The 57,671-nt window shown below is 46.7% G+C and carries 55 protein-coding genes and 2 tRNA genes (1 of these 57 running past the window's edge); 39 read left to right on the top strand and 18 right to left on the bottom strand.

The features are described from left to right. From EBR25_00690 to EBR25_00665, 6 genes are all read left to right on the top strand, one after another. On the top strand, positions 1 to 1,483 hold the 3' portion of the coding sequence (locus EBR25_00690; GenBank protein ID NBW39496.1) for a response regulator. 50 nt of this gene lie to the left of the window's left edge; only the last 1,483 of its 1,533 coding nucleotides appear in the window; the start codon falls outside the window, past its left edge; its stop codon occupies positions 1,481 to 1,483. Beyond that, positions 1,477 to 2,244, top strand: a complete 768-nt coding sequence (locus tag EBR25_00685) for an ATP-binding cassette domain-containing protein (GenBank protein ID NBW39495.1) — start codon at positions 1,477 to 1,479, stop codon at positions 2,242 to 2,244. The genes EBR25_00690 and EBR25_00685 overlap by 7 nt, the downstream gene beginning before the upstream one ends. A 12-nt stretch (positions 2,245 to 2,256) precedes the next feature. Continuing rightward, on the top strand, positions 2,257 to 3,075 hold the full coding sequence (locus EBR25_00680; protein ID NBW39494.1) for a DEAD/DEAH box helicase: 819 nt from the start codon (positions 2,257 to 2,259) through the stop codon (positions 3,073 to 3,075). Then, positions 3,005 to 4,501 (top strand): hypothetical protein, encoded by a 1,497-nt coding sequence (locus tag EBR25_00675; protein NBW39493.1) that lies wholly within the window; start codon positions 3,005 to 3,007, stop codon positions 4,499 to 4,501. Before EBR25_00680 ends, EBR25_00675 begins: the two co-directional genes overlap by 71 nt. Before the next feature lie 149 nt (positions 4,502 to 4,650). Beyond that, complete coding sequence (locus tag EBR25_00670; protein NBW39492.1) at positions 4,651 to 4,905, top strand: ferrous iron transport protein A; 255 nt, start codon at positions 4,651 to 4,653, stop codon at positions 4,903 to 4,905. After that, a complete protein-coding gene (locus EBR25_00665) occupies positions 4,902 to 6,857 on the top strand; it encodes a ferrous iron transporter B (protein ID NBW39491.1) in 1,956 nt (651 codons plus the stop codon). Before EBR25_00670 ends, EBR25_00665 begins: the two co-directional genes overlap by 4 nt. 88 nt (positions 6,858 to 6,945) lie before the next feature. Here the strand turns inward: EBR25_00665 and EBR25_00660 are convergent, their stop codons facing one another. Further along, on the bottom strand, positions 6,946 to 9,507 hold the full coding sequence (locus EBR25_00660; GenBank protein ID NBW39490.1) for a pilus assembly protein: 2,562 nt from the start codon (positions 9,505 to 9,507) through the stop codon (positions 6,946 to 6,948). A 266-nt stretch (positions 9,508 to 9,773) separates the two neighbouring features. Between EBR25_00660 and EBR25_00655 the strand changes: the two genes are divergently transcribed. The 3 genes from EBR25_00655 to EBR25_00645 are packed head-to-tail and all read left to right on the top strand — an operon-like array spanning position 9,774 to position 12,063. Continuing rightward, complete coding sequence (locus tag EBR25_00655) at positions 9,774 to 10,523, top strand: electron transfer flavoprotein subunit beta/FixA family protein (protein ID NBW39489.1); 750 nt, start codon at positions 9,774 to 9,776, stop codon at positions 10,521 to 10,523. Between the two features lie 29 nt (positions 10,524 to 10,552). Beyond that, positions 10,553 to 11,533, top strand: coding sequence for an electron transfer flavoprotein subunit alpha/FixB family protein (locus EBR25_00650; GenBank protein NBW39488.1), 981 nt, complete (start codon positions 10,553 to 10,555; stop codon positions 11,531 to 11,533). Between the two features lie 23 nt (positions 11,534 to 11,556). Next, positions 11,557 to 12,063, top strand: a complete 507-nt coding sequence (locus EBR25_00645) for a DUF192 domain-containing protein (GenBank protein ID NBW39487.1) — start codon at positions 11,557 to 11,559, stop codon at positions 12,061 to 12,063. A gap of 29 nt (positions 12,064 to 12,092) precedes the next feature. Here EBR25_00645 and EBR25_00640 read toward each other — a convergent pair whose 3' ends face one another. The 4 genes from EBR25_00640 to EBR25_00625 are packed head-to-tail and all read right to left on the bottom strand — an operon-like array spanning position 12,093 to position 15,489. Continuing rightward, entirely contained in the window at positions 12,093 to 13,184 is a 1,092-nt protein-coding gene (locus EBR25_00640; GenBank protein ID NBW39486.1) for a hypothetical protein, read from the bottom strand. Positions 13,185 to 13,229: 45 nt separating this feature from the next. Beyond that, positions 13,230 to 13,682, bottom strand: coding sequence for a biotin/lipoyl-binding protein (locus EBR25_00635; protein NBW39485.1), 453 nt, complete (start codon positions 13,680 to 13,682; stop codon positions 13,230 to 13,232). Then, positions 13,682 to 13,903: a hypothetical protein gene (locus tag EBR25_00630; GenBank protein ID NBW39484.1), complete on the bottom strand. Its 222-nt coding sequence runs from the start codon at positions 13,901 to 13,903 to the stop codon at positions 13,682 to 13,684. Before EBR25_00630 ends, EBR25_00635 begins: the two co-directional genes overlap by 1 nt. A 20-nt stretch (positions 13,904 to 13,923) precedes the next feature. Further along, complete coding sequence (locus EBR25_00625; GenBank protein NBW39483.1) at positions 13,924 to 15,489, bottom strand: acyl-CoA carboxylase subunit beta; 1,566 nt, start codon at positions 15,487 to 15,489, stop codon at positions 13,924 to 13,926. A 317-nt stretch (positions 15,490 to 15,806) separates the two neighbouring features. On the opposite strand from EBR25_00625, the gene EBR25_00620 reads away from it, so the two are divergent. Beyond that, the gene (locus EBR25_00620) at positions 15,807 to 17,363 is read left to right on the top strand and encodes a methylmalonyl-CoA mutase (protein NBW39482.1); all 1,557 of its coding nucleotides are present in this window, start codon (positions 15,807 to 15,809) and stop codon (positions 17,361 to 17,363) included. Between the two features lie 29 nt (positions 17,364 to 17,392). After that, on the top strand, positions 17,393 to 17,962 hold the full coding sequence (locus tag EBR25_00615) for a hypothetical protein (protein ID NBW39481.1): 570 nt from the start codon (positions 17,393 to 17,395) through the stop codon (positions 17,960 to 17,962). A 17-nt stretch (positions 17,963 to 17,979) separates the two neighbouring features. Here EBR25_00615 and EBR25_00610 read toward each other — a convergent pair whose 3' ends face one another. The 4 genes from EBR25_00610 to EBR25_00595 all read right to left on the bottom strand — a co-directional run bounded on the left by EBR25_00610 (position 17,980) and on the right by EBR25_00595 (position 22,365). Next, positions 17,980 to 19,206: a DUF2029 domain-containing protein gene (locus EBR25_00610; protein NBW39480.1), complete on the bottom strand. Its 1,227-nt coding sequence runs from the start codon at positions 19,204 to 19,206 to the stop codon at positions 17,980 to 17,982. Positions 19,207 to 19,311: 105 nt separating this feature from the next. After that, a complete protein-coding gene (locus EBR25_00605) occupies positions 19,312 to 20,919 on the bottom strand; it encodes a hypothetical protein (GenBank protein NBW39479.1) in 1,608 nt (535 codons plus the stop codon). Positions 20,920 to 20,933: 14 nt separating this feature from the next. Further along, positions 20,934 to 21,356, bottom strand: coding sequence for a BrxA/BrxB family bacilliredoxin (locus tag EBR25_00600; protein NBW39478.1), 423 nt, complete (start codon positions 21,354 to 21,356; stop codon positions 20,934 to 20,936). A gap of 172 nt (positions 21,357 to 21,528) precedes the next feature. Further along, on the bottom strand, positions 21,529 to 22,365 hold the full coding sequence (locus tag EBR25_00595; protein NBW39477.1) for an inositol monophosphatase: 837 nt from the start codon (positions 22,363 to 22,365) through the stop codon (positions 21,529 to 21,531). On the opposite strand from EBR25_00595, the gene ispE reads away from it, so the two are divergent. The 3 genes from ispE (at position 22,364) to EBR25_00580 (ending at position 25,660) form a co-directional block, all read left to right on the top strand. Then, complete coding sequence (gene ispE, locus EBR25_00590; protein NBW39476.1) at positions 22,364 to 23,251, top strand: 4-(cytidine 5'-diphospho)-2-C-methyl-D-erythritol kinase; 888 nt, start codon at positions 22,364 to 22,366, stop codon at positions 23,249 to 23,251. The genes EBR25_00595 and ispE overlap by 2 nt on opposite strands. A 175-nt stretch (positions 23,252 to 23,426) precedes the next feature. After that, positions 23,427 to 25,352, top strand: a complete 1,926-nt coding sequence (locus tag EBR25_00585; protein NBW39475.1) for a hypothetical protein — start codon at positions 23,427 to 23,429, stop codon at positions 25,350 to 25,352. Positions 25,353 to 25,585: 233 nt separating this feature from the next. After that, positions 25,586 to 25,660, top strand: a tRNA-Gln gene (locus EBR25_00580). Positions 25,661 to 25,804: 144 nt separating this feature from the next. On the opposite strand, the gene EBR25_00575 is transcribed toward EBR25_00580, so the two are convergent. Further along, entirely contained in the window at positions 25,805 to 26,023 is a 219-nt protein-coding gene (locus tag EBR25_00575; protein NBW39474.1) for a hypothetical protein, read from the bottom strand. Between EBR25_00575 and EBR25_00570 the strand changes: the two genes are divergently transcribed. From EBR25_00570 to EBR25_00515, 12 genes are all read left to right on the top strand, one after another. Continuing rightward, positions 26,022 to 26,975 carry a ribose-phosphate pyrophosphokinase gene (locus tag EBR25_00570; GenBank protein ID NBW39473.1) on the top strand — a complete coding sequence of 318 codons (954 nt, stop codon included), beginning with the start codon at positions 26,022 to 26,024 and terminating at the stop codon, positions 26,973 to 26,975. The two genes, EBR25_00575 and EBR25_00570, sit on opposite strands and share 2 nt — an antisense overlap. A gap of 285 nt (positions 26,976 to 27,260) precedes the next feature. Next, positions 27,261 to 27,932, top strand: a complete 672-nt coding sequence (locus EBR25_00565) for a 50S ribosomal protein L25 (GenBank protein NBW39472.1) — start codon at positions 27,261 to 27,263, stop codon at positions 27,930 to 27,932. A 180-nt stretch (positions 27,933 to 28,112) separates the two neighbouring features. After that, on the top strand, positions 28,113 to 28,781 hold the full coding sequence (locus EBR25_00560) for an aminoacyl-tRNA hydrolase (protein NBW39471.1): 669 nt from the start codon (positions 28,113 to 28,115) through the stop codon (positions 28,779 to 28,781). 126 nt (positions 28,782 to 28,907) lie between these two features. Next, entirely contained in the window at positions 28,908 to 30,950 is a 2,043-nt protein-coding gene (locus tag EBR25_00555; GenBank protein NBW39470.1) for a sodium-translocating pyrophosphatase, read from the top strand. A 56-nt stretch (positions 30,951 to 31,006) separates the two neighbouring features. Then, on the top strand, positions 31,007 to 31,354 hold the full coding sequence (gene rpsF / locus EBR25_00550) for a 30S ribosomal protein S6 (protein ID NBW39469.1): 348 nt from the start codon (positions 31,007 to 31,009) through the stop codon (positions 31,352 to 31,354). 57 nt (positions 31,355 to 31,411) lie between these two features. Then, positions 31,412 to 32,038, top strand: a complete 627-nt coding sequence (rplI, locus tag EBR25_00545) for a 50S ribosomal protein L9 (protein ID NBW39468.1) — start codon at positions 31,412 to 31,414, stop codon at positions 32,036 to 32,038. A gap of 142 nt (positions 32,039 to 32,180) precedes the next feature. Continuing rightward, positions 32,181 to 33,059 (top strand): hypothetical protein, encoded by an 879-nt coding sequence (locus tag EBR25_00540; protein ID NBW39467.1) that lies wholly within the window; start codon positions 32,181 to 32,183, stop codon positions 33,057 to 33,059. A 2-nt stretch (positions 33,060 to 33,061) separates the two neighbouring features. Further along, positions 33,062 to 33,712 (top strand): hypothetical protein, encoded by a 651-nt coding sequence (locus EBR25_00535; protein NBW39466.1) that lies wholly within the window; start codon positions 33,062 to 33,064, stop codon positions 33,710 to 33,712. A 4-nt stretch (positions 33,713 to 33,716) separates the two neighbouring features. Beyond that, entirely contained in the window at positions 33,717 to 35,654 is a 1,938-nt protein-coding gene (locus EBR25_00530; protein NBW39465.1) for a hypothetical protein, read from the top strand. Between the two features lie 11 nt (positions 35,655 to 35,665). Further along, complete coding sequence (locus EBR25_00525; GenBank protein NBW39464.1) at positions 35,666 to 36,946, top strand: 4-hydroxy-3-methylbut-2-enyl diphosphate reductase; 1,281 nt, start codon at positions 35,666 to 35,668, stop codon at positions 36,944 to 36,946. A 199-nt stretch (positions 36,947 to 37,145) separates the two neighbouring features. Then, positions 37,146 to 37,628 carry a type II secretion system protein gene (locus EBR25_00520; GenBank protein ID NBW39463.1) on the top strand — a complete coding sequence of 161 codons (483 nt, stop codon included), beginning with the start codon at positions 37,146 to 37,148 and terminating at the stop codon, positions 37,626 to 37,628. Positions 37,629 to 37,717: 89 nt separating this feature from the next. Next, positions 37,718 to 38,704: an adenosine kinase gene (locus EBR25_00515; protein NBW39462.1), complete on the top strand. Its 987-nt coding sequence runs from the start codon at positions 37,718 to 37,720 to the stop codon at positions 38,702 to 38,704. Between the two features lie 160 nt (positions 38,705 to 38,864). On the opposite strand, the gene EBR25_00510 is transcribed toward EBR25_00515, so the two are convergent. Beyond that, positions 38,865 to 39,632 carry a triose-phosphate isomerase gene (locus EBR25_00510; GenBank protein NBW39461.1) on the bottom strand — a complete coding sequence of 256 codons (768 nt, stop codon included), beginning with the start codon at positions 39,630 to 39,632 and terminating at the stop codon, positions 38,865 to 38,867. Positions 39,633 to 39,652: 20 nt separating this feature from the next. Beyond that, the gene (gap, locus tag EBR25_00505; protein NBW39460.1) at positions 39,653 to 40,666 is read right to left on the bottom strand and encodes a type I glyceraldehyde-3-phosphate dehydrogenase; all 1,014 of its coding nucleotides are present in this window, start codon (positions 40,664 to 40,666) and stop codon (positions 39,653 to 39,655) included. Positions 40,667 to 40,943: 277 nt separating this feature from the next. Between gap and EBR25_00500 the strand changes: the two genes are divergently transcribed. The 11 genes from EBR25_00500 (at position 40,944) to EBR25_00450 (ending at position 50,578) form a co-directional block, all read left to right on the top strand. Further along, positions 40,944 to 41,636: a Tol-Pal system subunit TolQ gene (locus tag EBR25_00500; GenBank protein NBW39459.1), complete on the top strand. Its 693-nt coding sequence runs from the start codon at positions 40,944 to 40,946 to the stop codon at positions 41,634 to 41,636. Positions 41,637 to 41,665: 29 nt separating this feature from the next. Continuing rightward, positions 41,666 to 42,106 (top strand): protein TolR, encoded by a 441-nt coding sequence (gene tolR / locus EBR25_00495; GenBank protein NBW39458.1) that lies wholly within the window; start codon positions 41,666 to 41,668, stop codon positions 42,104 to 42,106. A gap of 24 nt (positions 42,107 to 42,130) precedes the next feature. Continuing rightward, positions 42,131 to 43,051: a TonB C-terminal domain-containing protein gene (locus EBR25_00490; protein ID NBW39457.1), complete on the top strand. Its 921-nt coding sequence runs from the start codon at positions 42,131 to 42,133 to the stop codon at positions 43,049 to 43,051. 119 nt (positions 43,052 to 43,170) lie between these two features. After that, positions 43,171 to 44,613, top strand: coding sequence for a hypothetical protein (locus EBR25_00485; GenBank protein ID NBW39456.1), 1,443 nt, complete (start codon positions 43,171 to 43,173; stop codon positions 44,611 to 44,613). A gap of 117 nt (positions 44,614 to 44,730) precedes the next feature. Next, a complete protein-coding gene (locus EBR25_00480) occupies positions 44,731 to 45,654 on the top strand; it encodes a hypothetical protein (protein NBW39455.1) in 924 nt (307 codons plus the stop codon). Positions 45,655 to 45,982: 328 nt separating this feature from the next. After that, positions 45,983 to 46,426 (top strand): peptidoglycan-associated lipoprotein Pal, encoded by a 444-nt coding sequence (gene pal, locus EBR25_00475; protein NBW39454.1) that lies wholly within the window; start codon positions 45,983 to 45,985, stop codon positions 46,424 to 46,426. 182 nt (positions 46,427 to 46,608) lie between these two features. Beyond that, positions 46,609 to 47,334, top strand: coding sequence for a hypothetical protein (locus EBR25_00470; GenBank protein NBW39453.1), 726 nt, complete (start codon positions 46,609 to 46,611; stop codon positions 47,332 to 47,334). Positions 47,335 to 47,346: 12 nt separating this feature from the next. Then, positions 47,347 to 48,309, top strand: a complete 963-nt coding sequence (gene ribF / locus EBR25_00465; protein NBW39452.1) for a riboflavin biosynthesis protein RibF — start codon at positions 47,347 to 47,349, stop codon at positions 48,307 to 48,309. Beyond that, entirely contained in the window at positions 48,306 to 49,286 is a 981-nt protein-coding gene (locus EBR25_00460) for an RluA family pseudouridine synthase (GenBank protein NBW39451.1), read from the top strand. Before ribF ends, EBR25_00460 begins: the two co-directional genes overlap by 4 nt. A gap of 3 nt (positions 49,287 to 49,289) precedes the next feature. Continuing rightward, positions 49,290 to 50,057, top strand: coding sequence for a laccase domain-containing protein (locus EBR25_00455; GenBank protein NBW39450.1), 768 nt, complete (start codon positions 49,290 to 49,292; stop codon positions 50,055 to 50,057). Positions 50,058 to 50,308: 251 nt separating this feature from the next. Further along, the gene (locus EBR25_00450; GenBank protein ID NBW39449.1) at positions 50,309 to 50,578 is read left to right on the top strand and encodes a DUF465 domain-containing protein; all 270 of its coding nucleotides are present in this window, start codon (positions 50,309 to 50,311) and stop codon (positions 50,576 to 50,578) included. A gap of 156 nt (positions 50,579 to 50,734) precedes the next feature. On the opposite strand, the gene EBR25_00445 is transcribed toward EBR25_00450, so the two are convergent. Continuing rightward, positions 50,735 to 50,995 (bottom strand): hypothetical protein, encoded by a 261-nt coding sequence (locus EBR25_00445; GenBank protein ID NBW39448.1) that lies wholly within the window; start codon positions 50,993 to 50,995, stop codon positions 50,735 to 50,737. Positions 50,996 to 51,347: 352 nt separating this feature from the next. Between EBR25_00445 and EBR25_00440 the strand changes: the two genes are divergently transcribed. Further along, positions 51,348 to 52,577 carry a hypothetical protein gene (locus tag EBR25_00440; GenBank protein NBW39447.1) on the top strand — a complete coding sequence of 410 codons (1,230 nt, stop codon included), beginning with the start codon at positions 51,348 to 51,350 and terminating at the stop codon, positions 52,575 to 52,577. 14 nt (positions 52,578 to 52,591) lie between these two features. Here the strand turns inward: EBR25_00440 and EBR25_00435 are convergent, their stop codons facing one another. The 4 genes from EBR25_00435 to EBR25_00420 form a co-directional block, all read right to left on the bottom strand. Next, complete coding sequence (locus EBR25_00435) at positions 52,592 to 53,722, bottom strand: polyprenyl synthetase family protein (GenBank protein NBW39446.1); 1,131 nt, start codon at positions 53,720 to 53,722, stop codon at positions 52,592 to 52,594. Positions 53,723 to 53,833: 111 nt separating this feature from the next. Beyond that, entirely contained in the window at positions 53,834 to 54,364 is a 531-nt protein-coding gene (locus EBR25_00430; protein ID NBW39445.1) for a hypothetical protein, read from the bottom strand. A 216-nt stretch (positions 54,365 to 54,580) separates the two neighbouring features. Further along, complete coding sequence (locus tag EBR25_00425) at positions 54,581 to 55,609, bottom strand: putative sulfate exporter family transporter (GenBank protein NBW39444.1); 1,029 nt, start codon at positions 55,607 to 55,609, stop codon at positions 54,581 to 54,583. Positions 55,610 to 55,956: 347 nt separating this feature from the next. Beyond that, a tRNA-Glu gene (locus EBR25_00420) sits at positions 55,957 to 56,031 on the bottom strand. 70 nt (positions 56,032 to 56,101) lie between these two features. On the opposite strand from EBR25_00420, the gene queG reads away from it, so the two are divergent. Next, positions 56,102 to 57,160 carry a tRNA epoxyqueuosine(34) reductase QueG gene (queG, locus tag EBR25_00415; GenBank protein ID NBW39443.1) on the top strand — a complete coding sequence of 353 codons (1,059 nt, stop codon included), beginning with the start codon at positions 56,102 to 56,104 and terminating at the stop codon, positions 57,158 to 57,160. A 37-nt stretch (positions 57,161 to 57,197) separates the two neighbouring features. Here the strand turns inward: queG and EBR25_00410 are convergent. Then, positions 57,198 to 57,671: hypothetical protein (locus tag EBR25_00410; protein ID NBW39442.1), on the bottom strand; the 474-nt coding region annotated here is incomplete at its 5' end.

Raw genomic sequence — 57,671 nt, 5'->3', positions numbered from 1 at the left:
GGGTACGGTCCAAACGCTCGTCACTCTTTGCGAAGCAGTCCAGGAGCCTTTGCTGCTCCTCGATGGAAACCGCCAAGTCCTCGGGCTCTCTGAGGGGTTTCTCACATCATTTTATGAGGGGGCTCAACGCGCTGAATGTCCGCCGCTCGTCGAGTTATGGCCTCAAGTTACTGAGTTTCCTTTGCAGCCGATAGAACGCCAGGAGCAATTCTTTGTTGATGGTGAGTCAATCGAAGTGGATGTGCAGTGCGTTCACTTGGGTAAGGAAATCTTTCTGCTTCGGTGTTCTATTGCAGATGAAGCCGATGAGTTTTTTCATCAACAACGGCTGCAAACATTGGGAATGTTGGCGGGAAGCGTAGCACATGATTTTAATAATGTTTTAGCAGGCATTCTTGGCCACATTACTTTTTTAAAGGCAATTTTGCCCGAGGAAGGTGCTCATCAGGAGAGCCTGGAAGCAATTACTAATGGATCAAAGAAGGCATCGACCTTAACGAAGCAGATCCTTGACTTTTCCAAGTATGAGACAGAAAACGAGAATCTCGTAACTGATCTCGTAGAGCTTGTCTTAAGTACCGTTCCGTTATTGCGAGGAGCTCTGACATCTCGTATTGAGCTTACCTTAGATGTTCCAGAGGCGGCGGTTTTCGTTCAAGGCGCAGCTGGAAAACTAGCGCAAATACTGGTGAACCTTGTAGTCAATGCAAGAGATGCTATTGAGCATGGAGATGGGGGGCAGGTAGCGGTTCGAGTCAGAGTGGCAGAGCCTGATGATATTCCACCAATTCCGGACTTGGAGCCTGAGGAGAGAAATGCCCAGTATGTCATTCTCGAGGTTATAGACGATGGTATCGGAATGAGTGAGAGGGTGCAGAGGAAGGCGCTTGAACCATACTTTTCGACCAAGGGTGACCGAGGAACAGGGCTTGGACTCTCCACCGTCGTAGCTATAACCGAGTCGTATGGGGGGATGCTCGAAATTGAGAGTCAGCCGGGAGAAGGAAGTGCAATACGGATTTTTCTGCGCGAACCCAATGAAAATGAAGCCTCAGTCATCGATGGTGAGGATCGCGGTCAGTCGCCGGAGATTGCAAGAGGGAATGCGCAGCGTGTTCTTGTTGTTGATGATGAGGACTCTGTGCGAAGCGTCGTAGCAATGAGCCTGAGACATCTTGGATATGAAGTTGATGAGACTTCAGACCCGAGGGAAGCCTTGCTATATCTCGAAGATCATTCTCATGAGTATGATCTTGCAGTGCTTGACATGTTAATGCCGCATTTATCAGGGGATGAGTTGTTTGAACGGCTAAGAGGTCTAAGACCAAAGCTACCTGTTGTAGTTATGAGTGGATATAGCCGAGAAGAGGCCGTCGATAAAATTCTTAGTGAACCGAGTACCTACTTCATGTTGAAACCGTTTACGGTAGAGGATTTGTCGCAGATCGTATGCAAAGCGCTTGATGACGGGGATTCATGTTAACGGAGACGATGTCAAATAGTGCTGAATCGACATCAGAGGTTGTGTTAGAGGCCAGTGGTTTGTTGCAACAGTTTGGATCGCTTCGAGTTCTGTCGGGAGTCGATCTGAAGTTGTGTCGGGGAGAGATCGTCGGATTAATAGGGCCTTCCGGCGGCGGAAAAAGTGTACTGTTGAAGATGCTGTCCAATGTTTTGCAACCAACGGAGGGTGAAGTTCGTCGCTACCTTTCAGACGAGGGGAGTGTCAGCTTCATGTTTCAGGAAGGGGCCTTATTTGACTCAGTATCTGTGCTCGATAATATTGCCTTTCCTTTGGTGCAAGGAAGGGTTCCGAGCTCCACCCTGAAGACGGAAGAGAAAATCATGTTATCCGGGAAGGTTGGGGCCATTTTGAAAAAGGTCGGTTTGTTCAGGCACGGACATAAATATCCCGCTCAGCTGAGTGGTGGGATGAGACGAAGGGTTTCTCTTGCTCGAGCACTGGTGAATGAGCCTGAGGTCGCTTTACTGGATGATCCAACCTCTGGATTAGATCCCGTAGCGAGTAGTGTGATAATGGCTCTTATTGTGTCATTGCATCAGAGTCTTGGAACCTCGATGATATTAGTTAGCCATGACCTACGCCGTTTGCTACCGATCTGTTCGCGAATTATAGCGCTGTTTAACGGTCAAATTGTTTTCGATGGGACATTACAAGAGTTGCGCTCTGATGCGAGTATGGAAGTAAAAAGATTTGTAAGTTGTCGATTTGATCTGTCCTAGTTTTGAGAAGAAATGAGAAATACGTTTATTAAGAAGGCGAGAGAGGATTTTCTATCGGGCATAGGGGTGCCTGAGCCGTCTGAATTCAAGGCGGATCCGTTTCAATTGCTCGCTATCTCAAATGTGAGCGAAAGCAAGGACACACTGGTCGTGGCGCCTACGGGTGCTGGCAAGACCTATATCGCTATTGAAAGTATTCGGGCGTGCTTAAGGATGGGACTGCGTGCTGTGTATACGACGCCGTTAAAAGCCCTTTCGAATACAAAATTTAACGAGTTACGGAAAATTTTTGAGCCGCAGTATTCTGTCGGTTTGCTCACAGGGGATCGAAAAATAGAGACCAATGCCGATGTTGTGATCGCTACTACTGAGATCTATCGCAATGAACTGTATCATGTTCATGCTCGGTACTCACTCGTTGTGCTCGATGAGGTTCACTTTATATCAGACTCTCAAAGAGGGGCTGTCTGGGAGGAGAGCATTATTCTCACCCCGAAGGATTCAACGCTGTTGATGCTCTCAGCGTCAATTTCGAATCCGAATGAGATAGCTGAATGGCTGCTTGAAGTTCGAGGGAAGCCGTGTGAAGTCATTGTCGAAAAGGATCGGCCTGTAGAGTTGCGATATGGCTTTTTGCATCCACAATTAGGAGTTATCCCTCTTGAGGACGAGAAGGGTCGGCTCTTGAGGGAGGTTCGCGAGTTCTATAGCTCTGGTGAAAAACGTTCGGAGCGAGGAAGTAGAGGACGGTCTAGTGGTCATGGACGGTCACCAGGGAGGCGTTCCTCGAATGCTCGGAAGAAGGGAGGGCGAGGTCGTGGCCGGCGTTGATAATCGTTTTCACTTTTTTAGGGGATTTCCCGTTACTCAGATACTTTCTGAGCTACATGCAGATGATCTTTTGCCTGCAATTCTTTTCCGGTCCTCTCGGAAACAGTGTGATGAAGATATTGAACGATTGAATGGCTCAAAGGTTGGGCTGGTTGAGCGTGAAGCCCGGCTACGTATTGAGCAGAAGTGTAATGCCGTAATCGAAAAGTATGGAATAGAGCGAGAGATTATAGAAGAACATCCACACTACCCAGCGCTCCTCCGTACAGCTGCAGGAGCTCATCATGCTGGTCAACTGTTGCAGTGGCGTTTATTGCTTGAAGAGTTAATGTCTGGAGGGCTACTTCGTTTGATGGTTGCGACTGGAACCGTTGCAGCGGGTGTTGACTTTCCTGCTCGTTCAGTAATCGTAACGGCGCATAGTCGCCGGGGGAATGAGGGCTTTGTAGACTTTAGTCCATCTGAGTTTCAACAGATGGCGGGGCGGGCTGGTCGTCGAGGTAAGGATTCGGTAGGTGTGTGTTTAGTAGCGCCTGGTCAGTTTTCTGATGCACGAGTTATTCATGGATTAGCTCATCGTCCTCCAGATCCACTCCGCTCGGCATATTTTGCAGCCCCAGCGACTGTGCTGAATTTATTAAAATTTAGAAGTGTAGATGATTTGCGTTATACCGTTGAGAGGAGCTTAGCTGGATTTTACGACAGAAAAAGAGCGAAGGAGCTTCGTCGAGAGTCAGAGAGTATGCAGTCACAGCTGCAAGCAAATCCTCTCCCTGTTAAAGAACTGAAAAAAGTTGAAAAGAGGATTCGACGTACCGTTCGAGATGCGGAACGGTTGGAGTTATATCAAGAAATTCAGCTAGAGCTTTCCTTGAAAGGGCTTCGTGACCTCGGGCATCTTGATGAGCAGGGCTTGACTGAAAAAGGACTCTGGGCTGCCGAGTTGTGTACAAGTCTTGTTCTCCATCTTGCCGAGGCGATAGAGGAAGGACTTTTTTTCGAGAGAAGTGAGAACGAGCTAGCATGTCTTGTTGGTTCGATAGCTGGTGACGGTCATAGAAATTATTTCTCTTTGGCACCGAATCCGGTTCCGAAAGAGGCGTTTCAGTCTTTAGAGACCGTCGTCGAACGAGTGCAGCACGTTTACAATGGACCAACTACTGCTTCTGAGATTGAGGTGTTGCCTGATGGGGCGTTGACAGTACACACCTGGATGCATGCAGAGAACTGGTCGAGCTTTTCATCGCTCCTAAAGCTTGCAGGTGTTGCAGAAGGTGATGCGGCTCGTTTGATTACTCAGACCGCAGACCACCTCCACCAACTTTCGAGGCTGCGCGAGAGTCATCCCGACCTCGCGCGCACTGCGTATGAGGCAAGAGGAATTTTGCTTCGTCCGCCATTAAGTGATTCTTTGATAACTAGCTAATAATATTGATTTGTATATTCCTTCTGCTCACATAAACGCCCTTTTTTGGGTTCCAGTGTTTGCTTCACTTTATAGATGGGCTACTCTTACTTGGCATACCAAAGAGTCGCTTTTATTGCCTAAGTATTTGTGTGTTAGGACGAATGTAGATGTCTGATCAGTGTCATCTTGCTTGCAGTTTACTTGAACTTTCACCCGGTCAAGAAGGGGTGGTGGATACACTTGAAGTGGAACCAGAAGATAATGGAAGACTCTTACGGCTCGGATTAACACCGGGAAGAAGAATTACGCTGATGCGAAAAGGTCATGGGTGTATCATATCAACTGCTGGTGCAAGGATTGCGATCGACGAACGGTTGGCCGCAAAGATCTATATCGTGCGTGAAGAGGAGATACGCCAGTGAGCGCATTGCTTGATATTCTCCCTGATGATCCGCCTCATGTGTCTGCCCCACTGCGTCCGAAAACTGTAGTGTTGGCTGGGCAACCCAATGCTGGAAAGACATCACTTTTTAATCGCCTCACAGGGCTCAGGGGTCATACCGCAAACTTTCCAGGGACAACTGTCGAAGTCCGTCGGGCTCGATTGGAGCTCCTTTCTGGTCCTCTTGAATTAATAGATCTTCCAGGGCTCTACGGGCTAGAGGGAGAGAGTCTTGATCAAGTCGTAGCTCGTTCGGCTATTCTCGGAGAAAATCCCAGATTAGCGAAGCCTGATCTGATGGTGATTGTACTTGATGCCACTCGGTTGCCACATCACTTGCCCTTAGCTGGAGAGCTTCGTAATCAGGACATTCCTGTTGTTGTCGCGCTTAATATGATTGATGAGGCACGCCGTAAGCGAATTGAAATTAATCTTGATGTCTTATCAGAAGAGCTGGGAGTACAAGTGGTACCAGTTTCAGCGAGGCGCGGAACAGGAATTGATGCGCTCGTAGATGTTGTGGAGAGAGCTCTAGGAGAGGACAGCAAGTCGCTAGAGGGCGCCCCTCCTGCGCTCGCGCATTGTTCATCATGCACAGGGTGTCGTGTTACCGCTCGCTGTAGATGGGCTGATGCAGTTGTTGATAGAGCCGTCCCGAATCTTCATGCATCAGTCTCAAGACGTTCAGATGCGCTTGATAAGATAGTAACCGCCCCATTTCTTGGTCTCCCCATATTTTTTCTTGTCATGGCGGGTTTGTTTTTCTCGGTCTTTAGTCTCGCAGTGTATCCAATGGATTTGATAGATTCCATGATTGGACTACTTGTTGAGCAGGTACAGATTCAATTTCCTACAGGTCTTTTAGGCAGTTTCATTGCAGATGGAGTAATTGCTGGCATTGGGGGCGTAGTCATTTTTCTTCCGCAGATTTGTATGCTCTTTTTCGGAATCGCTCTTTTAGAAGATTCTGGCTATCTTTCTCGAGCAGTCGTTGTGATGGATAAGCTTATGCGGAGATTTGGGCTTCCAGGACAAGCGTTCGTTCCGATGTTGGCCGCCCATGCCTGCGCCGTTCCAGCGATTATGTCTACCCGCCTCATCGAGAATAAGCGAGACAGGTTGAGAACGATTCTGATTTTACCCCTGCTAACTTGCTCAGCTCGGTTGCCCGTATATCTGATGATTGCAACTCTGGTTTTTGCCGGTAATCCACTTGGAGGAGCGAGCGTGTTTGTCGGTGGATATGCTCTTGGTGCGCTGGCGGCAGTGAGTATGTCACTTCTCCTACAGTGCTCCATACTGCCCGGTAAGCCCACAGCTCTTGCCATTGAGTTGCCGCCATATCGGATGCCGAGCATGCGAGATGCCGCAAAGCTTGCATTTGACCGTGGGATGATTTTTTTACGACAAGCAGGAACGATTATTTTAACGATCTCTCTGGTGCTCTGGTGCCTTGCCAGCTTCCCACAACTTCCCGAAGATTATTCTGGTCCAAGGACTGAGCAAGCTGAGCTTGAGTATTCTTATGTAGGAAGAATAGGGAAGGGAATAGAGCCAGTGTTTGAACCACTTGGTTTTGATTGGAGAATCAGTGTTGGAGTTCTTACGTCCTTTGCTGCCCGTGAAGTTGTCGTATCTTCACTTGCCGTAATGAGTGGTATCGGTAATGAAGAGAGTGATGACTCTGAAGGATTGATTTCTTCACTGCGCTCCATGAAGAGGCAAGACGGGAGTCCCCTATTTAACCTGCCAACTGCTATTAGCCTCCTTGTCTTTTTTGTTTTAGCGATGCAGTGTTTGCCGACACAGGCGATGACGGCAAAGGAAACGAATTCATATCGCTGGCCAATTTTTCAGTTTGTCTACATGTCGCTTTTGGCTTACGGCGCTGCCTATGCCGCATTTCACATTACACGTTTTCTGGTAACGTAGTCTGCTTTTCACCGTATGCAAGGCTTCGTGAATCGAAACCATAGGCTCAAAAAGTCAGGTCTTAATCACACCTCAGTGGAAGATGTCATCAGTCTATTAAGTCTCTTTCAAATCGCCGTGCATTTTTTGCTCCCAAAGAGAAAGAAAGCCGTCCGGCACCGAAAAGGTCATGCTCTTCAGGGATTAAAAAATTCAAGAGCCTTGCAGAAAGAAGTGGGACTTGAAGAGTGCCTTCCCACTGAGAGAGAGTCCCGGGATTGTTAGGGTCATAGCCCTGCGGCGCTCCGAATTGTGCGCAATTACTCCCCGTGCATCCGAATTGAGCCGCCGGATAAATCTGCTTTAGTGTGCTGAAGAAATGTTGTTGGGCCTCTGCCTCAAGGAGTGATACAGAGGGAGATACACCATCTCCCTGAGCTCCGCAAAAGCCGGCAAGCTCTCTTATGCAGACCACATCGCTATTTTCACAAAGGGTTGCTGGTTGAGTGTGCAGCGGATTCTGGCAGGAGCCTTCTAGGGAGCCAACTGGCTGTAGGGGCTGACCCGGTACCATCTCCATTTCACACTCTGCAGTCGCATATTGATTAAAAATACTCTCACTGACTGCCGCTTTAATTCCCTGAACCGAGCTGCCGACGGAAAATGTTGGGGTCAGCTTTCCCGCCTCCATAAACGCGAGAGGATTCATCCCTGCATCTATCGCATTGGCTCTAACGGTCAGCCCCCATTCGTCTTCAGCACAACCGACCTCATGCTCAAAGTGAAGTTCTTGAAAAAAATTCTGAGAGGTTGTGTGTTCGTCGTACAAGACGGTGGCAACGGTGTACGGAATTCCCGAACGAGAGCATGAATACGCGGGAGTTGTAATCATGATCCGAGGATCGATTGTTGGGGCTAGGTGAAATGGTGGGCCGTAGCCGTAAGATGACTCAGAGTAGGAGTGATGCGGATACTGGAGGACCTCTGCTGGAATGGGTGGTTCTGCATCATTGCAAGTGGCAGGCTCCCAAATCATTGAGGGGATATTTGAAAATTGGTGGGTTTGTAATTCGTAGTCAATTTCTTCAGGCCCAACGCTTACCGTGTAAAGCTGAACACTCTCTTCCGGCGGACCGCACTCCGTAAAGGCGAGTTCCAGATTTATCTCCTCAAGTGAACCTCCCTCTATCTCATGTATAGCGGTTCCAAGATTTTCAGAACATGCTTGGGTCATCATGCCAGAGATAGGGATTGAAGGTATCTCATACCAATCATCACAAAAAGTATTTGGAAGATACGTGCTGATGACTGAACATGGAGCCGAGGTAATGGTATCTTTTTCAGACGCAGAGAATCGGTGTTCAAGTGGATGTGCTGCTTCGCCAGCTGGAGTATCAGCTCCTGGCGGAGTGAATACGGACTGTTGGCCTGTTGAGTTGTTCGGCTGAGAAGCCTGATTGACCCATCGAACTTCTGGAGCCAATCTTCCATTCGGAACGGTACAACCGGATCTATTGTGATAATCGCTGGGGAGTATGCCACCAACACATTCTCGCCAGTTATTCCATCCTCCTGATATTCTTGGAAGGAACAGTTCGAGTCCGTCAAAACTCCATTGTAGGTCTCCGCCGGTGACACCCACGAGAGAGAAGTGTAGCGTGTAGGTCTCACCAAATCTCAATCTACGAAATCCAGCATAGGTTCCCGGTATCGATTCAGCGCATGTGGCGATATCAGTGGTGACGTAACTTGAGCTTCCTGGAGCATTAGGTGATGGGAGGTTTGGAACACGGGGGCAGAAACTGGCATCATCTCCGTAACCGTACGCCCTTGCACCGAGTGGCACTTGCCCTTGTAACCCAGGACCAGAGATGCGCATCTGTATCTGTCCACTTGAGCCAGTCTGAGAGTTCGCATCTGTTCCGTATACCACAAGGGAGACAAATCCGCGGTTGGGACGATATGCAGCGCTACTGGAGCAGTCGGCTGTACTGGGAGTGTGCGAACCAGCTCCATCAAAGTTTTCAGAGATTCGACATTCATCGAGACCAGAAGGAGCTCCGAGGGTAAACGATACCGTCCCGTTGCGTGCTCCATTCCACTGAAGAGAGGGGGAACCGTTCAGTGTATAGGGAATATTATTTGAATAATTGCCACCTCCGCCAATGTACGTAGCAGAAACTTGCGGGCGTCCTCCCGGAATTCTGGCTATGTTCAGGTGAGGGGAGATGGACTGAAAAATTCGCGGTCTGATTCCTTCGGCTGGAAAACGAAGTTGAGCAAATCGGCGGAGGTTGGAGGCGTACTCAAAGCTTCGTGTTCCCAAGGAATACGCTTGATAGTTTCCGACTTCAAATTGGGGACGAAGCAAATGGTACTCTGTTCCGTAGTACTGGTATTGGTATCCATAATATTCGGACATGGAGGGAACAAATGCTGTCCAGTTGAAATATGGTGGTGATGGTTCTGAAGTACTGAAGGTTGTACAACCACCTTCGGTTGTCCATGTACATCGGTTCGCGGATTCAACCCCTTCGCGTAGCGCGGTATACCCATGAAAAGCGGTATTTGCATCATAGGCACCAATCATGAGAACAAGGAGGATTGGTAGACTGAGTGCAACCTCAAGCAGTGAATAGCCGTGGATCGTGGTATGTACCTTATTTCGCATGTGGTTTGCCTCCACAAAGCTGGTTTTTATCTCGATTGGTGTTTCTCGAACGGAAGGGCAGCCCCCTTGTGGGGGACTCGTTCTCGATAAACAACATATCGCTCTCAGTAAAAAGAAGTTTCCAAAAATCTGAGGGGAAAATTGCCGTAAACAAACGTAGTTTGAAAATAAGAACTTTTTCACCTCTCCAGCGAAACCTGTCTGGCAGAACTGGCTCCAAATGTGAGATGAATGTCTTAAGTTTCTAGCAATACAAGGGAGTTTTTATGAAAATCCTAGTGCCGGTGAAGCGAGTTCCGGACTACGAAGCAAAAATCAAGGTAAATAGCGAGCAAGACGGTATAGTTACGGACGGCATTAAGTGGATTGTTAATCCATTTGACGAGATCGCCGTGGAAGAAGCGATTAAGCTTCGGGATTCTGGTGCGGCCGAAGAGGTCATAGTCGTCGGAATTGGACCAGAGGACTCCGCTACTCAATTGCGTTATGCCATGGCTATGGGAGCCGATAGGGGTGTTCTCGTGAAGCACGATGGATTTGTCGACTCTTCTCTTGCCTCTCTGGTTCTGGCAGAGGTCTATAAAAGAGGGGAATACGGCCTCATCATTATGGGGAAGCAGTCCATTGACTCAGACGCCAATCAGACTGCTCAACTCTTGGCTGAACGGCTAGAACTCCCGCAGGCCTGCTTTGCCTCAAAGGTGGAGATCGGTGAGGGGACGGTAGCGGTTACCCGTGAAGTAGACGGTGGATTAGAGACCATTAAAGTTTCTACCCCTTGCGTTATAAGTACCGATCTCAGACTCAATGAACCTCGGTATGCATCCCTCCCTGGCATTATGAAAGCAAAGAAGAAACCGCTGGATGAGTTTACCTTTGCCGACTTAGGAGTAGATGAGCAGATTCAGGTCAAAGTTTTGCGGATGTCTCCACCTCCAGCACGTTCTGCGGGTAAAAAAGTAGAAGATGTTGCTGCACTGGTATCAGCACTACAAAACGAAGCGAAAGTAATTTAGTCGAAAGGATAGAAAAAAAGGTTGCGATAATGAGTGGATCAGTTCTTGTTTTTGTTGAGCAAGTTGAAGGAGTAGTACAGAAGTCTGGGCTTGTAGCGCTTCAGGCTGCTCATGAGTTGAAAGAGCGGTGGGGACTTTCTTCTGTTTCTACCGTCACCCTCGGGAAGGGTGCGCAGCAAGCTGCGCAGTCTCTGTTGCAATATTCAACTACCAATGCATATTTCTCGGAGGATGGCAGCCTCGAAAGCTATCAGGCGGTTACGTATAAAGCAGCTTTTGTTGATGCGTTTGAGAAAGCGAGTGCGGTGGTAGGAGTTGCAGCAGCAACTTCAACGGGAAAAGACTTTATGCCCCGTGTCGGAGCTCAAATATCGGCGGGTCAAGCTTCTGATATCATCCGAGTAAATGAAGATGGTTCCCTTAAACGTCCAATGTATGCCGGTGATGTGCTGGCAGACGTTGAGATTCTCTCTGAAAAGAAGTTAGTAACCGTTCGAGTTTCCGCATTCGCTCCTTTAGAGCCCTCTGGAAGTTCAGACGGCAGTGTTGTTGATCTCGAGTTCTCTCAGAGTGAGGCTGCAGCGGGAGAGGTCATCAACTTTGAAGTCTCAGGTGGAGATCGCCCAGAACTTACAGAAGCTGATGTTGTTGTGAGTGGTGGACGAGCGATGCAATCATCAGAGAATTTTGAGAAGTATATTTATCCCTTGGCCGATGCTCTTGGGGCAGCGGTTGGAGCTTCTCGAGCTGCGGTAGATTCTGGTTATGCGCCCAATGACTGGCAAGTTGGACAAACTGGAAAGATAGTTGCTCCTAACCTCTATATTGCAATCGGAATATCTGGAGCTATTCAGCACCTGGCGGGGATGAAAGATTCCAAGACTATTGTAGCGATCAATAAAGATGCCGAAGCCCCAATCTTTGAAGTAGCTGACTTTGGTCTTGTCGCTGACCTTTATGAAGTGGTTCCTGATCTGACTGAGAAAATTAAAGGTGTAAAAGCTGGGTAGAAAGTGGCGAGAAGAGGTTCAATATGCCTTCAAATGAAAAATGGCGTAAGCAGCAATACTCACAAGTCGTTGTCGTAGCTCTCAGTTTGCTGCTGCTAGCGTGTGGTGTGTATTGGTATGCTGGCTATCGTGAGAAATCCAGCTTACTGCCCGTTACCTTCAGCTCCGAAACTAGTGAATCAGAGAGATATTATCTCGAAATTGCAAATACGCCATCACAAAGAGAAAAAGGATTAATGTTTCGTAAGAGTCTAGAAGAGAAAAGGGGAATGATTTTTCTCTTTCCTTCTGCTCGGCAAAATTCTTTCTGGATGAAGAATACATATATTCCTCTCGACATGATATTCGTATCAGCAGATTGGGAGGTCCTCGGTGTTGTTGAAAATGCTACCCCTTTTTCCGAAGAGCAACGTAGTGTTCCTGGAATGAGCCAGTATGTTATCGAGGTTCTAGGAGGTGAGGCTAAAAAACTCCAGATTAAAAAAGGCACCAAGGTAAAACTGTATGGAGAAATACCGCCGGCTGTCTGAAAGCTGCTTGGTGTCGGATAAGGCCGCTCCTAATCAAGGCCGAAGTTAGGAATGGACTCTTGAATAAATGAGAGGTGGGGCGCATAGGTGACAGAGGCATACACATTAGTGTTGTCCGTGTCACAAAGCTGGCTATTTGGGTTTGTGAAGAGAAGATAACTCGAGACCCCTGCAATTCGCCATTCTCCACTATTCATCTGAACAAGTAGGGGGCCCCCAGAGTCTCCTGTGCAGATTCCGCCTGTCTTTCCGGTAGAATTCGCTACGACGGATGCACCGAATTGATCAACGACTCTAATATCAGTTGCTCGGAGCTCGCCATCAATGCCAGTTGGAGGAACACCAGGAGTAGTATTGCCATATCCTGCCGTGATATATCGATTTGGAACTGCGATTGCTTGCTGAAGACTGAGGGGCTTCATCGAAGGAATAGAAGTTGATGAGGAGAAATGAATAATACCGATGTCGCCGAGCGAAGATACACTCCCTGGCACATGGTCAGGATGGGCAGAGAATTCAGATGACAGATGAATCTCATTGCCAACAGTTGCCTTTACTGATGTTACCGATGTGGACAATGATGGACTCAAGCAATGTGCAGCTGAGAGTATTATCAGTGGAGAGCTCTGTATAATAGTTCCCGAACATATCCCCTCAATGCTGGAGTTGTTCAGGAGTTCCAAGGGAACGATAGGAGACACGTGCTTATCACAGATCTGTCCGTTTATGATTCTCTGGGATGAGCTTTCGGTAGATTCTTCGACCACACTACATGCTGTTTCAATATCTCCTCTGAGACAACGACGTATCCCTCGAATACGAATCGTGAGTTTTTCCTGTAAGGCTGTGGTTGAGGCAGTCTTTCTTCTCTGTCTCAGGGCTCTTATACGCTCACGTGCTTTTTTCCGACGTAACCTTTCGTAGCTAACCTCATCTTTAGAGCGATAAATCCGACGCTTGCTCGGTTCACAGAAAAACCTCCTAACGCTATCGATAGGAGCTAGTGACTCTGCCATGACTCGTTGCGGAGCAAGGGATGAGTAGAGAGCTGCTAATATTATGAGGATTCCGAAGGGTACGCTGTAGAGACGAAGCAGTCGGAAACAAGAACTCTTGGACATATCCTAATTGTATACGCTGAGGGAGAAGAAGTGCCAACTCGTTTTTTAACTGCTCTTCAGCTCAATCAATATCGAGCCAGACTCGACTTGGTCGCCTGCCTTTACATGAATCTTTTCTACAACTCCATTACTACTCGCTGCTACCGCATTCTCCATCTTCATTGCCTCAAGTACGAGCACTTCTTGACCTGCATCGATTGAATCACCCTCTTTGACCGCAACCGAAACGACAAGGCCTGGCATTGGTGCGTTTATATGCATCGGATTATGAGATTGTGCTGATGCTAGCTGAGCAGGTGCTCCACTTGAGGAGCGTTTTGCTCCAGTTGCCGGAGATAAGCCGTCCCCAGTGACTCTTACACCTCCAAGAGACTCGGCATGAATGGCAACTCCATACTCTGTTCCTCCAATAGAAAAGTAGATGGCCTCTGCATCTCTTCTGAGGTAAGTGACTTCATGCGTATTTCCATTTACGGTGACATGATACTTTTTCGGCACTACTTATATCTCCCGATAGATTCAATTCTTCCACATATCGCCCATTCACTTTCGGTATCCGCAGATTCTTGCAGAGAAAGGCGAACAGCGATAGCAGCAAGCTCTTCTTCTGAGATGGATTGAGGCGAGGCTTTTTTGTCGACCACGAAGCGGATGCCTTCAATACGTGGCTCTTCGCAGCTTGTTGGTGGCGTTGATTTTTCAACTGGGGAAGTTTTCATCTTCACTCTCACTTCGGTTACTACAACGGAATATTTCCATGCTTTCGCGTTGGGACTGAAGCTCGCTTGTTCCGTAGGATCTGGAAGGCTCTTCCAAGTTCTTCACGAGTACGTGCGGGCTCAATTACTCTATCGATGAAACCAAGCTCTGCTGCTTTCCATGGATTAAGAAATGTTTCTGAATATTCAGCTACCAGGCCAGCTTTCCTTTCTTCATATTCTTTATCGGATAATCCACTAAGCTCCTGGCGAAAAATTATCTCAACAGCTCCTTGAGCCCCCATTACGGCCACCTCGGCTGTAGGGAAGGCGAAATTAAAATCAGCATGGAGGTGTTTTGAACTCATTACATCATAGGCACCGCCGTACGCCTTTCGGGTAATCAAAGTCACTTTTGGAACTGTAGCTTCAGCAAAGGCATAAAGAAGCTTTGCTCCATGTTTTATTATTCCTCCATATTCCTGGGCAACGCCTGGAAGAAAGCCTGGAACGTCAACTAAGGTCAGTAGAGGGATATGAAACGCATCACAGAAGCGCACAAATCGGGCTGCCTTCGCGCTTGCCTGTATATCAAGACACCCTGCGAGAACAGCCGGTTGATTGGCCACTACACCAATTGAATACCCGTCTATTCTAACAAACCCAGTGACAATATTAGCAGCGTGCAAAGGTTGAGTTTCAAAAAAGACTCCATTGTCGGACACCGCATGAATAACTTCTCGCATGTCGTAAGGCTTATTTGAATCCTCTGGAACGATCTGATTTAACCGTGTCTCGGCGCGAATAAGAGGATCATCACAGGGCACTCTCGGCGCTGTATCAATGTTATTTTGCGGCAGATAAGAAAAAAGCTCAGTAACCATCGCCAAGCATTCTTGTTCGTCCGGAGCGGTAAAATGCGCAACACCACTTTTCTCAGCGTGTGTATTTGCTCCTCCAAGAGCTTCTTTCGTAACCTGTTCATGCGTCACGGTTTTGATAACCTCTGGACCAGTAATGAACATGTGGCTCGTGTTTTCGACCATGAAAATAAAGTCGGTGATTGCGGGAGAATATACGGCACCACCAGCGCAGGGACCCATGATCACAGAAATTTGGGGGATTACTCCCGAACAGCGAACGTTTCGGTAAAAAATATCAGCGTATCCAGCGAGACTCTCGACCCCTTCTTGAATTCGAGCTCCGCCAGAGTCGCTCAATCCAATGATCGGACACCCATTTTCGACAGCAAGATCCATTACTTTACAAATCTTTTTTGCATGTGCTCCAGCGAGTGAGCCACCGAATACAGTGAAATCCTGGGCATAAAGAAATACATTCCTTCCGTTGATTTTACCCGAACCCGTAATTACGCCGTCACCGAGCACTTTCTTTTTGTCTAAGCCAAACGCGCCACACCGATGAGTGACGAATTGATCTAATTCTTGAAAGGAACCAGGATCAAGAAGCGCATCTATGCGCTCTCGCGCAGTCAGCTTTCCTGCCTGATGTTGGCGCTCTATCCGTTGCGTGCCACCAGCCTGAAGTGCCTCGGCCTCCTTTCTGCGAAGCTCCTGAAGGGAGATGGATTCTGTTTCTCTCGTCATTCTACACGTTCCTACTTGATGTTAGCCGAGCCCACACTCTGGCACCGTACCCGAGCGGATTTGAGTTTAAAACGAAAACTCCTCTCTTTCACCAGGGAAACAGTTAGAGTACAAGATAGAGACTCATTCCGCTGGTAGAAATCATAACCCCGTCTCGCCTCTGTTGCTAGGACCCTCTTGAAACAGGACCCTCTTGCAACAGGACCCTTTTTGTAACTCAAATAGGGCTGCCGGGATCGGTCGTATGGTGCTTCCATCAGAGAACGGCTACAAATTTCCTTAAAACCGAGGTATACCATAGGAACTGGAGCGAAGAAGTGAAAGAGCGAAAGAAGAAGTTCCTTACTCAGTCAGGCCTAGAAATTCCCGCTCATTTTGGCGAGGATTCACAGAAAGCTGGTGAATATCCGTTCACTCGTGGCATACACGACACCATGTACAGGAGTCGGTTGTGGACTATGCGGCAATATGCCGGATTCGGAACCGCTCGTGAGACTAATGAGCGGTATCGTCTACTCCTGAAGAGAGGTTCATCAGGTCTGAGCGTTGCTTTTGATCTTCCTACTCAGATGGGAAGAGACCCCGATCACCCTCTCTCCTTGGGGGAGGTCGGAAAGGTTGGCGTCTCGATTTCGACGCTAGAAGATATGCGTGAGCTTTTCGACCAGATTCCCCTGAAAGATGTCTCGGTCTCAATGACGATAAACTCGACGGCAGCTATTTTACTGGCATTTCTGATTGTGGTTGCAGAAGAGCAGGGCGTTACGTCAGGAGAGCTAAGGGGGACAACCCAGAATGACATTCTCAAAGAGTATATAGCGCGCGGAACTTATATATATCCTCCAGAGGGAGCTCTTCGCATCACTACTGATATGTTCGGATATTGTGCGTCGCACTTACCTCAATGGAATACCATTAGCATCTCAGGCTATCATATTAGAGAAGCTGGAAGCACCGCGATACAAGAACTCGCCTTCACCTTTGCCAATGGAATTGCGTATGTCGAATCAGCCTTGAATGCCGGTCTAAAGGTGGATGATTTTGCCCAACGGTTGGCGTTTTTCTTTAATTGTCACAATGATTTCCTTGAGGAAATTGCAAAATTTCGGGCTGCCCGACGAATTTGGGCGAGGCTGATGAAAGAGCGTTTCGGTGCAAAGAATAGCCGTTCATTGATGCTCAGATTCCATACACAGACAGCGGGGAGTAGCCTTACTGCCCAACAACCGATGAATAATGTCGTTCGAACCACAATTCAGGCGATGGCTGCTGTTCTTGGTGGCACTCAGTCTCTTCATACGAATAGCTACGATGAGGCGCTGGGACTGCCAACGGAGGAAAGTGCCACCCTTGCGCTGAGAACTCAGCAGATAATAGCAGAGGAGTCAGGGATTCCGTCTTTTATCGATCCATTCGGAGGCTCGTTCGCGGTCGAGGAGCTTACTGGACAAATTGAGAGTGCCGTGAACGAGGAGTTAGAGCGCATTGAATCACTCGGGGGTATGGTAAAGGCGATTCTTGATGGTTATCCACAGGAAGCCATCGAGAAAGCGGCTTATCAGTATCAACGTGAGATAGAGGATAAGGACCGCATTATCGTTGGTGTAAATGGGTATATCGAGGAAAAAGAAGAATCGACCACGCCTATTCTGAAAGTAGATTCTTCGCTAGAGACTCGACAGAGAGAAAAGCTAAAAACAACGAAAGACAAAAGAGATACAGATTCTGTGAAGGCCTCGCTTGAGGAATTACGAGGAGTGGCAAAAAGTGGATCAAATGTAATGCCAGCCCTGATTAAAGCGGCAAGGGTGGGTTCAACTCTTGGTGAAATGAGCGATGTTTTTCGTGAAGTCTATGGAGTCTATGCAGGCTAAATAACAGCACAAAGCGAACGGAGGAAGAGATGGAGGGCTCTGAAGCAATGCGTCAGTTTGAGGTAAAAGAACCTGGATCACACTTCGATCATCTTATTCGCCAGACGCGTCTTCATCATCAACAAATTAGTATGATGATTGATACGAAGGCCAATATGCTGATAACTATTAGCTCTCTGATTATTACTCTGAGCGCACCACTGCTTCTAAAGCCAGAGCTTGAGATGATAGCCATTTCTCTTATTATCTCTGGAGTGTTTACCGTTTTGTTCGCGGTTTACGCTGTAATGCCCAAAAAATTTGGTAAGACGACGACACGTCTCAGTCATGAAGTGCCGTTTGATGCTATGCGCTCTTTGTTTTTTGGAAACTTTATAAACATACCGTATGAAGAGTTTGAAAGAGCGTGGGAAGGAGTTCTGAAAGACCACGCGCTTGCTTATCGCGTGCAGGTAAGAGAGATCTACGATTTAGGTCAATATTTGGCAAAGGAAAAGTTGCGCTATGTACGGTTGGCATATCTTTCATTCCTGTGCGGTATTCTTTCTGCGGTTGCCTCAGTTGTGTATCTATTTCTTATACCTGCTTTGACGATATAGTTTTTAAAGTCGTAGGCTCACCCTGTCCTTGTCATTCCTTTGCTCGGAGCTCTCAGAACATACAAGTAGCAGCCCATTACCAGGGGACCCCAGATTGCACTTATGGTCGGGAGACTCGGTATATATCCAAAGGTGAGAGCGGTCATCAAATAAAGAAGGAGGACAGTCTCAGCTCTTGGCTGACCCTTTGCCATGGCCTTGGACCAGAGATAGATGAGGGCTGGATATAACAAAACAAAGTAGTGGGGCCAAGCTACTGGCGAGCATAAAATACAAGCAGTAAGAATAAATAAGGCACTTCTCGTCAGATTACGTTGTTGCTGGTCGTTGAAATACTCATATGCAATAAGAATTAATAAAAGACCTCCAGAGAGCCCGCCGACCAGGGGAAGAATGGTTTCAGAAATATCTGATGGTGCATCAAAGTTGAAGGCGAACTTCCAATAGAGAAAAAAGAACAAAAAAGAAAGAGAGACACCTTGAGAAATCTCGAAATGGAGTGACCGTATATAGGGAAGCACATTACTAATATAAGTCACGTGCAAGCACTCTTGAGAAAACAATTCCGCTGTTAGAGGCAAAAGTAAAAATCCGAGAGTAAAAACAAAGAGGGCGCGAACATTGAATGGTTTATTCTTATATGTTGTACCTAAGGCAATCAGTATCAGTGGTAATGTAAATAACTTTATTGATGCACATACCCCAAGAAGCCAGCTTCCCAGTTGAGGGCGTCTTTGGATGAGAGATAATGCCCACATTATAATTCCAGCAATGAGAAGCTGCGTTTGACCGTGCCGGATATGGAAAAGAAAGGGATAGGAAAATATGATGCCAATTGCTCCTACCATAACTGACTTACAGCGCATGTCTAAGGTCTTAGCGAAAGTAGAGGCGCCTAAGATAAAAAACGATACTTGAAAAAGATTCCATAGCCAGAAGGCAAGGAGCGGGCTCAACAGCGTGAAAGGAACTGTTAAGAGGATAAGTGCGGGTGGATTTGTCGCATGGGTATTTGAATCTGTGGCGGCTATGTCGAGTTCATTCAGTGTTGGCTGAAGTGAATCTTTATAGGGATTTTCACCGCGTGACAGCCGAATGGCACTGGCATAATAGTGCTCAAAGTCACCATCGAATCGACCAGCAGAGAACTCCTTAATTGCCAGAAGCGAATATCCCCCATTGAATAGAACATATACGCATCCGAGCAGAGCAATTATTATTAGGAGTATTCTCTTTTTAGCCATCTCGATTGTGTAGTCTCAGGACATGAATATTGGACGATCTCATTGGTAGTGTAATTCTTATTGCTAGTGTAATTGAGGTATCAGGGAGTGGAAAGGGGGCTATTGCTAGAGAGAGAGAAGATCTCTGAGAAAAGCTTCCTTCTCTCGATTATTCAAAGCATACCATTCTTGATCAGTCACATGTCGCACCTCGTACCCTGCTCGTTTCATAATGGTATCCTGAAGTATATCATTACCCTTTGGAGTCCCGTCTGATAGATGGTGATAGCGTACGCCATCTGTCTCCAATATAATTTTCCGATTGTCAGCGAAGATAACAAAATCTGGACAGAGTCCTTCTATGATCGTTTCAGTGTAAAGCTTGATTGCCGGCTCAAAGTTTTTTAAGTGACTCAGTACTTCTCGTTCAAAACCATTCTTTTTGTGCGCTCGAATCTCCTGTTCAGCTAATTCTTGAATGGGCTTAGCATAGCTTCCAGGTGACGATAGTCCCAAGGCAACTTTTGCATGATACATTTGTCGCTGTTCTTGTGGTCCTGATGCTTCAGTTTCGAAGATTGAGGAAATAGTGTTGACAATTTCTTTTGCATTATCCTTTTCTAATAATGCATAGCTCCAAGCTAAGGTGGCAAGATCTTGTGGAGAACATATTTTGGACTGGAGCTCACCTATTCGTTCTTCTATGGCTGTAAGCAGGGGTTGATGGGGTATGTTGAGACGAGCAAAGGACCAAGTCGTTATCGCTCGTTCATGCCACGTAAGAGAATCAATCTCGAGAGCTATCCTATCTCCCAGCTGGTTCTGTAATGTTTCTTCCCGCGCATTAAAATATGCAAGATAGTGAAGTGCGTCTATACATTCGGAGCAAGACCATCCATCAAGCCGATTCGATATTTCCGGTATGAGCCCTTCTATAAATCCATCATGCGCTAAGCCAGCACGAAGTTGGTGAGTCATGAATTCAAATATTTGCTTGCTCTTGAGTTCTTCTGGTTGATGTTGGAGTCTCCGAGTTACTTCTTCAAGGATATCTTGACTAAACTCAGAGCCAGAGATTTTACTCGCACCGTGAAGAATGCCGAGTTCGAAGGAGGTAAACTTCGTAATTCTCTCGAGACATTTTTCTTCAAGGGCTGTTACTTGAGTATCGAGCAGTAATTTAGAGGCATAAAGTAATCCACGAGCCAAATCAGTATCGGTCAGGCTATCAGAATCTCTCTCTAATCGTTCAAAAGCGGGCAGAGCAAAATGCATTTGGAAACGCTCTTCTACATTGAGTGAGCATAAGCTTCCAAGACAATGAACCAGCGTCGGTAAGTCAAAGTTTTCAACTTCGCCGCCAGCTCTTCCGACTAATGAGGTAACTAAGGGTCCAGAACGTTGCCCTAATCCGATAAGCCCAAATAAGGTCTCTGATATGTTCCTTGCCTCGAAGGAGTCGAGTTGACGTCGAGCAATACTGGTAAGGGAACGCAGTCGTTCCTTATTTGGATTTACATGGAATAATCGCTCCACATCTGGGGTTTTGCGAGCTAGATTTCCCAACGCATAGAACACCTGAGCGAGGTTTTGGGGGCTAAGGGAGCTGGCATGACTCTTTTCGGTATAGGCTAGAAGATCCTTCGCGATTTCACCGTCACACTGTTCAGAGAAGATTATTGACCTGAGCCGTGCGCCCGTTGTTACTGGATGTTCGTGTGGAGCCGTACCCATCTCGCTATATCCGATCAGTCATCGAGGAGCAGAGTCCGTACCAGTCCCGCTACACCGTCTAAGGAGTTTCCTTCAATGTCTGAACGGTGAATCATTTTGGAGCAAGATGTTCCATGAAAGAGCGCGATTGAGGGGGATGATGGAGGATAGTCCACTATCAGGGACCTTACTTTTTCTGTAGCCGCTTTGTCTTGTCCTGCAAAAACTGTCAGGAGGTGATTAGGTGGTTTAATGCCCTCGGAAGATAATGCAGCAAGAACACCTGGCCGAGCGATTCCTGCCGCACAACCACAAACGGAATTAACGACTATCAGTGTTTTCTCTTCTTCACCGACCTGACGAAAGTGATCATTAACGTCCTGTTCAGTTCTCAATTCTCGAAAACCATTGGCGGTCAGCTCTTTACGAAATGGTTCAACGATCTCTTCTGGATACATAGTAGGGAATTCCTCACATTCGTGTTTTTGAGGACTGAGATGAGCCCTCTCTAAAAGCCTTAAATAGAAAGCTGTTTTATAGACCATAGGAAACTACGGCTCATGATGCAATCCGCTATCTGTTTTGCTACCAGGTCTGCAACAGGACTGGCAGAAATCGTGGTATTTAACTCTAGATTTCAAGTGCCTGTATTAGAGCTTCGGCTATTCCAGGGGCACTAACGATGAGGTTCGTTCCATCGATATCAGTCGGAGTAAGGTTTTCTGGGTCCTCCCAGGCGGGAAATTGGGCGTAGGGGTCGGAAAATCTTGAAATAACCGCTCCTGCCTCTTCGGCAATCATGAGTCCAGCAGCTACATCCCATGGCTTTACATCTTCATAGTAGCCATCAAGTCGCCCACACGCTGTAAAGCAAATATCAACAGAGCAGGCACCTAAACGTCTCACATCGCGGAAACGAGTAAGGGCACTCTCTAGTCGGTGTATAATCCCCTGAATATTAGAGCGTTGATACGGAAATCCAGTGGCAATTAGCGCTTCTTCAGGTTTTGTAACACCAGAAACGTGAATCGGCGAACCATTTAAGAACGCACCCTCCCCACGGGAGGCTGAAAATAGCTCCTCAAGAAAAGGACAGTAGACCACTCCTACCTGCCGAATACCATCGATGGCAAATCCAATCGACACTCCTACGCAGTGGTGTCCATGAGCGAAGTTTGTAGTGCCATCAATCGGGTCAATTATCCAGAGTGGACCTTGCGCCAGTCTCTTCAGATTCGGAAGCGGCGCTTCCTCTGATAGAATAAGGTGATCGGGAAACGACTCGCGTATCGTCTCCACTATGATAGTTTCGCATGCAAGGTCTGCCTCAGTCACCAGATCTCTACTCCCTTTCATTTCAATTGAAAAGGAGCCCTGTTCGCGTATTCTACGAGCTTCTAGACCCGCTTTTTTTGCAGCAGATTTTGCAACAGCAAGGGCAGTTCCGATAAGATGTGAGTCAACCATGCAGACGATAACAACACATTCTCATGCAAAATTGAACTTACGACTCAAAATAATTGGTCGGAGAACGGACGGCTACCATGAGCTGTCTATGCTGAATGTACTCATAGGACTCCATGACACTCTCCAGATCAGGCTTGAAGGGGGGGACGGTTCCGTACTCTTTTCCATGAAAGGAAGAGGCTCCTCTGAAATACCGAATGATAAAGGAAATCTTTGTGTCCAAGCAGCTATTCGACTCATTGAAAGAACGCAAAGAAATGACGTCAATATTCTGATAGAACTCGATAAAAGAATCCCTGCCGGAGGGGGCTTTGGAGGAGGAAGTAGTAATGCGGCTGCAGTTTTATCTGCTGTGCATGAAGCTTTAGGTCAGCCACTTGATGAAGTTGAACTGGCTAAGCTCGCACTTTCCATCGGAGCTGACGTTCCCTATTTTCTCCGAGGGGCCTCTCAAGTCTGTGTCGGGGGTATAGGCGAGCAATTACATATTGACCGTTCGAGTTCCCTTCGCTCAACACCAGTATTTCTGATCCTTGGACTGCCGCATCTCGGTACCCCTGTCGTGTTTCAGGAAGCTGGATATTCTACGCGAATGGAGAATTCAGTTAAAAAGCCCACGAATAGTTTCCCAGAAGAATATGGACTGCTTCTTTCCTTAATTCAAAACGATCTAGAGATAGCAGCGTCATCGCTTTGTGGTTTGCTGAAGGAAACCCTGGCGGCGCTGAGAGCTCTTAACTGCGGAAGGGTTGGAATGACGGGAAGTGGTTCTGGGGTTTTTATACTTCCCAAAGATCAGACTGGATTTCACATCGAAGATGTTGAAAAATTGGAGGAGTACTGTCTGAGTCATGCTCTTGAGCTCGTAAAGAGTTCTATTATTTAGCCTATCTCGAGAAGAACGGATGGTTCAAAGGTCATGAAAGCCAGAGTGCTCATAGTCCTAAGAGAAAGATTTTCTTGGGGATAGAAACTAAGAAAATCTCTTAAAAATGAGTTGTTTGCTTATTCAATGAACCAGTTGAGACACCTCAACGAAGAAGACAACATAATAAACAAGTATGAGCAGTAACATTGAGCAATCGCGAGCTTGGTGCCAGCAGCTGAGTGCTGAAGGCGAATTGCCGAGACATTTTCGAGAATCCTTTCAGACCTCTAATGGCTCTGATCGAGGGCTTGGTATCGGTCGACGCCCAAACTTTGCGACTGAACTCACGGTGCATTTGGGTGACGCTGAACCTGCCGAGTTACATAATGAGGTCTTTCAATGGGTGCTGAGAAAATTAGGCAACCAGGAAGCAGGTATAACTCTCGAGAATTTCATTACAGGACACACCATAGATTCTGCCTATCTCGATACTTCATTGGAGACTCGCTCTTTTGCCTTGCATGCTGCAGGGCCTACACCGACTCACTGGGCAATGAGGCTTATTCAGCGTGATCTTCACTTCAACCCGCGATTTTGGGAGACGAGTGTAGGGATATCTCAGGTTGGTGAAAAGGACTTTAAGGTTAAGTTGCTTAATGAACAGATGGTTTCGCCTGATTTCCATGGGGCGATACACCCGACACCATTGAGTACCCCCGGAATTGTTCAGCGGATCATCAGCGATACCAGATGGAGAGTCTCTTCTGGCAGTGCACCAGTAAGTTATCTTCCTCAACGAATCGACGGCAGAAATGCCGATACGTTTTTGAAAGCAATGAGTGATCCTGATCGAAAGCTGCTCGCGGTGGCCGTTGCAAAAATACATGGTCCTGCAGGTGATAGCGCATATCCGATTGATATGCGAGCAATGGCGAGGTCGCTGGGAGGAGTTGCAGTTGTCTATGGACTAGAGGACTCGAGGCAGATTCAAGATGTATTAGGCTACCTTCCCAATCATAGTTTGACGTCGGAAGACATTCCATTTCAGGGCTTTGCTCAACTGTATTATCCGCAGCGGTCCGCAGACTCAGAGATGAGAAAATTTCGAATATCAACGAATGAGCTAGTGCATCAACCATTTGTAGGTTCTGATATCCATCTTTCGGCCCTGCGGTGTTCAATCAATGGAATGGCTTTTCAAGACAATTCACCTCTGTCCGTTGCAACTATTCAGGATATTGATTTACTCGAAAATACTAGAAAATCCGAGGAAAATATAAAGCTCATCAATCGACAAACAAAAGAGCTTCGAGAGTTGAGTGTCGAGCAAAGGGATTCCGAGCGGTATGAGGCACTGCTGAAGCAAACAAATGCGACTCTCTCGGAGCTCCAAGCTGAAAATATGGCGCAGAGGGAAGAGTTAAACAGACTTCGCAGCGCTAATGCTAGTTTAGAGGAGGAGCTGAACATCTATGACAGTGTTACTAAGCAAGAGAAGGCTGAACTCATAGCGAAGCATGAGACAGAGTTAGAAACGACGACCCGAGAATTGGTACATCATAGAAATCAATTCGAGATTAAAGCACAAGAAGAGCAAGAGCGAGTAACGGTCCTTTTAAAAATTCTTGAACCGTTAAAAGAGCAGATGAATTTACTTCAGATTCTCGACTACCTGGAAGCGAGCTATTCTGAGAATATGGTGATTCATCCGGATGCGTACGCCGGTGCTGAAGAGATGGTTGAAAAAGGATGCCTTTCTAAGAAAGGAGCTCAGAAGAGAGCAAATCAACTCCTTGAAGCTATGGCGACAAGACTCTTCGAAATGAAGTTTGAAGAGGGAAATTTTGAGCCAAAGCGATACAAAGCTGAAACTGGCTTCGAGGTGAACATGACCGAGTCGAAAGAGACCAAGGCCCGAGGTGAGCTGATGAACCATCGAGTTGTAAGCTATCAGGGAGAACCAATATGTGCGGAAGCTCATGTGAAGTTTGGAAATCAGCCAGGGAATCAGATTCGAGTCCACTTTTTCTTCGACGAGAGGATCGGAAAAGTCGTCATTGCAAAAATTGCCGATCATCTCCCTATATATTCATCGAACAGTGCAGGAAAACGTCGTTAGCCAGGAATGCACCTGTCGAACCGTAACCACTTTTCTTGTTATGGTATTCAAGATGAATTCAGGAGTCAGCTTGAATGATTCCTCCTCAAGATAACCTACTGAAAAAAGTGAATAATAGCCGACAGTACCTAGAACCGCTATCCCATCTTGTTATGTGTATTCTCAAAAATGTGGGAGAAAAAACCGAGAGGTTGCAGAATTAGATCGAATGGTACAAGAATACTGTCTCAGGTTGGCCGGTCGCCAAGTGGTAAGGCCCCGGATTTTGGTTCCGGTATCCGTAGGTTCGAATCCTACCCGGCCAGCCATACCTCTTTTTAGGTGCGCGTCTTTTGTAGGTGTTGGACCTGCTCGGTAGTGCACTCATACCTACTTAGCACCGTTTGTCTTTGTCTTTCGTTCGAAGAAGAGCACCTAAAACAAAAAATGTCATGTTGCTTGTCATTTACTTCTTATTTTGTGCTAAGGTCTCGGCAACACTTCAGTCTTCGCTCAGGAGATAATCCGGAGGAAGAAGGAAAGCACGTTGGACGAGGGAATACAGCTTTCCTAGGGAATGCAGCCTTTCTTCTGGCTTCGGTGTTCTTTTCTTTCTTCAGTGTTCTCCTCTTCAGAGAAGCATAAGAGGTGCAAATAGAGTGAAGCCCATAGAGTGGAGCATTTTCTGTCATGAAAGAAAGACAACTCGTCGTTTTCTCTGGTCGGTCAAACCCAAGCTTTGCAACTGCAGTTTCGGATGCACTAGAACGTGAGATCGGCAGGCTTGAAGTTGTTAAGTTCAGTGACGGCGAACTGTCTGTTGAGATAGGAGATAACGTTCGAGGTAGAGATGTCTTCATTGTTCAGAGTACCAGTGCGCCGGGAAATGATCATTTGATGGAGCTACTTATCACCATCGATGCTCTCAAGCGAGCAAGCGCCTGGCGTATCACAGCAGTGATTCCCTATTTCGGGTATGCACGTCAGGATAGAAAATTAAAACCGCGGGTTCCGATTACCGCGAGGTTAGTAGCAGATCTCTTGGAAACTGCTGGTGCAAATCGAGTGCTCACAATGGAACTTCATGCTGGTCAGATTATGGGATTTTTCAATAAGCCAGTTGATAATCTTAATGCACTTCCGGTTATGGTCCCGTACTTAAGAGAGCAGTACGGCTCACGAGAGCATCCTCTTGTTGTTGTCTCGCCCGATATGGGAGGCGTGGAACGTGCTCGCCAATATGCAACCCGTTTAGGAAACGTTGGCATTGCTATTATCGATAAAAGACGTTCAGGCCCAAACCACGTGGCAGAAATGAAAGTGGTTGGTGATGTGAAGGACAAAATAGCTATCATTGTCGATGACATGGTAGATACTGGGGGAACACTCAGTAAAGCAGCCGACGCGCTCCTCGCTGAGGGGGCAAAAGAGATAATTGCATGTTGTGTACATCCCGTTTTATCTGGGAAAGCCGGGGAGCGCCTTCAGGCATCACAACTGAAAGAGGTAGTCGTTGCGGATTCGATTAATCTTCCAACATCAAGACGGTTTGAGAAGCTGACTGTCCTTTCTGTTGTACCCCTCTTCGCTGAGGCAATTCGAAGAATTCATGGTGAAGATTCAATTAGCAGTATCTTCCGCTAGTTCCCACCGTGATAGGAGATCATGTCCGAGGCGACATCCGAGGCAGGTTCCAAATTGCCGAAGTTATTGTAATTCGTGATAGGAGAGAAATAGACCGATCATCTGGCAGGTGTTCGTCTATAAGACCGCCCTATCAAGAGTTAGTGGTCTTTCCGCCCATCTGGAACAGTGAAATTTCTCCCAAGGGTTGAGAAATATAACCTTTTTGTGGTTAAGTAGCGGTTTCAGGCTGAGTTGCCGAGACAGGATCGATTATGGGTCTTTGGCATAAAAGAGGATATTACGATGACAGAACAGGGTGATTCATCGGCTGCAGAGAATAGTAAGCAGTCCGGACAATCTAAAACAGATTTTCAACTCAAAATTGAAGCACGGTCCCCAAATGGCTCCGCGAAGGCGCGTGGAATCAGGAAGGCAGGGCTCATCCCAGCTGTTGCCTATGAAGTTGGAAAAGAAGCTATACCGTTTTCGTTAGATGAGCGAACCTTCAAGCAGTTAGCTTCTCGAGCGTTAAGTTCGCAGGTATTCACCTTTGATGGAGCAGTAGGGGAACTTGCTGGTAGAAAGGCTCTCGTCAAGGCAGTTCAAAGAGACGGTATCAAGGGAGACGTGCTGCATGTTGACTTTCTTCTTCTAGAAGAAGGGCGCTCAGCTGCTATCATTGTGCCAGTGGTGGTCAGCGGAACGGCGCCAGGAGTTAAGCGCCAAGGTGGTGTACTTGCAACATCATGTCGGGAAGTAACAGTACTTGCCACGCCAGAGAGTGTTCCGAATGAAATCATAGTTGATGTCTCTGGTCTTTCATTGGGAGACCGGATTCGAACACGAGACATTGAACTGCCTGAAGGAGTTACTCTAAAGAGCAGTCCTGATCAGACGGTAGCGATTGTACTCTCGAGTCGAGCATCGAAGACGGAAGAAAGCAAGGCAGAGAGTGCCGATTCTGCTGCGGCTTGAGCATAATCCTGCTTACCTCAGCCGGTTAACCGCTTAACGTCATCTCGCTTTCGAGTCGGTTAGCCGTCGGTCCCAAGGGCGTGTTTGATGATGGAGATCTTGCATAAAAATACTCTGGTATTTGGTCTGTAAGCAGTCGAAAACGGTCAGCAGGTTGCCTGTAAAGAGGAGAGGAGTTCGATGGAAGATCCCTTCACAACCTCCGATGTGTTGATTGTCGGTCTTGGCAATCCTGGCTCAGAATACGAGAGAACGCGACACAATGCGGGCTTTCTCGTTCTAGACCGGCTTTTTGAGGAGTTATCCCGTTCTGGAGAGTCCTCGATTGTCCATGCTCTTCAATGGAAATCAAAATTTCAGGGAAACTATCTCACGCTCAGTCGTTCACCCTATGGAGAACCGGCTAGAAAGCTTTTTCTGTTGAAACCTCAGACATTTATGAACCTTAGCGGAGAGTCCGTACAGGCTCTGGCTAAGTATTTTCAGATACCTCGAGAGCAGATCTGCGTGATTCATGACGACTTGGATTTCCCACTCGGAACCTGCCGTATCCGTAAAGGAGGGGGAGATGGCGGGCATAATGGGCTCAAGTCAATAACAAAGCTTCTCGGGGGAGCCAGCTATGTAAGAGTGCGTTTTGGCATTGGCAGACCAAATATTGGCCAAAAGGCTGACATAAAGGGTGACTTAGTGCATAGTTGGGTGCTCGGAGCGTTCGGCAAGGGGGAACAAGACACCCTGAGTGGAGCTCTGGACACTGCTGTGGATGCGGTTTGCAGTTTGCTTGAGAATGGATTTGAACAAACGCAAATGACCGTTAACAGAAGGAGTGAAGCCCAAAGAAGATAGATATTGGGTTGATGTTCTGTTCTGGGAAAAAGGAGGACGCGACTTCCTCAAGAATAGTAACGTATTGGAATAATTTAATAGGACGCGTCAAACTGATTTTAATTTTCCTACTAAGGGGGAGTAATGATGCAAGCACTTTCGTATCTGATGCCAATTACCGGTTTATTTGGGCTTATTATTGCCTATCGAACGTACGCACAGATTCAGGCCATGCCAGTAGGCTCAGAGAAAATGAGAGCCATCGCTCAAGATATTAGGGATGGAGCACTTGCATTTTTAAGAAAAGAGGCGTTCTACCTCATAATCTTTATAGCGATAGTTTTTCTCCTTCTTGCAAGTGCTCTCGGATACCAAGTAGCGGTAGCCTATGCCGTTGGTAGCTTCTGTTCTTTATTCGCGGGCTTTGCTGGGATGTCTGCAGCAACCGCCGCTAACGTGCGTACGACTCAAGCAGCTTCTGAAAAGAATCAGGGGCTAGCGCTCATGACAGCGTTTAACGGTGGAGCGGTTATGGGACTTTGCGTAGCAAGTCTGGGGATTTTGGGTCTTGGCGTGCTCTATATCGCATTCGGATCGGAAGGAGGAGCGCAGTACCTAGTAGGATTCGGAATGGGCGCATCTTCCGTTGCACTTTTCGCCCGCGTCGGAGGTGGAATCTACACGAAAGCAGCGGACGTTGGAGCTGACCTCGTTGGAAAGGTGGAAGCAGGAATACCAGAAGATGACCCAAGAAACCCTGGAGTTATCGCAGATAACGTTGGGGATAATGTCGGCGACGTTGCCGGAATGGGTGCTGATATTTTTGAATCTTATGTTGGTTCAATGATCGCCTGTATGGCGATCGGTGCAACTATTGCCGTTTCAGAACTATCTGGAATTACTTCCTACGTTGCAGGTGGAGACGAATGGAATTCAAGGCAGTGGCTTATGATTACTCCGTTCCTCATGGGAGTTATCGGACTTTTCTCATCGCTTATCGGAATCGGCGCGATGAACGCCATGAAAGATAAGGATCCAGCCGCAGCGCTCAGAAACTCAACATTTGTCTCGGCGGGAATTTTCCTTGCGATCATGTTTCTCTACACCATGTTCACCGATGTAAATGCCAATCTCTGGATTTCCATGGTAGTAGGAACGTTGAGTGGTGTCCTGATTGGCCTGACCGCAGAGTATTACACGGCGATGAAGCCAGTCTTTGGTATTGCAGAAGCCTCAAAGACAGGTCCGGCAACCAATATTATCGCAGGACTGTCCGTAGGGTTCATGAGTTGTGCTGGGCCGCTCGTGATAATCGCAGTCACGATTGCAATAGCAAACTGGGCTGGTGGTCTTTATGGAGTAGCACTTGCTGCTGTGGCTATGTTGTCTACGGTGGGTATTACGATGAGCGTAGACGCCTATGGTCCGATTGCCGATAACGCGGGTGGTATTTCGGAAATGTCAGAGCTTGGCCCTGAGACTCGGGCTATTACGGATAAGCTAGACAGTATTGGAAATACAACAGCAGCAATCGGGAAAGGATTTGCTATCGGTTCAGCAGCACTAACCGCGCTGGCACTGTTTGCAGCCTTCGCTCAGACGTTAACAGAAAATGAAGTAGTGGTGGACTTCGCAATCACGAATCCAGAGCTGGTTATCGGAGTCTTGATTGGCGCGGCCTTGCCATGTGTCATTTCTGCTCTGACAATGATTTCTGTCGGGAAGGCGGCAGGAAAAATGGTGACAGAGATACGGAGGCAGTTCCGAGAGATTCCTGGACTTCTCGACGGTAAACCTGATGCGAAGCCAGAGGTATCTCGCTGTGTTGCAATCTCTACTGATGCGGCATTAGCGGAAATGAAACTCCCTGGGATTATTGCAGTAGCGGCACCTTGTGTGGTCGGTTTCCTTCTGGGTGCAGCAAGTTTGGCTGGGATGCTACTTGGTGCAACCGTCGTTGGGGTTGTGTTAGCTCTTCTTATGGCAAATGCTGGTGGAGCATGGGATAACGCTAAAAAGTACATTGAGCAGGGGCTGGTAGATGGTGAATCTAAGGGCTCAGAGGCTCACAAAGCGGCGGTTGTTGGTGACACCGTTGGTGATCCATGTAAGGACACCTCGGGGCCAGCACTAAATATTCTGATTAAGTTAATGTCGATAGTAGCTCTCCTCATTGCTCCTCTTTTATAACGAGGAAATAGATAGGATAGCGAGCATTTGTGCGGATTTTGTAAAGAGGATACAGAATGAGAAAATACGAAACGATAATAATTTTTGATTCAGTGCTGACTGATGAACAAGTCGCCGCAGAATCAGAGAACTTTAATAAATTTCTCTCTGAGAACGGAGCGAAAGATATTGTGCTTGATGGCTGGGGCAAGCGTGAACTTGCATACCAGATGAACAAGAAAAACTATGGTGCCTATACGGTCTTCTACTATGAGGCCGATAGCGCTGAGCTTGGTGAACGCATAAATGATCTACTTCGTATTAATGAGTCGGTTACCAAGTTTCAAACGCATCGCATCAGCGATAGTACTCGAAAGTTCAAGGGGCGACTCAGTGGAGAGCATTTAAAGAAAAGTGCAGCTTAGTCAGAGTTTATAAACAGAAAACGTTTCTCATTAGTCAGTATGTGAAGGAGTGATAAGATGGAAGTGCTTCTTATAGAAGATTTTCCGGCACTAGGTTATGTCGGAGATACTGTTCAAGTTCGGAATGGTTATGCCCGGAATTTTCTGTTCCCTCGTGGAATAGCCGTAGATTTTGCCTCTCGTAAAGCAAAAGAATTTAACCATATTATGGCTGGTATCACTGCAAAGCGCTCACGCTTGCGTGGAGAAGCCGAAGAGCTTGGAAAAAAGGTGTCTGCAGAGAGGCTTTCCTTTGAGTTGAAAGTTGGAGCAGGAGGCAAGGCCTTTGGTTCAGTTGGCACAAGGGATATTTTGAAGGCACTGCAGGATCGCGGCTATGCCATCGATAAAAAGCAAGTACGACTGAATGATATCATTAAGAGTGCTGGCGAATTTGAAGCTGAGATTCAACTTCACTCTGAGGTTGTCGTACCCGTTACTGTGGACGTAAAGGCTATCGCTGAAAAAGTCGCCAAGCCAGAAGGCAAGAAGAGCCGCAAGAAAGAGGCCTCTGATGAGGATCAGATTGAAGGAGAAGAATCGAGTAGCGTCGTAGAAGAAGAGCAGCTCCTGGCTGATTCAGAGAGCGGCGAGGAACTCGATGCAGGTTTCATAGCCGAGGAAGAAGCCAGCGAAGAGGAATAACCTGTTCATGTAGCCTCATTTATGATGCTATCGCTGTTCGGTTGCTTTTTGCAGCTTGCTTATATGTATCTGACGAACATACCGTTACTCTCGATTGATATCGAACGCTCGATTTTTATTCATACACTTTGAGAGGGATAGGGTGTCTCCTGTTAAAATATTTCTTCTTCGAATTACTCTATTCTTCGGTGCTTTTCTCTTAGCCGCCGTCATCGTCTTTCAAGCGAGTAGTTTCTTTTCTGGACCCATCCATAGTTCCCCAGTTATTGAGCAAGCCACTCATGATGAAGCTGACGAGGAATCAGAAAGGCGATTTCCGAAAACATTCCGGGTTCGCACAGGTGGAGATTTTATCTCGCTGAATCATTCACCTGACCTAGAACCAGCTCGTGGTGAAGATTTCGGGTTATTTGTTTGGATTCGACCCCGGGGGCTACTGAAAGAAGGCGACAACTCTATATTCGTTGCCAAACTAAAAGCGCATCTGGAGTTTGTGAGCGGGTACTCTTTTGGAATAATCCGAAGAGGTGAGGTGGACCGACCTGCACTATTCTGGGGAGATATTCGAGGACAAGGAGGTAAATTTCTTTTTTCAGATATAGTCGTTCCTCCCAAGGAATGGATGCTACTGACGCTAGGCGTTTTTCAGGGCCAGAGGGTAGTAGTGCACTCAGTAACCACTACCCCAGAGGGGGGAACATCCAGAGTTTTTCATGGTTCACATATTCTTGATCAACCTGTCTACCCTTCCGCTGATAAAGAGCCTCTTATTGTTGGTGCCTTAAAATCAGGGCTCTATCGGGGTGAGCTTGGTCCATTTGGTATCCTGATTGGTGAAAATTTCGAGAAAAACTGGAATCAAATACGGACCGTCATAGAGGATAATGCCCTTTCTCAGAGTGAGATTGTCTCGAAGAACGAGGTGATGCTGTTTGTGCCAGATGGACAAGGGGATTTGTCGGCTTTTCAGCATGAGGTCAAAGCAAGTAAGGTAGACCGAAAGAACAGAAAAGGTAAATAGTAATGCGCTCCCTATTTCACACTCTCATATACGAGAAATCTTTGCTGAGGTCCGATAACCAGCTCTTTCATGAGCTCCAGAAAGAGAGTTTTCAGATTAAAGACTTCGATGAGGATGGTCAGGAATGGAGCACCTCGAACTATCCCGGTGGCTTTACATCCTATGCTTCACGCAATGACCTCTTTTACATGAGCAGTACCTTTCGTGAGTTAGAGCAGCATATTCGTCCGTGTGCCTATGAGTTTGCAGATTCGCTCGGCTATGAGATGAATGGGATAGAATTAGAGATATCTGATATGTGGGTTAACATTATGGGCCCAGGATGCGTCCATACAGGTCATATTCATCCTCTATCATTTATTAGTGGTACTTACTACGTTTCAATGCCTCTTGGAGCAAGCGCTATACGTTTTGAAGACCCCAGACTGGGGCTTCAGATGGCTTGTCCTCCTCGAAGGGAGGAGCTCAGTGATGAGCTGTGTTCGTTCGTTTCCCATCAACCTGCTGCTGGTGATTTAGTGTTATTCGAGAGTTGGCTACGACATGAAGTGCCGCCCCATACCGCAAGTGAAGAACGGGTAAGTGTCAGTTTCAACTATCATTGGAATCATGGGGACGAGATCTGTGAAGAGGTAGGGCAGGAGGCAGAATAATACAATGCGCCCTTTTCTTATGACCCTGGCTCTGTTGAGCTTTCTTCTCCTCCTTTTCTCAACGAGCGCCATTCGTCTGTATCATGACGTTACACTACTTGAATCCTTTCCTGTTTTGCCTCTTTTTTGTCTTTTCATCAGTGTGTTTTTTGCCGCAATAGGCGAAAAGAAATGGCTTTCTAAACGTTCTCTTCTTGAAAGGTCACTTTTCTTCTTTGGATGTATATTTCCAATTGCGCCGGTATTAGGAGTAGATATTGTTTCAATTTTGAGTCTCCTTATATTCGGGGGAGTCATTTGTAAAAACAAAGAGACCTTCCCTCATTTTGGATTCCCCATACTTCTCTATCTTATTCTATATGGCGGATTTACTCTTGTGCATGAATTTCCCAATCTTCAATGGTCGATAAATGCCTCGCAATCTGTTCCGTTTCTCGGTATCCAGGTATTATCTCAACTTGGTTTTGCTGCGCTCCTGTTCTCTGCATTTGCATTCTTTAAGTTATGCTCAGAGGAGAAGTCTGCACAAATTGCTTCTGTAAGAGGGATATTGTGGGGTGGGACGCTTGGACTTCTTTTTTCAATCATACAAGCATTGACTCGAAAGCTTCCGCTAATAGAGCAAATTCACCTCCAATTTCCCCGGCAAACTCCGCTATGGGATTCTCTCAATCGGAGTGTCGGAACTTTCACCGATCCGAACGCGTTTGGTATTTTCTCTGCCGTTTTTTTTATATTTCTCTTATTGCACATCGGGAAAGAACAGGATGTTTATAACGAGCGCCCTCGTCTTGTTCTGTGTGGAATGATCTTAGCAATTCTCGGAGGACTCCTGTCGGGCAGCCGCACATTTCTCCTCTATATTCTTGTCTTTTTTGCCCTGTATGGGGCCTTAACCGCTTACTCTATTAGGAAGCAACATAATGGAAGAAGTGTATTAGTGATTCTGATAGGCATAAGTCTCTGTGGACTCCTTGTCTTGGGCTTGGATAATTTTCAATCACTCGTTCGGGTACGAGAGACCGTCTCAGCCTTATTGAGGGGAGATTTAACTCTTGTTGAAAATCGACTGCAGTTTGCCTCGTTAGGAGTAGAGGCATTTTCACGTTTTCCCGTCTCAGGAGTCGGTCCCCTACAATTTTCAGGGTATGTAACTAGTTTGTCCGATTATCTCGGTATTGATATCGGCTTCTGGACTGATAATCCAAATAATGCCTATATCGGTTTTTTAGCAGAGTATGGCCTCCTGGGGCTTCTCGTGATGACCCTTATGCTGCTCTATTCAAAAATTGGATTACAAGAAGGTCTTCATACGAAAAAGCGCGCGTTCCGAGTAGGCTTAGCAGCTTTTGCTTCCTTTGCTGTCATTCTGTTCATCGGACCCCACTACCTCTTTCAAGAAGTGATGTTGCTGTGCGCTCTATTTTTATCTCTCATTATTCGCCTGATCTCAGTTCACCGCTCCTCGTACCTATTGGCTATTTTTGTTGTTCTTGCGTTCAGTCCGGCGCTCTATGTTTCTACCTTACAGGGCGAAATGGGACTCTATCAGTGGGAGAAAGATCCGGTGTCAGGCCATACCTATAGGTGGACTCAACGAGCCTTCAGCACCTGGATACTCTGTAATGATGAGGAGGGCACCTCTCAACGTCAAGCATCCATTCAGATCCGTAACATCACTTCCGCAGCTCAACGGGTATCGCTCTCTACTGAGGGTGGTCATTTGGAGCAACTGCTTCCAGCGGGCGCCAATCAATCCCTTAAAATTCCTTGTCCTGCAGAAAATCCTTACCGTGGCCTCAATGTCAAAGGATATATCGATAAACCATTTTATCCGAATTCCAAGGGAGACAAACGGCTGCTTGGGGTACAGATCCTCAGTGAATCTCCCAAAGATATTTTGCTTGCTCGGGAGTTAGACAAGGAGAAAGAAGGGACGTAAGATACAAGCGTATGCCAAGAAAATTCAACATTCCAGATCAGTATCGCTCGCACATTATTTCTTATATGAAAAGAGCGCGCTCTGAAATCGATACAAAAAAACGAGATAAGTCACCTGCCGTTCTTGATTTTGGAAAGCTGAGAATTAAATTTGCCAGGCATTTTGGATTTTGCTACGGAGTTGAAAATGCTATCGAGATTGCCTATCGCGCAGTTGAGGAGAATCCGTCACAGCGAGTGTTTCTCCTATCAGAGATGATTCATAATCCACACGTAAATGCTGACTTGCGTGCACGCGGTGTGGAATTTCTATTTTCTACGTATGGGAAAGAGTTGATTTCTCTCTCTCAAGTCGAAAAGAAAGATATAGTTATCATTCCCGCATTTGGGACAACGCTGGAGATGTGCGAGCTACTGGAAGCCAAAGGGGTCGATATCCGTCGGTATAATACAACCTGTCCCTTTGTTGAAAGGGTTTGGAAAAGAGGAACACAACTGGGAGAGCGTGGATATTCGATTGTCATACATGGGAAAGCCCGACATGAGGAGACTCAGGCAACATTTTCCCATGCTTCGAGAGTGGCACCGAGTATCATTATAGCAGATGTCCATGAGGCCGAGTGGCTCAAAAATTTTATACTCGGTCGAGAATCATATGATGCCTTTAAAGAACGGTTTTCTGGAAGAATGTCGCCTTCTTTTTCTGCTTCCACTGATTTAGAGAAAATTGGTGTAATTAATCAGACGACCATGCTTGCTACTGAAACAGCTGAGATTAGTTCTATCTTACGTAGTGGAATGGTGGAGAAGTATGGTGACGATGATATTGACGTACACTTTGCAGATACTCGTGATACATTGTGTTACGCGACAACTGAGAATCAACAGTCCACTCTTGAATTGATCCGTTCGGGGGGTGATATCGCAATTATAGTTGGAGGATATAACTCATCGAATACATCTCACTTGGTTGAGCTGTGTGCAGAACAGTTTCCGACATATTTTGTAAGTGGGCCTGCCGATGTGATCAGTATTAATGAAATTTCGCACCTTGATCTCGAGGAGGGGAGGGAACACATCACAACGGAATGGTACCCAAAAGACGGGGCCGCGGTTGATGTTTTAGTTACCTCTGGAGCGAGCTGTCCTGATACGCTGGTACAAGGAGTTGTGGAGAGATTACTCACTCTATTGGATATCGCACCGGAGCGACTCCGTGAGGTCATCGAGGAATATATCGATTCACTAGAGCGAGTGAGCGAGCCCATGCCCGTTATTTATAGCTCTGATTAGCCGATGATATTGCTAATTTTGGAACAGTCTATGCAGCAGGTATTCCCAGAGTGAAGAGAGTGTTGTTTTTGTGAAACGTTTCGGTGTCTTACTGAAGAGTGGACAGCCAGAATAGACAACTTTTGTCGTGGCAGCGACATTTTCTGTCATACCGATTACGGGGAATCTCGAAGCTCTGTAACGATTGAATTGGGGCTTTATGTGCGTTTTACCGATAGGAGTTAGGCAAATGAAAGGAAGAATGGATTCAGGATTCACCCTCATAGAGCTTCTCACCATCATCGCGATTATTGGTGTTCTTGCTAGCCTTGCTTTGAGCAGCTATGCCATTTACAAAAATTCGGCAACCTTTGCTGTAATTGAGACTGCTCTGCAAGATGCTCAAACCTCCTTTGAAGCGGGAATTGTGGATCCGGATAATCTGCCGGCAAGTTTCGGTCTTATCGCTCAAACGACAGCTGGAGAGATGACCAATCCAGTTGCCTCAAGTCTTTTGCCAGGATTTCGACTACCTCGACTCACAAAATTTCAAGTTCGATTTGATGGGGCCTGCGCCAACCCAAATGATTCAATGGGTTTTATGCAAATCAATCATTGTCAGGGCAAGAAATATCTCACGTGGGAACGGTTCTGTGATGGGGTGATTGTTCGCTTGGCAGTTGATGGCGACGGGTGCCCGTAGTCGCATAACTTTTAATTTATATTTCTCTATCTTTCATTTAACCATTGAACAGTTCTATACTCTGGGGCGCGTAGAATAGGAGAGAACTAATGAAGAGTATCGATGTATACGGGATCGGCAATGGTGTGGTCGATGTACTTGTAGAAGTTAGTGATGAAGAGTTTTCTCAGCTTGGTTTCGAAAAGGGAACTATGCATCTGCTTGAGGCTGAAGCTCAAGCAGAGCTTCTAGAAAAATTTTCGCACTGTGATCCAAAGATGGTGAGTGGAGGCTCGGTAGCAAACTCTATAGTTCTCCTTGCACAACTCGGTTCTAGCACGGCCTTTTCATGTCGCCTTGCCGATGATGCCTACGGCATGCACTATCAGTCTGAATTCGAAAGTCATCAGGTCAGACTCACCAGCCCTTTTCACGTGGGCGGCAAATCCGGAACGTCTCTTATATTTATTACTCCCGATGCAGAGCGGACAATGCGAACACATCTCGGGGTTTCCGCTGATTTTTCTTCAGATGACCTCGAGGAGGAGATCATTCGACAAACAAAGTGGATCTTTATTGAGGGATATCTGTTCTGCAATCCTCAGTCTGGACATCCAGCCATTAGGCGTGCGATAGAGCTCGCTCAACAACATGATACAAAAATTGCGGTTACTCTATCTGACGGTTGGATTGTGGATGGGTTTCGCCAAGAGGTTGAACATGCCCTTTTGCATGCTGACTTAATTTTCGCTAACGAGAGTGAAGCCAAAGTGCTTACAAGAACGGAAAGCGGGGAAGAAGCGCTTAAGGAAGTAAAAGCTCGGTATAGAGCTGCTGCTGTAACGCTTGGAGAAAAGGGAGCCTTCATCCATTCGGCAGAGGGAGAATCCGGTCATGTTCCTGGATTTTCAGTTGAGACGGTGGACCTTACTGGGGCCGGTGATGCATTTGCGGGTGCGTTTCTCCACGGAGTAGTGGAAGGTCAGACCCCGCTGATGGCAGCGCGAGGAGCAAATTTCATGGCGTCGCAAATTATCAAGAAGGTCGGAGCGCGAGTACACGGTGACCCGAAAGAACTATGGCGAGGTGCCATATAATGAGTGCTATTGAAGTAACAAGTGCTCTATCGACTCTTGTGTCTTCGTCTCTTTGTCTTATAGTGGCTAGCTCATAGTGGCTGTATGCGAAAAAGATGGGAAACAATACATCAGGCAAAGCAGACGATCGACTCAATGAAATCGACTCAATGAGGAGATGCTACTGGCAACTCCCCTCGTACAACGCCCTGAAGGAATCAAAGCTCAGGCTTGCACCACCGACAAGAGCGCCGTCCACTTCACTAATCTCTAAGAGACTCTGAATGTTATCAGGCTTGACGCTCCCTCCGTATAAAACAGGAAGATCTGACTTCGACGGCGCAAAGGCTCTTCCCAGCGCTTTTACCTCCTGGTGAGCTCGTTGAATTTCCTCTGGAGAAGCTACCTTCCCGGTTCCGATAGCCCATACGGGCTCATAGGCAATGGTTATCAAGTCAAAAAACTTATCGCACAAATGCCCTATGGTACTCATTTGAGTGTTCAGTACTTGAGAGGTTTCACCTTGCTCTCGCTGTTCCAAAGTCTCACCGACACAGTAAATAATCCGTAGTCCCTGTTGAAGCGCACCCTCAGCCCTTTGTGCCAAGAGATCTTCAGTCTCTCCGAACATTATCCGTCTTTCGGAGTGACCCACTAGGGCAAAGGTAGCCCCATAGTCTTGAACCATTGGAACCGAAATCTCTCCTGTGAATGCGCCAGACTTCTCATGATGAATATTTTGTGAGCCATATTCGACCATGGGAGAACGAACCGCTGACAAAGTAGCAAGATGCACCGCTGGAGCGGCAACACTAACGGATACTTTGTTTGCCGACTCTCTCTGCTCCGTTGCTTCTACCATTGCTACTACGCTCTCATACAGAGACCGTGCTTCGGATGCGACGAAGTGCATCTTCCAATTTGCGGCCAGGTGGAAACTTCTGCTCATGAGGATGCTAGCTCCGTTAATTAAAGACCTTTTTCTGAGATAAGTCTGCTAACGTCCATCATTCTCGCTGAAAAGCCCATCTCATTATCATACCAAGCAACAACTTTCACCAGCGTATCCTCGATAACCATCGTCGATATTCCGTCCACAATTGATGAATTTGTGTTGCCGATGTAGTCAACACTCACCAAAGGCTCGTCAGAATAGCCTAAAACTCCTTTCAATTGAGTCTCTGACGCCTTTTTTAAGGCGCTGTTTACCGCTTCTTTCGTTACGCCGTCTTTTACTTCGACGACAAAATCCACAAGCGAGGCATCTGGTGTAGGAACTCGCACCGCAAAACCATCAACTTTCCCCTTAAGGTTGGGTAAGACAAGCCCTACTGCCTTGGCAGCCCCAGTTGAGGTTGGAATCAGCGAGAGTGCTGCCGCGCGAGCACGCCGAAGATCTTTATGAGGAAGGTCCAGGATTCTTTGATCGTTTGTATATGCATGAATCGTGGTCATGGTGCCTCGTACAATCCCGAAGTTCTCATCAATCACCTTGGCCACTGGGGCGAGACAGTTCGTAGTACATGAAGCACAACTTATTATCTGATGTTCTGATGCCAGATAACTTTCGGTATTTACCCCGTAAGCGAGGGTCAAATCTGGGTCTGGAGACGGTGCTGATATCAACACCTTTTTTGCCCCCGCTTCGAGATGCTTTTGAGCAGCGTCTCGCTTCGTGAAAACTCCTGTACATTCGAGTACGAGATCAACTCCGAGAGCTTTCCATGGGAGACTCGCAGGGTCCCGTTCAGCGAGAATTGTTACCGTACTCCCCCCAATCGTTAAGCTGTTGTCTTGATAAGAGACCTTTTCATTGAGCTTCCCATGAACCGAGTCGTATTGCAGGAGGTGGGCAAGAGTCTCTCCATTCGTGAGGTCGTTAATGGCTACAATCTCCAGGTTCGGGAAATCTGCTTTGTTTTTCAGAAAATGTCTGAAAACGATTCGCCCGATTCGCCCAAATCCATTAATTGCAATCTTCATCTGTAATCTCCTCTCAAAAAAAGAACCCCCCGAATATTATCGCGTTTGCCACTGAAGGCAACACTTCTTCGTCAGTAGGCTATCACGTTCCATTGGGGCGATTCGAACGAGAAATAAAGCCATTTTCGTGGAATTTGGCGGTATCCCAGTGTGAAGGATACGTACAGAGAAGTGGCGAGAGAAGCTTCATATCAGATACTCTTCTCTGGCGAATTTTGCCATACTGTGTCTATTCTTACGCAGTAAATCGGTGAGTTTAATACGGAGTTAGCTAAGTATGGAAGCTGAAGGGGGAATTCTCTCAGGTGGAGTGTTCGAGATGGTCGCGGGCTCAGGCCCCATTGTACAATCCGTACTATTTATTTTGATTATTCAATCCTTGTTAAGTTGGGCAATTACCATTGGCAAGGTACTTCAATTTCGAAAAACTACTCGTCAATCGGAGGAATTTCAAGAGGTGTTCTGGGAGAGTCGTGATATTGGTCGCGCAAACAGCTCAACCAGAAGACTACTCGATGGATACGTTACCCAGCTTTTTGTCGCTGGTTTTCGAGAACTGAACCAACTTATCCAAAAAATGAATTCCACAGGGCGCCTCGTGGAGATACAAGACCTTGATCCGGTCAAAAGGGCAGTCGAAAGAGCTGGGCTTCAGCAAAGCCATCGGTTAGAGCAAGGCGTGACCTTTCTGGCAACTACGGCCAGTTCCGCCCCGTTCATCGGATTATTTGGTACTGTTTGGGGTATCATGAATGCGTTTCACAGTTTGGGGAACTCCCAGCTTACTACCATCCAAGCCGTAGCGCCTGGGATATCGGAGGCGCTCGTTGCTACCGCCATCGGTCTTGGCGCGGCAATACCTGCTGCTATCGCCTACAACTACTTTACGGTAGCAATCCGTAGAGCTCGAGAGTCTATGGATCGCTTTCAGGAGGAATTCTTAGTGGTTGTCGGCGAGAACCTTGCTTAGTACGCGTTGAAGAAAGGATTAAGAAGTAAATGGCACTTTCTGGACCTGGGGGCGAAGGCCCTGTAGCAAATATTAACGTAACGCCACTCGTGGACGTCATGTTAGTACTCTTGATTATTTTTATGGTTACTGCTCCGATGCTCCAACAGGGTGTTGAAGTAAACCTCCCTAAAGCGACTACCGCTCCTTTGCAAGGTGACTCTGAGCAGGTAGTGCTGTCTGTAGATTCTACAGGAAAGCTTTTTCTCGGCTCTGGCAATGAAGTCCCACTCTCCCAACTTGCAGACAAGGTTAAAGCTGTCATGTTAGCAAAAGGGGGCGTACAGAAGATCTACATTCAGGGAGATACTGCCATCGACTATGGAACTATCATGGAAGTAATGGGACGGCTGCATCGGGGAGGCATTACACAAATTGGTTTAATATCAGATCCAGCACCTCCCCAAAAATCAGAGAGCAAAAGAAGATAAGAGGTCACTTGGTCATTCTTATTAATAGAGACAGTAGTAAGTTTCATTGTAAGGGTAAGTTTTTTAGCTGTGTTTAAGGGTAGTGACTATCAGCTTGGCTTTGCCGCATCACTCGTAGGACATCTCCTCATATTTCTCCTTTTCATCGGTCTGGGCGGGGGTATCAGTAACTTCGGTGCTCCTATTGTCTACTCCGTTAGTATAGAGAGTGGAGCGAAGCGAGGAGCGATTTCTCAGGCCCCAAAACAAACAAAAAGGAAGAGTGTTCCCACCCCAAGCATCAAACAACCAAAAAAAACAGCAGCTGTAAAAGAGAAAGTGACACATGCAAAAGAAAAGGCTGAGGTAGCTCTTCCGAAAAAGTCGGTGAAGGTAAAGGCAACACCAGTTCCGGTGAAGGTAAAACCCGAAAAAAAGAAGAGTACCAGTAAGCCGAAGCCACCCAAGAAAGAGGTAGTGGCTAAATCTTCTTCGAAGAAGAAGCAGGTCGTAAATAAAAAGAAAGAAAGCTCTCAGAAAGAAAAGGCTCCAACATTGGATGAGATTAACAGTGCGCTTGAACGGGCAGTAAAGAAATATACTGGTGAATCAACGGATGCAGGTGGGAAGGGATACGGCTCATCTGGTCAGGGTGGAAACGGCTTTGGTGGAGGGGAGTCCCGACCGCCGGAGTTTTTTCAGTATCAAGAGCTACTCGAGCAGTATGTAAAGAGTGGTTGGGCATGGCACGATCCGACTGCTGCGCTAAAGGCTAGCGTATGCTTTGAGCTGTCTCCCGAAGGAGGGCTTATCTCCGTACGGTTATGTAATCCCTCAGGGAACCGAAAATACGATGAATCCGTGGTACGCGCTGTTCAAAAAGCGGATCCCGTCCCGCCGCCACCGGCTACCGTTTATAAATATTTTAAAGAGGTGCGGATGACGTTTTCTCCTCAGATATACTGATTCTCCTCAGATATGCTAAGGCTCTTTCGCTCTATAAAATCTTCTCCTCCACTTGTCCAAATCGATACTGTTTCGTAGTCTTTGAGGGTATAAATTACGGTCTCTACAGCTGGACTCCTATGATACAAGATACCCTTTCCGTTCTAAGAACTCCCTGTAAAGAGGCTTCTCTCTTCCAAAGGGTTTGCGTAACACACCGAACGTGGTTCACCCCAAGTGACTCGTTATTTCTCTCAACACGAATTCTCTCGACACTGAGTATCTATTTCCTGTGCTTTTTGGGAATGTATACTTCTGGCTTTTTGCCGCAAGCTTTCGCCCAGACTGACATTTTTGTTCAGGGCTCCGGAAAGAAATATCCCATTGCGATTCCAGTTCTTTGTGCCCCTCAAGGTGCGCACTCTGGAGCGGAGAATCTTCCAAGGGCAGTATCGAAAAATCTGAGTTCCTCAGGATTCTTTCATGTTATTGACCCGAAAGCCTTCATCGAATCCCCTGGGAAGTGCCTCGAATCACCAACTGCCTTTGCTTTTTCGGATTGGTCAGTGATCGGCGCAGAGGGTCTCGTCAGAGGAACATTGCAAGAAGTTGGAGGACGTCTGACTCTGCAAATGTACCTGTTTGATGTCCAGCGCCAAAAAATTGCATTCGGGAAAGAATACGAGGGAAGTTTTGCACAACTCTCAGAGATAGCCGACCGCTTCTCGAATGAAATCGTTCAGTATTTCACGGGAAAATCTGGGGTCTTCGGGAGTAAGATTGTTTTTGCTTCGCGTGTTGGTAGGTTTAAAGAATTGTTTCGGATGAATATTGATGGCGGCGAGGTGCGGCAATTAACCGATGAGCGTGGACTTACCATCGCCCCAGCATTTCATCCAAATGGCCAACAAATTCTCTACACAAGCTATCAAAAAAGAATCCCTGAGTTGTTTCTCTATGATTTCGATCGTGACCAGTCTCGTCCCATTACATCTGGACGCGAACTCGAAATTGGAGGGAGCTTCTCACCTGATGGAAAAAGCCTGATTACTGCCGTTTCTTTAGGTAAACAGTCTCATATTGTTCTTATGCGCCCTGATGGCACACCTGTTCGTAAGCTAACCTCTCAGTATGGAGTAATCGATGTGTCTCCGAAGTGGTCTCCAGATGGAGAGCGAATAGTATTTTGTTCTAACCGCTCTGGGGGACCACAGATTTATGTGATGAATAAGGATGGCGGTGATGTACAGAGGGTGAGTTTTACAAATGCGAACTACTGCACCTCACCTGACTGGTCGCCGACCGGAGATCGGATTGCTTATGTCTGTCGTTCTGATGGTGGCTATAATATATTTACTTCTCAGCCCGATGGCACCGATCCTCTTCAGCTTACAAGCTCGCACTTCAATGAAGACCCAGAATGGTCTCCAAATGGGGAGGAGATTGCTTTCTCTACTACTTATGGTCGAACAGGATCGTACAACATCGCGATTATGAGAGCCGATGGAACCGGATTCCGACTCCTTTCAGATTCTCGAACTGATGACACGGATCCGGCGTGGGGACCTGTGCCTTTTTCGTAAGTATCTTCTCTCGTAGAATCAGCAAGTAGTATTTTCAAATTAAACTTTGTTCATACGCGAAAGCTTCCTATACTTGCAGTGTTCACGACTGCAAGGAAAAAGTAAGACGGATATCTCATGGACCAAGAAAGATTAATAGGAGATTTCTCCTCTGGGGGCTCAACTTCTCCTACGATCATTGTCATGGCTGCCCTACATGGAAATGAACCAGCGGGTGTTATAGCTGCGAAGCGAGTCATTTCTCAATTAGAGGTTGAAAACGTCGGGTTTTCTGGGCGCTTAATTGCGATTCATGGAAACCTAGCTGCAAGCAAAGCAAACGTACGATACCTCGACTATGACCTGAATCGACTTTGGGGGAAGGAGCCTCTTGCCGACCCAGTGATCAGGAAAGGGTGTCGCGAGTTAGACGAGCTACAACAGGTGAAAAAGCTCTTTTTGGAAGTGGTGAGTGAAGCAAAAAAGACCGGGCCAGTTTTTTGCCTAGATCTGCACACGACCTCGGGTCCATCGGCTCCATTTCTTGGTGTAGCGGATAATCATTCGTGCCTCGATTTTGCGAGACATTTCCCGCTGCCTCGCATGCAAGGTCTGGAGAAACAGGGAATTAGCGGATTATTCTATTTATATGCCGCTCAGCAGGGCATTCATACCGTAGTCGTGGAAGGCGGACAGCACGAAGCTCTGCGCTCCATTGATAACCTCGAGGCTGCGATTTGGAATGGATTACTAGCAGCAGGTTCCTTAGAAGGTCATTGTCTGACAATGGTCCAAGATAAATACCGAGAATTACTTCGCTCTCAGACTGCTCATCTGCCTGAGTGTTTTGAAATTAGTCATATCCATAGACTAGAAGAGAACGACGGGTTTAAGATGCGCCCCGGCTTTAGTAACTTCCAAAGCATCTCCGAAGGGGAGCACTTAGCCGATGATAATTCTGGGCCTATTTCTTCACCGTTTCGAGGAATGATTTTCCTTCCACGCTACCAGCCCACCGGTTCTGATGGATTTTTCCTGATCAGGGAGGGGGACAGTGATTAGAGGGCTTACGCACTCCTCTCGTTGCTGGAAGCCTAGAACCACGTGTTCCGTCCTGAGATTGGCTTTCAATACTTCTTAAAAACACTCTCTCGTGAGGAATTGGTATGCCCATCGACATATAGACACCCGTTTCGTGATTTAACACCTTGAAATTCGGCTGTTAGTATGTTGTAAACATAGGGGATTTCTTAAGAAAGGTTCAGGACTTCTCAGTTGCAAGGTTCCATGCGAAACCAGGCATCTTGGTAAGTGCAGGCATCTTGGTAAGTGCAGGCATCTTGGTAAGTTCTTGAGAAACAGCCGGAAAAGTATTTTGGAGAGTCACAGAATGAAATCAGTCAGATTAATAGTACTTGCTGCGAGTGTATTTTTTATTTCCGCATGTACCTGTACCACTAGGCCGCGTTCAATAGGAAACGTTCCTTATGCCGAAGCAGGTAGGGTGTTGAAAGATGTTCATTTTGCCTTCGATAAGTCTGATCTTACGAGTGAGGCTAAGGAGAGCTTAAAGAATAGCGCGAAATGGCTGAAGAGCCACTCTGGCGTAGACGTTACCCTTGAAGGTCACTGTGATGAGCGTGGGACACGGGAATACAACCTCGCGTTGGGTCAACGTCGTGCTCAGTCTGCTTACGACTATCTTCGAGGCTTAGGGATTGAGAGCGATCGTATGAGCATGGTGAGTTATGGGGAAGACCAGCCACTTGCTCCGGGTCATAACGAGTCTGCATGGTCTCAAAACCGCAGAGTGCATTTCCGGGTGGAAAAATAGTTCTGCTCTTTGAGATTTGACTTGTTTGGTAGCTAGCTGGGATTTTTCTCGGTGTAGTGAGACAGCAATAACGGCGTCTAGCTGGGCGGTGTTCGACCTTGGCTAGTCGCCGTATTTTGTTCTCGCGAAGGCAATCTGTGCGTTGTGTTTATTCATCTTCTTCCTTTAGACTGTAGACCACTATGAGATTATCTCTATATTTGCTCGTTTGCCTCTTAGCGCTTCAGAACTTTACCACTGGTTGTTCTTTCCCTGGACAATTCTTGGGTCGTATCGACAGAATTGAAAATGGACTCGATGACATGCGAGGCGTACAAGCAGAGATTGTTGCGAGAGTTGATGCTCTGGAGGACCGCTCGAGAAGAATCTCAGGGAGAATAGAAGAAGTCGAGTTCTCTCAAGCACAAAGATTCAGTGGTGATGTTAATACTCTTAAGGCAGATTTATCTCGCCTTCAAAGAAGGATGCCACCTCCAGCACTCGTCCCTCTCATTGCCCTTGAGGCTGATGAGATATTTGTTTCCTCACTAGAGCCTGAATTGGCCCGTGTTTTCATGAACGAGCTGACTCGAATACGCACTGGAAACTATCAACTAGCACTTCCAGGATTACAATCCCTTGTTACTAGTGATTTACTCCCTGATATCCGCGCTAGGGCGCTTTTCTGGGTGGCGGTATGTCATGAGGGGATCGCAAACAATCCTCAGGCGCTCTCGTCGTATCTTTCTCTCGCGAATGAATTTGCATCGCACGATCGGGCACCTCTAGCACTTTTTCGGCAAGCCTCGGTTTTGATTCGAATGCGAGATATGAATACAGCACGATTAACCCTCCAGAAGCTCATAGCCCAGTTTCCAGCATCACCCGAAGCGAAAGATGCTCGGGAAAAATTAAAAACACTTCAGTAGTTGCTGGGTATTATGTTAAGGCTTGTTAGAGCTCCGTCAGCCTTACATGAAAATGAGTTGTCGCATTCTGCCTGCACAATAGGGAGCTTCGATGGGCTTCATAAGGGGCACATCAGTCTTATTCGTAAAGTTGTAGCGACCGCGAAACGCAAACATTATGCTCCAGTAGTTGTTTCATTTTACCCCCATCCGCTCTCTGTTCTGCGTTCCGACTATAACCCCGAAAAAATCTCTTCACTGAGACAAAAAATGCAAATACTCGAGAATCTGGGAGTTGAGGCTTTCTACTTGATTCGCTTTACTCCGGAAGTTGCTGCGATGTCACCCGAAGAATTTGTTCAGCGGTATTTGATAGCGAATTTAAACTGCAAAGCACTTGTTGTTGGATCAGATTTTTCTATCGGAAAAAACCGCAGCGGCAATACTGAAGTGCTGAGAGAACTATGCAACTCAAGAGGGATGCTTTTCGAAATTGCCTCGCTACTTCATTGCGCAGATAAAGAAAAAATCGGCTCAAGAGAAATTCGTCGATTACTGAGGGAAGGAAACATAACAGAAGCCGAAGTACTATTAGGCCGTCCCGTTATCCTAGAAGGCAAAGTAGTAAAAGGGGATGGAAGAGGGAAGACGCTCGGTTTTCCAACGGCAAATCTCCATCTTCCATTTCCAACACCTTTACGACATGGCGTCTATGCAGCTCGTGCTACCATTGGAGAAGAGGCCAACCTTCCTGCCGTTGTGAATGTTGGAACTCGCCCAACCTTCCATACCCAGAAGGGTAAAACGCCGCCCCAAGGACCTCGTGTCTCGATTGAGGCTCATTTATTGGTTGAACGGCAACTTTCATGCTACGGAGAGATTCTAACCCTTGAGTTTTGTGCATTCTTGAGAGATGAAAAACGCTTTCCCTCAATAGAAGAGCTAAAAACGCAAATCCTCGCCGATATAAATCGCGCCCATGAGGTATTGCAATGAAGACCATTCATATTACGGTCCCAAAAGACTGTATGGGGCGAATTGACCGCATCTTGATTGATTTAATAAATATACAGGATGGAATCCAATTATCTCGCTCTCAACTTAAGCGACGTATTGAGAATGGATTGGTATTGCTCAATGGGATACCCGCTTCTAAGAGTGGAAGTATCGTATCTCCTGGTGATGAGTGCACGATACTTGAGTGGAAAGAAGAGCAAGATGCACTGCTCCAGCCATATGATTTACGCTTACCAATCCTTTTTGAAGATGAATCGATAGCAATTATTGATAAGCCTCCTCAGCTTACCGTTCATCCCGGGGCGGGAACTGGTCATCAGACTCTTATGAATGCTCTGATTGGCATGGGAGTGATTAATCCTCAACAGTTTCCAGGTAATCCTCGCCCAGGCATCGTACACCGCTTGGATCGAGATACCTCGGGCTTATTGATAGTGGCAAAGACACTACAGGCCCAAGCTGCTTTGTCCTATCAATTTCAAGAGAGGTCCCTTATTAAGAGATATACATCACTTGTGGTCAGAAATATGAAGGGCGGCCAACCCTTCGATAGAGAAGATTCTGGAAGTATCGACTCACCCATCGGGAGGGATAGTCATCACAGAACAAAAATGTGCATCCGAGAGGATGGTCGTGCCGCCAGAACTGACTGGGTCGTTCAGGAGCGTCTCCCTCACGCATATTTGCTACTGCTGACCATTCATTCTGGAAGAACTCATCAAATACGCGTACATCTTGATTCGGTAAATAGTGGTGTCCTGGGTGATCAATTGTACGGAAAATTTGATACCCTTTCACCAGCTGCGGGGCAGATTGTGGATACGCTTGGGCGACAAGCACTTCATGCATGTGAGCTTCACTTTAAGCACCCACAATCTGGCGAGACACTCTCTTATGTATCAGAGCTTCCTCATGACATAGAGGAAGCATTAAAGCGCTTTCGACAGCTGAACTGACCTATGAGTTTCCAGTTCGATCATGCAACTCAGCTCCTGTCTTCCAAGAATCTCATCGCGCACCTGGGTTGTACAGGATTCAGTGGATTCGGCGGAAGCGCTCTTACACAAACGGTTCATGATACTCGCGGCAGAATACATGGCACGACCCGTCTACTAGCACTTCATCAGGTACATGAGAACAATCTGATCGTGATAGACAGCCCCCATGACCTTGATAGGGCAGTGTTTTCAGAGGAGGATTCTCTTCACTACTATCCCATTTCGGCTGATGCGTGGTTTCTGTCCAGAGACGCATTAGTCGGTAGTGGCCTTGGTTTTTGCATTAAGACAGCAGACTGTCTACCGCTTCTATTTTTTGGAGCTCATTGGATTGCTCTGGTCCATGCTGGATGGAGAGGATTGCAAAACGGAATTATCGCTAAAACCCTTAGGCAGTTTGAACTGAAGAGCGACTGTCCGCGCTACATTGCCATTGGGCCGTGTGCCGATCCGATGCTGTATCAGGTTGGCGAGGAATTTCTAGAGCTCTTCCCGAAATCTACATTTCGCATGCCACATGGGGCAGTTCATCTCGATATGTATGCAGAAGCATGCTTTCAAATTCAACGAATGGGGGTTACTGCTCAAATTGAGAAAACAACTCTTCATACTATGAGTGACTCCCGCTTCTATTCACATCGACGGCACGCTCAACTCGCTCTCGAGGGAGGAGCTGCCACAATACAGGCTCGTAACTACTCCGTAGTTGGCTTTGATTCACACCGTTAGAATCAGCATTCGGTACTTATCTTCCCTTAACAACAGCCCTTTTTTTTAGACCGCTGTTTTGTTCGTAGAAAGTTCACCACCCACTCTTTCTGCTCGTTATTCTTGGGGGGTAGTCGTTATACAAGGGATTGGTCTTACGGAGACGCAGGTTAGAGAGGAGACGCCTGTTTTTTTCTGATATGGACAGTTACGCCTTGTTTTGAACGGCTATCCACTCTCAGAAGTACGCCTAATTTTATAGAGGAGTAGTCATGAATACCTCAGACCGTTTGGAACTTACCCGGCTCGCAAAAAATGATAGAAATGTACGCCGTTTAATTAAGAAGCATAAAGGCTATGAAGAACGGCTGCGACTTCTGGCAAAGAAAATTGGATTTACCAGTGAAGATCAACAAGAGATTACTCTCCTGAAACGCAAAAAACTACAAAGTAAAGATGAATTAGCTCGCATTCTCTACCAGTCGCGTCAACCGCTAAGAGAGGAATATTCAGAGGCTCTTCAATCTGCTGTCGGGATGTAGGGAATAGATTTCTCAGAACTGTCCGGCTTTACGCTATCCATCGGGGAGGGGAAGCAGAGTTTCTTTCTCAGTTGCCTCTGATTTCCACCTCCCAGATGCACAAACTGTGATCAACAGCGCAGTGGGGAAGCCTTTGAAGTTCTTCTTCAAAGACCATTATGCCGCACGCCGCCTCGTACTGATGCGATGTTGGGCATTCATGATTGCGTATCTTGTCTTATCGGGATCAAAGCCAAATCGTCGACAAATTGCCCGAAATGAGAAGATATATTCCTCTTCCTCTGAATTCATATATTCAATAGCTTCCTCTTTGAGTTCGCCCTTTGAATTATAGTCTTCAACAGCTCGAAGAATAATAGCTCGCATAAGCTCATGAACTGGATCGTATCCCTTTCCCCACGAGTGGGAGAGGTCCATTTGTGGTAGTCTTTCGCGGGTCATAATCTATGATCTCCAGTGCTTCATCCATGAATCACCTGTGCGAAAACCCCAAAAAAATGCCGTAGTACCTCCAGTTCTACCGCTTGAAGCATTCAGTGGTAGCTGGAATAGCTCACGGTGCCGGCAATTCCGGGAGCTTGTAAGGTTATGGCTGAGCGAAACACGCAGGTGCCTTAGTGGCAGCAAGTAACTGTAATCGTTATAGTTATTTGATATCGCTCTGCCTTTCTGTAGTTGAGTCGAAGATAATGCCCGCACGATATACCTGAGGATTTATATGTAGAAATCAGGATGTCTTCGTTATGATTCTGGGGGATGAACGTGAGAAATGAGACTATCTCAGGCGTTCCTTTTTGGAAGTGACAAAATGAAACACACTACTGCCCGAATATATCGTATCCGAATCACCATTGCCTTCTTTATGGTTTTTTTAGCCGCTCCCTTGCTGATTATTGCTGATACGCCAAAGGCTTCTCCCAACCTGCCAACAACAGAAGAGATTAAGGGAGAGATGCAAACGCTCTATCAATCTTTTCATCAGCTATTTAGACATTCCATTAATGAGAAGAAATTTCTTTCTGGGGAGATTGACGGGGAGATACAATCTCTGTTGGCCGACCTTGAGAATTCTTTTCATAAGGATGAATTAAGAAAATCGCGATTCTCCTCTGAACCAACCTATCGTTTTCTTTTACAGTCAATCGCAAGAATGGTTGAAGATGCAAATACTCGCTTCAAGGAAGGCGAACGGGGCTATGCGCTATGGCAGATAAAGAGCTTTAGCCAATACTGTATTTCATGCCATACACGACTAAAGGGCGCCGAGTTTCCGAATCCCTCCTTCGATGAGCAGTTCTTCTCTGAGATCAAGGATCCGCTGGTTATAGCCGACTATCTACTGGCATCACGTCAGTTTGAGCGGGCTGCCGCAGCTTTCCTCTCCATTGCTAAAAAGTCAGAGATCCCATACGAACGTGATCGGATGTTGGCAAAATGGCTCACTATTAAAGTTCGTGTGGGACAAAATCCCACGGTTATCCTAGAGGAGCTCAGAAACTATAAAAATGGTCGTAAACTTTCACGAAGAGAGAATAGTGAGTTGTTTCTTTGGGAACAGGGCCTAAAAAGGTGGGAAAAAGATGCGCAGACTCCGATTGAGAACTTACTTCAGTCTGGTCTCAACAAAGAACAGCAAATCAGTGGGGGAGGTGTTATAGAGCTCTTAAGAGTGACCGCAACTATACATCGTGAACTGAATGAGGGAACAACGTTACATGCCAAAAATGAAGCAGAGAAATTGTTGCTTCTTGCTCAAGCGTATCGTGAGCTACCAGGGTATTTCATGTATGAGCTACCAGAAATGCTCTTAGAGCGTGCCATTCGACTCCAAGCAGATACAGAACTTGCTCGCAAGAGCTTCCTCCTGTTGAGAGAGATTCTCATCGGTGCTTACTCTGGAAGCGGTGGAACATACCTTCCTGATGATGTAAAACTTCACCTCCGTGAGCTCGAAGATATCGCCTACGGAATCCCTGGACAAGAGACAGGCCGTGTTTAGCGAGCATGATCTACTCACTTTAGTCTCTTAACGGTGTAGTTTAAGAGTCCAGTAAGGAGCATGTGCGCAAACGACGAAAATTCCCTTGCTCGAGTATTCCCGTTTTCACCTCCACGACTTTCGCCAGCAGGAGATTGCAGGATTGCTACAGCGCTATTCAAGGCTTTTTCAGCCCTCTGGATCCTTTGCTCGGCGATCTGCTTAGCCTGTAGGACAATACCCTGACCATCTCCCTGTCGAAGATATTCCAGCGCATCCTTTACGATATCCTCCGAGGGAGGAGTTTCTGATAAAAGAACATCCTTTGAGAACGAGTCGCCGGATTCAAGCCAGAGAACATTAATAATCGAGGGCTTCTGTTCGACGAGATCTCCGCCACATCGCTTGCCTAAAAGCCCCTCATCCGCAACAACATCAAGAACATCATCGAGGACTTGAAAAGCAATGCCGAGCTCTATCCCGAAGGTTTTGAGTAAGGCCTCGACCTCTTTGGGCACATTGGCAATATGGGCTCCTGATACAGCGGCTAGTCCAAAGAGCGAGGCCGTCTTTTTTTCTGCAATCAAAAGGCTCCTTTCTTGGGTACATATTTGTTTCGATAGCGGTGCCTCCAGAATTTCTCCCTCTGTCAGCTGCACGCACGCTGACTCTGTCTCTTGAACGATAAACTCGTCTAGGTGCGCGCAGAGCGAAAAGGCTCGAACCAGAAGAAAGTCTCCAGCTAATAGTGTGGCTGATTCTCCAAAAGTAATATGGGGAGAAGGTTTCCCTCTGCGGAGAGGAGAGTGATCGATGATGTCATCATGCAGCAGAGTAGCCATATGGATAAGCTCAATTCCAGCGGCAATATCAAACAACTCGTGTCTTGATTCTTGTGCAATCCCACACATATCAGCCGTACACAGAGTCAATGCAGGCCGAATTCGCTTCCCACCAAGCTCAAGGAGGTACTCGGGTATCTCCGTTAAGAGGCTGGCATTCGAGGTAAACTTCGAACGAATGAGGTTTTCTACTTCAGACATCCCTGGATAGGAAAGTAGCTGCGCTCCGAGCTTCGCCTGCGAGTCTGAATCTGGATGTGAATTCTCTCTTACAGAATTCTCTGCGACGTTTGATCCTCGATAATTACTAGCATTCTCTGACATAAATTATCATCCCCTTGAATGGACAAAGCATGCCACACTCTAAGACGAATTTGGAGTATTGGTGCAAGATTTTATTCTCTCAGATCAGACGAGCTCCGTATCCGAGTAAGATTAAGCGTTATCAAGATTCCCGAAGAGCTTTTCAGCTAAGGTCCAAGCGGGAGTAAGAGCTATAGATTTCATATCTGCCTTTTCATACAGAGAGAAGAGATATCCCTGAAGCTCACCGGAGAAAGTTGAGTTGTACTCCTTACATGAAACCGTTTTATTTTTAATTACTGCGATATACTCCCCGTGCTTGATAATAACCCAATGTCCCTCCCACTGAACTACATCTACGAAAGCATTTACCGTTCCATTCAATTCTCGCTTTTCTCCCGAGAGCCATGTAAACCCCGCCTCTTCGGCATTTCCCCTAATTACCTCCTGAGACTGAAGAAATGGATCACTCATCTGAAGTCCGATATCTCCATTTTTCGCCTGATAGGCGGCAAATTCCTTCGTTTGATATAAATCTTTTCCTGAACGAGAGCGCTTAAGCTCTGTGTTACAGAGCGTGCTTGCATGAAGGTCTGCAACATTGACAAGAAGTAAAAGAAACACATTGAAAGTGAATACTGATTTTTGAATTCTTGATAACATACGATATCCCCTGGCTCTCTGTTTGTTCTCAGACCTTGCATTTACTAATCATTAAAAATGAGCTTTCTGCTTCTATAAAAGGGGGACGAGTTATGCTCTTTCAGCGTGTTTGGTAACATTTATGGTAAAATTGGCAATTCCTCCTATGACTCTCTGAGAAAAGCAGTTAGGGGTCGTTAAGATATTCTATGGGGATTGGAGCTGATAAAGATGGGTTTACTGATGATATAGCTGTATGATGAGGATCGCGCTCGTCGTAGCAACAATAATGGACCCGAAAAGTCCCGCTAGGAGAGGAGTAAATCCCAGCTTTTTGAAAGCGTTTAATCGCGTATTGGCTCCAACTCCAGCCATACCGATGAGGATAAGAAACTTTCCTACATATACTGCTTGAGCACTGAATCCGTCTGGTAGTAGTTCTTCGCTATACAGAAACGCCATCAGGAAATATCCGAAGAGAAACCACGGAAGCGCCTTTGCTACCGAGTATTTCGCGTTCATACGGTTTTCGGAGGTTCCTTCAGCTGACGCAGGAGTAAACCAAAGAGCAACCCCGAAGGCGAGCGGAGCTATGAAGCAGTTGCGAAGGAGCTTCACGCCGGTAGCTGTTTTACCCGCAACTTCTGAGAACATAAAACCAGCACCCACAACCTGGGGAGTAGAGTGAATTGCCGTTCCTGCGAAGATTCCAAAGACTTCATCTGATACTCCAAGTGATTGAGCGATGGTTGGATAGAGGACGAGTGCCGCGATACCCCAGAGAGCAATTACTCCGATAGCATAGCTTGTCTCTTCCTCACTCGCCTTCATCAATGGTGCTGTGATTGCAATAGCGGTACCACCACAAATCGTAGTACCAAGACCGAGGAGAAGTGCTAACTTTGGAGGCAATCGCAGAAAATACGCGAACAAGACGATAGCGATAAGACCTGTAAGCATTGTTCCGACGACTATGAGCAAAAGAGCGAATCCCTGCTCGAAGAACTGGTAGTAATTGAAAGATGCTCCAAGAAGCACGATACCAAGTGCCAGAGGTTTTTCGAACGCCTTGACCCCAGATTCACAGGAACGAGGAATCGTTGAGCTGTTTGATAAAACCATTCCGATAACAATCGCAAGGATAGCTGCTTCAAGGGGATGCTTGCCAGCAACCTCGATCATGCTAGAGATTACAGAGGCGACCAGAGCTATCACCGCTAAGAGGCTCCACCCCGTTACGTATTGACTGTAGGAGGAAAGTAACATGGGTATCTTCTTAGCACATTGAAGTTTGGGGCAATAGCCGCCATCACGCCTGCATAAGGATAACTCGCGAAAGAAACATACAGGATTTGAAAATATGCAGGTGCATCACAAAATTTCACAGCTTTGATCAACTGAATAATTTAAGAGATAATTGGATCGCGAAAAGCCAAGACAAAGAAACCGTATAGCGAAACATGAGAGATCCAGTCAAAATTTAGAATGCAAAAGGGTAGGGCTTCAGTGCGAACAGGGGCTTCAGTGCGAACAGGGGCTTCAGTGCAAACAGGGGCTTCAGTGCAAACAGGGGCTTCAGTGCAAAAGGAGCTTCAATAGTGTGAAGAATGAATTGGCGTCCCCAAGGGGACTCGAACCCCTGTTACCAGCGTGAAAGGCCGGTGTCCTAACCACTAGACGATGGGGACGCCTGACTTGAGACCGTATGGATACCCACTAGAGAGGAGTTCGTCAAGAGATTGACTGAAAAAGGCGATTATGTCGGTACAGATTAGTGAGAATGAGCTGAATATGGCCGCCTCAGCGATTGGCATCGACCTGATGGGTATCGCTCCTGAAGCTGAACTGAATCATGAGGAGATTGCGCGTTTACGCCTCTGGCAAGAATCCGGCTATGCTGGCGAGATGTCCTATCTCCAGCGTGACCCAGCGGAGAGGGGAGAACCGACAAGATTCGTTCCCGGCACCACGACTATCTTAACCTTTGCCGTTCCCTATCGAGCACTTGCCAAGCAACCGCTTCAATTAGGATTTGGAAGAATAGCCCGATACGCTTTAGGAAAGGATTACCATCGGGTAATTAAGAAACGGCTACAAAAGTTGAAAGAAACATTCACCGACTCAGAGGAACTCATTTGGCGACCGGTAGCAGATAGCTTCCCCATTTTGGAGAGAGCCTATGCACAAAGAGCTGGAATCGGATTTATCGGTAAAAATACGATGTTAATACGAGAGAAAATTGGCAGCTTTTTTTTTCTCGGTGAAGTATTAACAAATATCAACGTTGTTCAGAAATCCAACAGGCTCGCTACTATTGATACCCAGTGCGGCTCTTGTCAAAAATGTATACAAGATTGCCCGACCGAAGCATTTGTTCAACCCTATACTATGGATGCACGAAAATGTATCTCATACCTAACAATAGAAAAGCGTGGAAAGTTTACGGAATGGGAGTCAAAAGCAGTAGCAGAGTGGTTATTTGGATGTGATATCTGTCAAGAAGTATGTCCCTTCAATCATACTCGTTTAAAGGGGGATCATATTCCAATATGGGAAGAATTTGATGGAAATCACAGTCAACTCGACCTGAAACCACTCTTTTATTTACGAACAGAGGAGGAATTTAGGGATCACTTCAAGGGAAGAGCGATTTTGCGAGCTGGAAGAGAAGGGCTGCTGAGAAACGCTCTCGCGGTCCTACGAAATACTAAGGCACATTCGACCTTCCTAGAAATTGGTGACTTAGCGCTCTCGGATGAGTCCAGCTATATAAGAGAAGATGCCCTGTTTACAGACGGATATTTGAAAAGCCTATAACTTTGTCTCGGTGTTATTCCAGAAGACAGAAGCGAATTTACTTCACTTCAATCGTGGTCGACGACAATGCGGTAAAACGAGGATTATTTACCGAGAATGTCTGTCGATCATCAACATCAGCAACATCAACATCCACCGCAACGGTGCTTGGGGATAGGAGTTCTGTTCCTTCAACCAAAAAGCTAATTTCAGCCTCCCGTCGAGATATCGGGATACTCGCCATATCTACATAGAAAAGGATGTACTGCACATTACTTCCATTGAAAGTACGAGCATCAATTAAAACATCATCAAGATCTCGACGAGAGAAAAGGGGGGTAGTCGTAAGGAAGTCGAGAGAATCTGGAATCACCAACTTAATAATCATCCCGTTAGAGTCCTCGACCTGAATATCTCGCAACTCTACCGTAACAAGAGACCTATCTCCAGAATCAATGGTTCTTGGGGACACCTGTATTGATGCTGCCGCGGGATTTCCAGCAGACGCAGATGGGCCACCTCCTCCGCCTCC

The organism is bacterium (genome assembly GCA_009926305.1).
In the GTDB taxonomy this organism is placed as follows: Bacteria; Bdellovibrionota_C; UBA2361; order UBA2361; family RFPC01; genus RFPC01.
Note: the sequence above shows the minus strand (reverse complement) of the source record. Positions and strands in the feature narration are given on the sequence as shown.

Coding starts and splice junctions, on each gene's coding strand:
- EBR25_00685 (NBW39495.1), top strand. CDS start 1,477: ATGTTAACGGAGACGATGTCAAATAGTGCTGAATCGACATCAGAGGTT.
- EBR25_00680 (NBW39494.1), top strand. CDS start 2,257: ATGAGAAATACGTTTATTAAGAAGGCGAGAGAGGATTTTCTATCGGGC.
- EBR25_00675 (NBW39493.1), top strand. CDS start 3,005: ATGGACGGTCACCAGGGAGGCGTTCCTCGAATGCTCGGAAGAAGGGAG.
- EBR25_00670 (NBW39492.1), top strand. CDS start 4,651: ATGTCTGATCAGTGTCATCTTGCTTGCAGTTTACTTGAACTTTCACCC.
- EBR25_00660 (NBW39490.1), bottom strand. CDS start 9,507: ATGCGAAATAAGGTACATACCACGATCCACGGCTATTCACTGCTTGAG.
- EBR25_00655 (NBW39489.1), top strand. CDS start 9,774: ATGAAAATCCTAGTGCCGGTGAAGCGAGTTCCGGACTACGAAGCAAAA.
- EBR25_00650 (NBW39488.1), top strand. CDS start 10,553: ATGAGTGGATCAGTTCTTGTTTTTGTTGAGCAAGTTGAAGGAGTAGTA.
- EBR25_00645 (NBW39487.1), top strand. CDS start 11,557: ATGCCTTCAAATGAAAAATGGCGTAAGCAGCAATACTCACAAGTCGTT.
- EBR25_00640 (NBW39486.1), bottom strand. CDS start 13,184: ATGTCCAAGAGTTCTTGTTTCCGACTGCTTCGTCTCTACAGCGTACCC.
- EBR25_00630 (NBW39484.1), bottom strand. CDS start 13,903: ATGAAAACTTCCCCAGTTGAAAAATCAACGCCACCAACAAGCTGCGAA.
- EBR25_00625 (NBW39483.1), bottom strand. CDS start 15,489: ATGACGAGAGAAACAGAATCCATCTCCCTTCAGGAGCTTCGCAGAAAG.
- EBR25_00615 (NBW39481.1), top strand. CDS start 17,393: ATGGAGGGCTCTGAAGCAATGCGTCAGTTTGAGGTAAAAGAACCTGGA.
- EBR25_00610 (NBW39480.1), bottom strand. CDS start 19,206: ATGGCTAAAAAGAGAATACTCCTAATAATAATTGCTCTGCTCGGATGC.
- EBR25_00605 (NBW39479.1), bottom strand. CDS start 20,919: ATGGGTACGGCTCCACACGAACATCCAGTAACAACGGGCGCACGGCTC.
- EBR25_00600 (NBW39478.1), bottom strand. CDS start 21,356: ATGTATCCAGAAGAGATCGTTGAACCATTTCGTAAAGAGCTGACCGCC.
- ispE (NBW39476.1), top strand. CDS start 22,364: ATGCAGACGATAACAACACATTCTCATGCAAAATTGAACTTACGACTC.
- EBR25_00595 (NBW39477.1), bottom strand. CDS start 22,365: ATGGTTGACTCACATCTTATCGGAACTGCCCTTGCTGTTGCAAAATCT.
- EBR25_00585 (NBW39475.1), top strand. CDS start 23,427: ATGAGCAGTAACATTGAGCAATCGCGAGCTTGGTGCCAGCAGCTGAGT.
- EBR25_00570 (NBW39473.1), top strand. CDS start 26,022: ATGAAAGAAAGACAACTCGTCGTTTTCTCTGGTCGGTCAAACCCAAGC.
- EBR25_00575 (NBW39474.1), bottom strand. CDS start 26,023: ATGACAGAAAATGCTCCACTCTATGGGCTTCACTCTATTTGCACCTCT.
- EBR25_00565 (NBW39472.1), top strand. CDS start 27,261: ATGACAGAACAGGGTGATTCATCGGCTGCAGAGAATAGTAAGCAGTCC.
- EBR25_00560 (NBW39471.1), top strand. CDS start 28,113: ATGGAAGATCCCTTCACAACCTCCGATGTGTTGATTGTCGGTCTTGGC.
- EBR25_00555 (NBW39470.1), top strand. CDS start 28,908: ATGCAAGCACTTTCGTATCTGATGCCAATTACCGGTTTATTTGGGCTT.
- rpsF (NBW39469.1), top strand. CDS start 31,007: ATGAGAAAATACGAAACGATAATAATTTTTGATTCAGTGCTGACTGAT.
- rplI (NBW39468.1), top strand. CDS start 31,412: ATGGAAGTGCTTCTTATAGAAGATTTTCCGGCACTAGGTTATGTCGGA.
- EBR25_00535 (NBW39466.1), top strand. CDS start 33,062: ATGCGCTCCCTATTTCACACTCTCATATACGAGAAATCTTTGCTGAGG.
- EBR25_00530 (NBW39465.1), top strand. CDS start 33,717: ATGCGCCCTTTTCTTATGACCCTGGCTCTGTTGAGCTTTCTTCTCCTC.
- EBR25_00525 (NBW39464.1), top strand. CDS start 35,666: ATGCCAAGAAAATTCAACATTCCAGATCAGTATCGCTCGCACATTATT.
- EBR25_00520 (NBW39463.1), top strand. CDS start 37,146: ATGTGCGTTTTACCGATAGGAGTTAGGCAAATGAAAGGAAGAATGGAT.
- EBR25_00515 (NBW39462.1), top strand. CDS start 37,718: ATGAAGAGTATCGATGTATACGGGATCGGCAATGGTGTGGTCGATGTA.
- EBR25_00510 (NBW39461.1), bottom strand. CDS start 39,632: ATGAGCAGAAGTTTCCACCTGGCCGCAAATTGGAAGATGCACTTCGTC.
- gap (NBW39460.1), bottom strand. CDS start 40,666: ATGAAGATTGCAATTAATGGATTTGGGCGAATCGGGCGAATCGTTTTC.
- EBR25_00500 (NBW39459.1), top strand. CDS start 40,944: ATGGAAGCTGAAGGGGGAATTCTCTCAGGTGGAGTGTTCGAGATGGTC.
- tolR (NBW39458.1), top strand. CDS start 41,666: ATGGCACTTTCTGGACCTGGGGGCGAAGGCCCTGTAGCAAATATTAAC.
- EBR25_00485 (NBW39456.1), top strand. CDS start 43,171: ATGATACAAGATACCCTTTCCGTTCTAAGAACTCCCTGTAAAGAGGCT.
- EBR25_00480 (NBW39455.1), top strand. CDS start 44,731: ATGGACCAAGAAAGATTAATAGGAGATTTCTCCTCTGGGGGCTCAACT.
- pal (NBW39454.1), top strand. CDS start 45,983: ATGAAATCAGTCAGATTAATAGTACTTGCTGCGAGTGTATTTTTTATT.
- EBR25_00470 (NBW39453.1), top strand. CDS start 46,609: ATGAGATTATCTCTATATTTGCTCGTTTGCCTCTTAGCGCTTCAGAAC.
- ribF (NBW39452.1), top strand. CDS start 47,347: ATGTTAAGGCTTGTTAGAGCTCCGTCAGCCTTACATGAAAATGAGTTG.
- EBR25_00460 (NBW39451.1), top strand. CDS start 48,306: ATGAAGACCATTCATATTACGGTCCCAAAAGACTGTATGGGGCGAATT.
- EBR25_00455 (NBW39450.1), top strand. CDS start 49,290: ATGAGTTTCCAGTTCGATCATGCAACTCAGCTCCTGTCTTCCAAGAAT.
- EBR25_00450 (NBW39449.1), top strand. CDS start 50,309: ATGAATACCTCAGACCGTTTGGAACTTACCCGGCTCGCAAAAAATGAT.
- EBR25_00445 (NBW39448.1), bottom strand. CDS start 50,995: ATGGACCTCTCCCACTCGTGGGGAAAGGGATACGATCCAGTTCATGAG.
- EBR25_00440 (NBW39447.1), top strand. CDS start 51,348: ATGAGACTATCTCAGGCGTTCCTTTTTGGAAGTGACAAAATGAAACAC.
- EBR25_00435 (NBW39446.1), bottom strand. CDS start 53,722: ATGTCAGAGAATGCTAGTAATTATCGAGGATCAAACGTCGCAGAGAAT.
- EBR25_00430 (NBW39445.1), bottom strand. CDS start 54,364: ATGTTATCAAGAATTCAAAAATCAGTATTCACTTTCAATGTGTTTCTT.
- EBR25_00425 (NBW39444.1), bottom strand. CDS start 55,609: ATGTTACTTTCCTCCTACAGTCAATACGTAACGGGGTGGAGCCTCTTA.
- queG (NBW39443.1), top strand. CDS start 56,102: ATGTCGGTACAGATTAGTGAGAATGAGCTGAATATGGCCGCCTCAGCG.